50 protein-coding genes and 1 tRNA gene (2 of these 51 running past the window's edge) are annotated in these 56,691 nt (G+C 69.7%); 19 read left to right on the forward strand and 32 right to left on the reverse strand.

All coding sequences use genetic code 11. The features are described from left to right. The 8 genes from ACL58G_RS22570 to ACL58G_RS22605 form a co-directional block, all read right to left on the reverse strand. On the reverse strand, positions 1-105 hold the start of the coding sequence (locus ACL58G_RS22570; RefSeq protein WP_413388350.1) for a hypothetical protein. It extends 294 nt beyond the left edge of the window; 105 of the gene's 399 nt are visible here — the first part of the coding sequence; it begins with the start codon at positions 103-105; its stop codon lies beyond the left edge, outside the window. Further along, positions 90-797, reverse strand: a complete 708-nt coding sequence (locus ACL58G_RS22575) for a hypothetical protein (RefSeq protein ID WP_440963239.1) — start codon at positions 795-797, stop codon at positions 90-92. Before ACL58G_RS22575 ends, ACL58G_RS22570 begins: the two co-directional genes overlap by 16 nt. Further along, positions 794-1,465, reverse strand: a complete 672-nt coding sequence (locus tag ACL58G_RS22580; protein ID WP_440963240.1) for a hypothetical protein — start codon at positions 1,463-1,465, stop codon at positions 794-796. Before ACL58G_RS22580 ends, ACL58G_RS22575 begins: the two co-directional genes overlap by 4 nt. After that, entirely contained in the window at positions 1,462-2,409 is a 948-nt protein-coding gene (gene pilM, locus ACL58G_RS22585; protein WP_440963241.1) for a type IV pilus biogenesis protein PilM, read from the reverse strand. Before pilM ends, ACL58G_RS22580 begins: the two co-directional genes overlap by 4 nt. A gap of 217 nt (positions 2,410-2,626) precedes the next feature. Beyond that, positions 2,627-3,142 (reverse strand): type II secretion system protein, encoded by a 516-nt coding sequence (locus ACL58G_RS22590; protein ID WP_440963242.1) that lies wholly within the window; start codon positions 3,140-3,142, stop codon positions 2,627-2,629. Positions 3,143-3,188: 46 nt separating this feature from the next. Beyond that, a complete protein-coding gene (locus ACL58G_RS22595) occupies positions 3,189-3,674 on the reverse strand; it encodes a hypothetical protein (RefSeq protein ID WP_440963243.1) in 486 nt (161 codons plus the stop codon). Positions 3,675-3,684: 10 nt separating this feature from the next. Next, complete coding sequence (locus ACL58G_RS22600; protein ID WP_440963244.1) at positions 3,685-4,932, reverse strand: type II secretion system F family protein; 1,248 nt, start codon at positions 4,930-4,932, stop codon at positions 3,685-3,687. A gap of 9 nt (positions 4,933-4,941) precedes the next feature. After that, entirely contained in the window at positions 4,942-6,648 is a 1,707-nt protein-coding gene (locus ACL58G_RS22605; RefSeq protein ID WP_160409818.1) for a GspE/PulE family protein, read from the reverse strand. Positions 6,649-7,025: 377 nt separating this feature from the next. On the opposite strand from ACL58G_RS22605, the gene ACL58G_RS22610 reads away from it, so the two are divergent. Continuing rightward, positions 7,026-11,453, forward strand: a complete 4,428-nt coding sequence (locus ACL58G_RS22610) for a PAS domain-containing protein (protein WP_440963245.1) — start codon at positions 7,026-7,028, stop codon at positions 11,451-11,453. After that, entirely contained in the window at positions 11,450-12,382 is a 933-nt protein-coding gene (locus tag ACL58G_RS22615; RefSeq protein ID WP_440963246.1) for a diguanylate cyclase, read from the forward strand. The genes ACL58G_RS22610 and ACL58G_RS22615 overlap by 4 nt, the downstream gene beginning before the upstream one ends. 4 nt (positions 12,383-12,386) lie before the next feature. Here ACL58G_RS22615 and ACL58G_RS22620 read toward each other — a convergent pair whose 3' ends face one another. The 10 genes from ACL58G_RS22620 to ACL58G_RS22665 form a co-directional block, all read right to left on the reverse strand. Beyond that, complete coding sequence (locus tag ACL58G_RS22620; protein ID WP_413344260.1) at positions 12,387-12,854, reverse strand: MaoC family dehydratase; 468 nt, start codon at positions 12,852-12,854, stop codon at positions 12,387-12,389. After that, positions 12,847-13,317, reverse strand: coding sequence for a MaoC family dehydratase (locus tag ACL58G_RS22625; protein WP_440963247.1), 471 nt, complete (start codon positions 13,315-13,317; stop codon positions 12,847-12,849). Before ACL58G_RS22625 ends, ACL58G_RS22620 begins: the two co-directional genes overlap by 8 nt. Then, positions 13,314-14,474 carry an acyl-CoA dehydrogenase family protein gene (locus ACL58G_RS22630; protein ID WP_440963248.1) on the reverse strand — a complete coding sequence of 387 codons (1,161 nt, stop codon included), beginning with the start codon at positions 14,472-14,474 and terminating at the stop codon, positions 13,314-13,316. The genes ACL58G_RS22625 and ACL58G_RS22630 overlap by 4 nt, the downstream gene beginning before the upstream one ends. 8 nt (positions 14,475-14,482) lie before the next feature. Continuing rightward, a complete protein-coding gene (locus ACL58G_RS22635) occupies positions 14,483-15,673 on the reverse strand; it encodes an acyl-CoA dehydrogenase family protein (RefSeq protein ID WP_440963249.1) in 1,191 nt (396 codons plus the stop codon). Between the two features lie 141 nt (positions 15,674-15,814). Next, the gene (locus tag ACL58G_RS22640; RefSeq protein ID WP_440963250.1) at positions 15,815-16,693 is read right to left on the reverse strand and encodes a PEP-CTERM sorting domain-containing protein; all 879 of its coding nucleotides are present in this window, start codon (positions 16,691-16,693) and stop codon (positions 15,815-15,817) included. A 189-nt stretch (positions 16,694-16,882) separates the two neighbouring features. Beyond that, complete coding sequence (locus ACL58G_RS22645; RefSeq protein WP_413388337.1) at positions 16,883-19,147, reverse strand: carboxy terminal-processing peptidase; 2,265 nt, start codon at positions 19,145-19,147, stop codon at positions 16,883-16,885. A gap of 165 nt (positions 19,148-19,312) precedes the next feature. Then, positions 19,313-19,873, reverse strand: a complete 561-nt coding sequence (locus ACL58G_RS22650; RefSeq protein WP_440963251.1) for a hypothetical protein — start codon at positions 19,871-19,873, stop codon at positions 19,313-19,315. A gap of 12 nt (positions 19,874-19,885) precedes the next feature. Further along, positions 19,886-20,437: a thymidine kinase gene (locus ACL58G_RS22655; protein WP_413388335.1), complete on the reverse strand. Its 552-nt coding sequence runs from the start codon at positions 20,435-20,437 to the stop codon at positions 19,886-19,888. A 98-nt stretch (positions 20,438-20,535) separates the two neighbouring features. Continuing rightward, positions 20,536-22,752 carry a penicillin acylase family protein gene (locus ACL58G_RS22660; protein ID WP_440963252.1) on the reverse strand — a complete coding sequence of 739 codons (2,217 nt, stop codon included), beginning with the start codon at positions 22,750-22,752 and terminating at the stop codon, positions 20,536-20,538. Positions 22,753-22,765: 13 nt separating this feature from the next. Continuing rightward, on the reverse strand, positions 22,766-23,560 hold the full coding sequence (locus ACL58G_RS22665; RefSeq protein ID WP_440963253.1) for a hypothetical protein: 795 nt from the start codon (positions 23,558-23,560) through the stop codon (positions 22,766-22,768). Between the two features lie 163 nt (positions 23,561-23,723). On the opposite strand from ACL58G_RS22665, the gene ACL58G_RS22670 reads away from it, so the two are divergent. Then, positions 23,724-23,990 (forward strand): hypothetical protein, encoded by a 267-nt coding sequence (locus ACL58G_RS22670; RefSeq protein ID WP_440963254.1) that lies wholly within the window; start codon positions 23,724-23,726, stop codon positions 23,988-23,990. A 157-nt stretch (positions 23,991-24,147) separates the two neighbouring features. On the opposite strand, the gene ACL58G_RS22675 is transcribed toward ACL58G_RS22670, so the two are convergent. The 3 genes from ACL58G_RS22675 to ACL58G_RS22685 all read right to left on the reverse strand — a co-directional run bounded on the left by ACL58G_RS22675 (position 24,148) and on the right by ACL58G_RS22685 (position 26,549). Then, positions 24,148-24,234: transfer RNA gene (locus tag ACL58G_RS22675), tRNA-Leu, on the reverse strand. Positions 24,235-24,307: 73 nt separating this feature from the next. Continuing rightward, positions 24,308-25,291, reverse strand: a complete 984-nt coding sequence (locus ACL58G_RS22680; RefSeq protein ID WP_440963255.1) for a glycosyltransferase family 2 protein — start codon at positions 25,289-25,291, stop codon at positions 24,308-24,310. 70 nt (positions 25,292-25,361) lie between these two features. Beyond that, positions 25,362-26,549, reverse strand: coding sequence for a diguanylate cyclase (locus ACL58G_RS22685; protein ID WP_440963256.1), 1,188 nt, complete (start codon positions 26,547-26,549; stop codon positions 25,362-25,364). A gap of 185 nt (positions 26,550-26,734) precedes the next feature. On the opposite strand from ACL58G_RS22685, the gene ACL58G_RS22690 reads away from it, so the two are divergent. From ACL58G_RS22690 to ACL58G_RS22700, 3 genes are all read left to right on the forward strand, one after another. Further along, positions 26,735-27,763: an acyltransferase gene (locus tag ACL58G_RS22690; RefSeq protein ID WP_440963257.1), complete on the forward strand. Its 1,029-nt coding sequence runs from the start codon at positions 26,735-26,737 to the stop codon at positions 27,761-27,763. Positions 27,764-27,847: 84 nt separating this feature from the next. Further along, on the forward strand, positions 27,848-28,519 hold the full coding sequence (locus ACL58G_RS22695) for an SOS response-associated peptidase (protein ID WP_413342512.1): 672 nt from the start codon (positions 27,848-27,850) through the stop codon (positions 28,517-28,519). Positions 28,520-28,706: 187 nt separating this feature from the next. Beyond that, complete coding sequence (locus tag ACL58G_RS22700) at positions 28,707-29,051, forward strand: DUF1566 domain-containing protein (RefSeq protein WP_413388326.1); 345 nt, start codon at positions 28,707-28,709, stop codon at positions 29,049-29,051. A 44-nt stretch (positions 29,052-29,095) separates the two neighbouring features. On the opposite strand, the gene ACL58G_RS22705 is transcribed toward ACL58G_RS22700, so the two are convergent. Both ACL58G_RS22705 and ACL58G_RS22710 read right to left on the reverse strand, forming a co-directional pair. Continuing rightward, positions 29,096-30,541, reverse strand: coding sequence for a M20/M25/M40 family metallo-hydrolase (locus ACL58G_RS22705; RefSeq protein WP_440963258.1), 1,446 nt, complete (start codon positions 30,539-30,541; stop codon positions 29,096-29,098). Between the two features lie 81 nt (positions 30,542-30,622). Next, positions 30,623-31,765 carry a metallophosphoesterase gene (locus ACL58G_RS22710; protein WP_413388324.1) on the reverse strand — a complete coding sequence of 381 codons (1,143 nt, stop codon included), beginning with the start codon at positions 31,763-31,765 and terminating at the stop codon, positions 30,623-30,625. Positions 31,766-31,971: 206 nt separating this feature from the next. Here ACL58G_RS22710 and ACL58G_RS22715 point away from each other — a divergent pair, with 206 nt between their 5' ends. Next, entirely contained in the window at positions 31,972-32,448 is a 477-nt protein-coding gene (locus tag ACL58G_RS22715; RefSeq protein WP_413388323.1) for a glycine zipper domain-containing protein, read from the forward strand. A 42-nt stretch (positions 32,449-32,490) separates the two neighbouring features. Here the strand turns inward: ACL58G_RS22715 and ACL58G_RS22720 are convergent, their stop codons facing one another. Beyond that, a complete protein-coding gene (locus ACL58G_RS22720) occupies positions 32,491-32,886 on the reverse strand; it encodes a hypothetical protein (RefSeq protein WP_413388322.1) in 396 nt (131 codons plus the stop codon). 110 nt (positions 32,887-32,996) lie between these two features. Between ACL58G_RS22720 and ACL58G_RS22725 the strand changes: the two genes are divergently transcribed. From ACL58G_RS22725 to ACL58G_RS22740, 4 genes are read left to right on the forward strand one after another with little or no spacing between them, the layout of a single operon-like run. Then, the gene (locus tag ACL58G_RS22725) at positions 32,997-33,932 is read left to right on the forward strand and encodes a protein kinase domain-containing protein (protein ID WP_440963259.1); all 936 of its coding nucleotides are present in this window, start codon (positions 32,997-32,999) and stop codon (positions 33,930-33,932) included. Then, positions 33,929-36,244 carry an FtsW/RodA/SpoVE family cell cycle protein gene (locus ACL58G_RS22730; protein WP_440963260.1) on the forward strand — a complete coding sequence of 772 codons (2,316 nt, stop codon included), beginning with the start codon at positions 33,929-33,931 and terminating at the stop codon, positions 36,242-36,244. Before ACL58G_RS22725 ends, ACL58G_RS22730 begins: the two co-directional genes overlap by 4 nt. Then, entirely contained in the window at positions 36,214-37,746 is a 1,533-nt protein-coding gene (locus ACL58G_RS22735) for a hypothetical protein (protein WP_440963261.1), read from the forward strand. Before ACL58G_RS22730 ends, ACL58G_RS22735 begins: the two co-directional genes overlap by 31 nt. Positions 37,747-37,753: 7 nt before the next feature. Continuing rightward, positions 37,754-38,164 (forward strand): SH3 domain-containing protein, encoded by a 411-nt coding sequence (locus ACL58G_RS22740; RefSeq protein WP_440963262.1) that lies wholly within the window; start codon positions 37,754-37,756, stop codon positions 38,162-38,164. On the opposite strand, the gene ACL58G_RS22745 is transcribed toward ACL58G_RS22740, so the two are convergent. Next, positions 38,138-38,608, reverse strand: a complete 471-nt coding sequence (locus ACL58G_RS22745) for a GNAT family N-acetyltransferase (protein ID WP_440963263.1) — start codon at positions 38,606-38,608, stop codon at positions 38,138-38,140. The genes ACL58G_RS22740 and ACL58G_RS22745 overlap by 27 nt on opposite strands. 109 nt (positions 38,609-38,717) lie before the next feature. On the opposite strand from ACL58G_RS22745, the gene ACL58G_RS22750 reads away from it, so the two are divergent. The 3 genes from ACL58G_RS22750 (at position 38,718) to ACL58G_RS22760 (ending at position 42,579) form a co-directional block, all read left to right on the forward strand. Then, positions 38,718-39,971, forward strand: coding sequence for an MFS transporter (locus tag ACL58G_RS22750; RefSeq protein WP_440963264.1), 1,254 nt, complete (start codon positions 38,718-38,720; stop codon positions 39,969-39,971). Positions 39,972-40,011: 40 nt separating this feature from the next. Then, a complete protein-coding gene (locus ACL58G_RS22755) occupies positions 40,012-40,971 on the forward strand; it encodes a PP2C family protein-serine/threonine phosphatase (protein WP_413388315.1) in 960 nt (319 codons plus the stop codon). Between the two features lie 114 nt (positions 40,972-41,085). Next, complete coding sequence (locus ACL58G_RS22760) at positions 41,086-42,579, forward strand: FHA domain-containing protein (RefSeq protein WP_440963265.1); 1,494 nt, start codon at positions 41,086-41,088, stop codon at positions 42,577-42,579. A 185-nt stretch (positions 42,580-42,764) separates the two neighbouring features. Here the strand turns inward: ACL58G_RS22760 and ACL58G_RS22765 are convergent, their stop codons facing one another. The 7 genes from ACL58G_RS22765 to ACL58G_RS22795 all read right to left on the reverse strand — a co-directional run bounded on the left by ACL58G_RS22765 (position 42,765) and on the right by ACL58G_RS22795 (position 53,901). Next, positions 42,765-44,960, reverse strand: coding sequence for a bifunctional serine/threonine-protein kinase/formylglycine-generating enzyme family protein (locus ACL58G_RS22765; RefSeq protein WP_440963266.1), 2,196 nt, complete (start codon positions 44,958-44,960; stop codon positions 42,765-42,767). Beyond that, entirely contained in the window at positions 44,957-46,924 is a 1,968-nt protein-coding gene (locus tag ACL58G_RS22770) for a hypothetical protein (RefSeq protein ID WP_440963267.1), read from the reverse strand. Before ACL58G_RS22770 ends, ACL58G_RS22765 begins: the two co-directional genes overlap by 4 nt. A 35-nt stretch (positions 46,925-46,959) precedes the next feature. Beyond that, entirely contained in the window at positions 46,960-47,952 is a 993-nt protein-coding gene (locus ACL58G_RS22775; protein WP_440963268.1) for a hypothetical protein, read from the reverse strand. Continuing rightward, on the reverse strand, positions 47,949-48,983 hold the full coding sequence (locus ACL58G_RS22780; RefSeq protein ID WP_440963269.1) for a hypothetical protein: 1,035 nt from the start codon (positions 48,981-48,983) through the stop codon (positions 47,949-47,951). The genes ACL58G_RS22775 and ACL58G_RS22780 overlap by 4 nt, the downstream gene beginning before the upstream one ends. After that, positions 48,980-49,543, reverse strand: a complete 564-nt coding sequence (locus ACL58G_RS22785) for a hypothetical protein (RefSeq protein ID WP_440963270.1) — start codon at positions 49,541-49,543, stop codon at positions 48,980-48,982. The genes ACL58G_RS22780 and ACL58G_RS22785 overlap by 4 nt, the downstream gene beginning before the upstream one ends. Further along, positions 49,536-50,768 carry a hypothetical protein gene (locus tag ACL58G_RS22790; protein ID WP_440963271.1) on the reverse strand — a complete coding sequence of 411 codons (1,233 nt, stop codon included), beginning with the start codon at positions 50,766-50,768 and terminating at the stop codon, positions 49,536-49,538. Before ACL58G_RS22790 ends, ACL58G_RS22785 begins: the two co-directional genes overlap by 8 nt. A 97-nt stretch (positions 50,769-50,865) precedes the next feature. Next, positions 50,866-53,901, reverse strand: a complete 3,036-nt coding sequence (locus ACL58G_RS22795) for a penicillin-binding transpeptidase domain-containing protein (RefSeq protein ID WP_440963272.1) — start codon at positions 53,899-53,901, stop codon at positions 50,866-50,868. Between the two features lie 197 nt (positions 53,902-54,098). On the opposite strand from ACL58G_RS22795, the gene ACL58G_RS22800 reads away from it, so the two are divergent. The 5 genes from ACL58G_RS22800 to ACL58G_RS22820 all read left to right on the forward strand — a co-directional run. After that, on the forward strand, positions 54,099-54,317 hold the full coding sequence (locus tag ACL58G_RS22800; protein WP_413346128.1) for a hypothetical protein: 219 nt from the start codon (positions 54,099-54,101) through the stop codon (positions 54,315-54,317). A 133-nt stretch (positions 54,318-54,450) separates the two neighbouring features. Then, the gene (locus ACL58G_RS22805) at positions 54,451-55,017 is read left to right on the forward strand and encodes a hypothetical protein (RefSeq protein WP_413388274.1); all 567 of its coding nucleotides are present in this window, start codon (positions 54,451-54,453) and stop codon (positions 55,015-55,017) included. Between the two features lie 50 nt (positions 55,018-55,067). Next, positions 55,068-55,736: a ribonuclease HI family protein gene (locus ACL58G_RS22810; protein WP_440963273.1), complete on the forward strand. Its 669-nt coding sequence runs from the start codon at positions 55,068-55,070 to the stop codon at positions 55,734-55,736. Then, positions 55,717-56,397 (forward strand): HD domain-containing protein, encoded by a 681-nt coding sequence (locus tag ACL58G_RS22815; protein ID WP_413388272.1) that lies wholly within the window; start codon positions 55,717-55,719, stop codon positions 56,395-56,397. Before ACL58G_RS22810 ends, ACL58G_RS22815 begins: the two co-directional genes overlap by 20 nt. 73 nt (positions 56,398-56,470) lie before the next feature. Further along, a protein-coding gene (locus ACL58G_RS22820) for a TCR/Tet family MFS transporter (protein ID WP_440963274.1) crosses the window boundary here: on the forward strand, positions 56,471-56,691 show its start. 1,015 nt of this gene lie beyond the right edge of the window; only the first 221 of its 1,236 coding nucleotides appear in the window; the start codon lies at positions 56,471-56,473; its stop codon lies off the right edge, out of view.

Here is a 56,691-nt window from a genome sequence, read left to right on the forward strand (position 1 = left end):
CGGGTCCTGCAGCGGCTGCGCGTGGGCGCCGCCCGCCAGCAGCAGCGCAAGGAATGCGGCGCGCAGGGCCGGCTTCATCGTCGTCGGAATCACAGCTTCATCCATTTCGGGTCCAGGCTCAGGGTGTACAGCGTCAGGGTCAGGCGCACGTTCGGGTACGCTTCCGCATCCAGCTGCGCCTTGCCCCAGAACAGCTGGGTGGGCAGCGTTTCCAGCGCCTGCATGTAGTCGACCATGTCGAGATAGCTGCCGCGCACCGTCAGTTCGACGCCGTGCCGGTACAGTAGGTCGGGCGATTTCACGGCGGGCGGCGGCGCCGGTGCGGCCGGAGCCGCTGCCGGCACGGCCGCCGGTGCCGGCGCCGCGCCGTCGGTCAGCGTCGACACGGGCAGCGTCTTCAGCGACACGAGCTTCAGGCGCCCGTTCGCGCGCAGGATCGCTTCCAGCAGCGGCGCGATGCGTTCCGGCGGCACGAGGCCTTTCTGCATCGTGCGCAGCTCGTCGCTCGTGCGCGCCGTCTCGGCCCGCAATTCGCCCAGGTGCTTGCGCAGCGCTTCGTTCGGATCGTTGCCGTAGGCGCGCGCCTTGCCTTCGATGTCGGCCGCGATGCCGCCGATGGTGATGGTCTGCTGCTGCAGCGTCGAGCGCAGCGCCGCTTCCTTGCGCGACATCGGCGCAAACACGAACGTATTCGCGAGGAACACGAGCACGACGACGGCGGCGCCGAATGCCATGATGCGTTCGCGCGGCTGCAGCGCTTCCACGCGCGCCGCGAACTGGAGCCAGCGGCGCTTCATGGCTGGCCTCCGGTGGCCGGCGTCGAGGCCGCACCGGCGGCCGCCGACTGCAGGCTGAATTCGACGTACGGCGCGGGCGCGTCGGACTCCTTGCCGTCGGCATCGCGCACCTTGACGGTGGCGGCCTGGCCGATCTGCATGCTGCCCACCGGCTTGCCCTGCAGGACGCGTTCATTGCGCAGGCGCGCGAGGTAGCCCGGCACGAGGGCGGGGTCGAGCGCGCGCCCGCGCACGCCGATCTCCGTGCCGGCGCCGGTGATGGTCACGCCCGTCAGCCACAGGCCGTCGACGCTTTGCCGCGCCAGCGCGCGGAAGTATTCGGCATAGCCTTCGGTATTGCCCAGGTCACCGCGCTGGATGACGTCGGCCACGCGCCGCAGCGCATCGTGCTCGGCCTGGGCCGCGGCCACCTCCGCTTCGAGGCGGCCGTCCTTCGTGCGCGGCGCGAATTCGGCGGTGGCGGCTTCCAGGCGCTTCTGCGCGGCCTGCACCTGCTCCTCGCCGCGCGCGACCCTCGCTTCCAACTGCGCGACGCGCACCTTGGCGTACACGCCCGTGCCGACGACGAGCAGCACCAGCACGCCGAGCGCGCCGGCCATCGCATTGACGGAGAAGATCTTCTTCTGCGGCTGGAACGCGGGATTGAACAGGTTGATCTGCTGGCTCATGCCGCGCCCTCCTCCTCGCGCAGCGCGGCGCCGATGGGCACGAAGAAGCGCTGCTGGCGGCCCGGGTCGGCCAGGTCCGGCACGCGTTCGAGGTCGAGCACGTCGGCCAGGTCGAGCGTCTCGACGCGCGTGTACAGGTTGCCCGACAGGTATTCGTCGAGGCCCGCGGCGCCGGTCGGCGCCAGCACGAGCTTGGCCACGCTGATGAACGAGAACTGGCGCTCGAAGTTGTCGAGGGAGCGCTGCAGTTCGAGCGTGATCTTGTCGAAGGCCTGGTGCTTGCGGTCGTGGTCGTCGTCGAGCAGCAGGGCCAGCGTGACGTCGATACGGCGCGACAGATACAGCTCGCCGCGCCACGACACGGTCAGCAGGCCGCCGTCCTCGCCGAACGACAGCAGCGCGATGCCGCGGCCGTCCTGCTCGAGCAGCGCGGACACGTTACGCTGTGCCATCTCGGGAATGTCGATCGCGCGCAGTTTCACCTTGGCCGCGTTGAACATCTTCTGGCGCGCGGCCACGATGCTGTTGCGCGCCGCGATCGCGAACACGCTCTGCTGCGGGCGCACGACGGCGTTCGGATCGAGCGGGACGTCGAGGACGTCGAACGTGGCGTCGTCGATGGGGAAATCGAGGATGTCCTTGAGGCGCCAGCGCATGGCGCTTTTCAGTTCCTCGCGCGCCACGTTCGGCGATTCGACCGACATGAACTGGTAGTCGCCCCCGGCCAGCACCGTCGTGCAGCGGTAGCTCGCGCTGTGCATCTCCTTCGCGGCCTTGTCGAGGCTGTCCGCGGACGGGGCGCCGGGAAAGAAGACGGCATGCGTCACGGCCGGCTTCGCGCCATCGCCCGCGCCACGGCGCACGCTGGCCGCCGCGATCCCGTCGCGCTGCGGCACCATGGCCAGCCAGGCTGCATTGTTCTGTGCTTTACTGAAAAAACCCATGCGTGGCGATGGTTATCCGTGACTTGGTCGAGATAAGTGCGATAGAGGCTTGATTATATTCAAGCGGTAGGAAAATCCGATACCAAATTTTTACTCTGGGAGAATATATTTGGTTTTCCGTGCGGAACTACTAATGGGGTGTGGTCTATACGCTGCATTCGGTCCGTAAACGAGAATCGGGACCGCGTGCGGTCCCGATCGATCCAAGCGAAGTGGATCAGTTGCAGTTTGCTGCCGTTGCCGTGCTCGCCAACTGCACAACCGGTGCGGTCGTCGACGTCACGGTATAGGTGACGAAGCAATTACCCGCATTCGTCGTCCCGACCAGGCTGTTCGGCACGAGAGCAATCGAGTTGCCCGGGACCGTCGGGCCGCCAGTCACGGTGGCCGTGTAGACGGTATAGTCCGTACCGTCCTTCAGGCCAGCGGCTTCCGCAGTGGCCTTGTCCGCCTGCGGATAGCCATTGGCAAGCAGGGTCATTTCCGTGCCTTCGACCGTCAGCTTCAGGGCTTTGGCGACCGACGGATCCACCAGGAACTTGCCACGTGCCATCGCCGCAGTGGCGCTCAGAGCGCCTTTCGCCGCATTCAGGCTGGCCAGGCGCGCATCGCCGCCGAGGCTGGCAAACTTCGGCAGTGCCGTCGCAGCCAGAATGCCCAGAATAACGATCACGACGATCAATTCGATCAAGGTGAAGCCGCCCTGCGCATTGCTCTTGATACTTACTTTCATGCTCTCTCCGATGTAGGTGCGGCGTTCCCGGCCGCATGGGTTTTGATTAACGACCGCCTTGCGTATCGATTTCATTTAATGCAAGGCTCATCATTTGTTTCCCCGCGTCAGCAGGTGTATGAGTGAATTCTACCTTGAACGTGGGCAATTTCGATTTGCCCGAAGCAAATCTTTCTCGTTCCGAGGTGAGATAAACAAGGATTTTGTCGCGTGGGTCAAACACCCACCCGTTTCGTGCCACACTACCCTGCCCGGATAGTGCGAATTCGCCAAGATAATCCGCCGGCGGCCGTGCCAGCAGGCGCATCGGATTCTGTCCGGCCAGCGCCGCGAGCGTATCGGGATGGCGGGCCGCCTCGACCTGCAGCGCCGTGCGCAGCGCGGCCACGGTCTGGCGCGCCGCCGCGTCCTCGGCCGCGCGGCGGTAGCCGTCCAGGCGGTGCAGCAGCACCGTGGAAAGCGCCGCCGTGATGGCGGCGACGATCGCGAATTCGTACAGGGTGAAACCGCGGGTTGTCTTCACACGAATCATGGATGCCTCGTCAATGATGCAGGGCTGCCTTGCCCAGGTCCCAGATCGGCAGGAAGATGCCCAGCGCCAGCACGAGCACCATCGCACCGAGGAAGGTAATCAGGATCGGCTCGATCTGGCTGGACAGCGTCTTGAGTTCGTAGTCGACCTCGCGTTCGTACATCTGCGCGATCTCGTCCATCAGGTCGTCGAGCGAGCCGGATTCCTCGCCCACGGCGATCATCTGCAGCACGATCGGCGTGAACACCTGGGCGTTGGTCGCCGTGCGCAGGATGCTTTCGCCCCGCTCGACGCCGTCGCGCATCTGGTCCAGGCGCATGGTCAGGTAGGCATTGTCGGCGGTCTGCGCGACGACCGACAGGGCTTGCACGATCGGCACGCCGCTGCGGATCGACAGCGCGAAGCTGCGCGCGAAGCGGGCCATCGTGGCCTTGTGGATGATCTTGCCGGCGATGGGGAAGCGCAGCTTCCAGCGGTCCCACGCCAGGCGGCCGGACACGGTCCGCGTCCACGTCCGCACACCGAAGAAGGCCGCCACGGCGGCGCCGAGCATCACGGGCCAGTACTCGACGGTGAAGCGCGACGTCGTGATCAGGATGCGCGTCATCAGCGGCAGCTCGGCATGGAAGCTCTGGAAGACCTTTTCGAACTGCGGGATCACGAACACGTTCACCACGACCATCGCCGCGATCATCGCGATGATGACGAACGTGGGATAGCGCATCGCCGTCTTCACGCGGTCGCGCATGTCGCGGTCGAATTCCAGGTGGTCGAACAGGCGCAGGAAGACTTCTTCCAGGCGGCCCGTCATCTCGCCCACGCGCACCATCGACAGGTAGAACGGCGTGAAGCATTCCGTGTGGCGGCGCATCGCGGTCGACAGTTCGCGGCCCGCGTCCAGCGACTCGCGCAGGTCCTGGATCACGCGCGCGAAGCTTTTATTGGTCGCCGATTCCTGCAGCCCGGCCAGGCCGCGCATGATCGGCACGCCCGACTTCAGCAGCGTGTAGATCTGGCGGCTGAACAGCTGCACGTCGATCGACGTGACCTTCTTGCGCGTCAGGCGTTCCCACAGGCTGTCGTTGGCGCCTGCGGCGTTGCCCGGCGTGGTCGCCTTGCGGGTGGTCGGGGTGATGTCGAGCGGCGTGACGCCGGTGCCGAACAACTGGTCGGCGATGGCGCTGCTGTCGGCGCCTTCCAGCACCCCCTGCATCAATTCGCCGCGCGCGTTGCGGCCCTTGTAGGCGAAGAACGGCATGAATGTCTATCAGTCTTCCATCTGGTTGCTGATCCGCATGGCTTCCGCCACGGTCGTGCGGCCCTGGATCGCGAGGCGCACACCGCTGCGGCGCAGCGTCTCGCCGCGCATCTCGGCATGCGCCACCTTCAGGAAGTGCGACGGGTCCGGATGGTTGGCGGCTTCGTTGACGGCGCGCGTCATCTCCAGCAGTTCATACACGCCCGTGCGGCCGCGGTAGCCCGTGCCGTTGCAGTGCGAGCAGCCGCGCCCGTGGAAGAACGGCACGGTTTCGGCGCGGTCGCCCAGTTCGGCGCGCAGCCAGGCGCGTTCCGGCGCCGGCAGCTGGTACGGCTCGGAGCAGCTTTCGCAGATCACGCGCACGAGACGCTGCGCCAGCACGGCCTGCAGCGAGCCGCTCACCATGTAGCGCGGCACGCCCATGTCCATCAGGCGCAGCGGGGTCGATGCCGCATCGTTCGTGTGCAAGGTCGACAACACGAGGTGGCCCGTCATGGCGGCGCGCAGGCCGATCTGCGCCGTCTCCTGGTCGCGCATCTCGCCGACGAGCACGATGTCCGGGTCCTGGCGCAGCGCGGAACGCAGCACGCGCGCGAAATTCAGCTCGATCTTGTCGTTGACCTGCACCTGGTTGATACCGGACAGCCGGTATTCGATCGGGTCCTCGACCGTGATGAGCTTTTTCTCGACGGAGTTCAGCTCGGCCAGGGCGCTGTACAGCGTGGTCGTCTTGCCGGAACCCGTCGGTCCCGTCACGAGCACGAGGCCGTTCGGCCGCTGGACGATGGCGCGGAAGCGTTCCACCAGCGCGGCCGGCATGCCGATCGCATCCAGGCGCAAGTTCATGCCCACCTGGCTCAGCAGACGCATGACGACGGATTCGCCGTACTGCGTGGGCATCGTCGAGATACGGACGTCGATGCGCTGGCCGCGCACCTTGACGGCGAAGCGGCCGTCCTGCGGCAGGCGTTTTTCCGAGATGTCCAGGTCCGCCATCAGCTTCAGGCGCAGCGCCAGCGGCGTCGCGATCTTGATGTCGGCTTCCGTCTGCAGGTGCAGCACGCCGTCGATGCGGAAGCGGATCTGCAGGCGGCCGTCCTGCGGCTCGATGTGGATGTCGGACGCGCGCACCTGGGCCGCGTCGTCGAACACCGACTGCAGCAGTTTCACCACCGGCGCTTCTTCGAGGCCGGAGTTGGCGGACAGCGCGTTGAAGTCGACGGAGGTCGTGTCGCCCAGGTCCTGTTCGAGCTCGCGCGCCAGGCCCGTGATCTCGCCCGTGCGGCGGTAGATGCGGTCGATCGCCTGCAGCACTTCGGTCTCGTTGACGACCGCCAGCTCGACGCCCTTCTTGAGGAGTCTCGCGATCTCGTCGTAGGCGAAGAGGTCGGTCGGGTCCGAGACGCCGACGAGCATCGTCTCGCCGCGGTCTTCCAGCACGAGCGCGCGGAAGCGGCGCGCCTGCGTTTCCGGCAGCAGGCGCACGACGTCCTGGTTGATGTTGTAGAACTTGAGGTTGAGGTAAGGGATGCCCAGCTGGCGTGCCAGCGCGCCCGAGATCTGCTCTTCCGTGACGAAACCGCTCTCGACGAACACACGGCCGAGCTTGCGGCCCGTGCGCTTCTGGTCGGCAAGCGCCTGGTTCAGCTGGTCTTCCGACAGGAGCTTTTGTTGCACCAGGATTTCGCCAAGTCGGACTTTTTCGGGCCGGGCCATACCACCTCTTCGATCAATGTAGGACTAGTCCTTCATTGTATGCCAGAGGAACGAAAAATTAACATGGAGAATGACTTTACGTAAGGCAAAACGTATCGTCCGCGCGACTTCATGTCACTCCTGCATGCCATGCAAGAAACAAATGTTGCCAAGATTCGGGGTCAGGTCCACTTTTTCCCCGACGCGCGGCGTTAAATGTCCGATAAAACAGGCACTTGCGGCTGCGGCGCCTGCCCAAAATGTGCTCTGACCCCGAATTTACACGAGATGGCTGCTGGGCTACCATGCTGGCAAGGCGCCTGGGCTGCGCATTATCCGCGGAGCTTGCTGTGCAGCTGTTACAACGTCGTTCTCTCCCTTCCATACGCGCCAAGCTCGTGACGCTCGTCCTGGCGTGCGCCCTGCCGATCCTGATCGGCTACATCGTGTTCGCCAGGGACGCCGACCAGCGCGAACGGGTCCACGTCGCCGAGGATGCGGAGATGATCGCGCGCGCGCTGGCCGCGGCCGTCGACCGCGACCTCGCCAACGGCGAAACGGCGGCGCGCACCCTCGCCAACCAGGCGAATCTCGCCAGAGGCGACCTGGCCGCGTTCCACACGGCCGCGCGCCGGCTGCTGCGCCCCGAATTCCCCGCCTATGCGGTCGCAGTCAGCGCGCCCGACGGCAAAGTCCTCCTCGACACGCGCCACGCCATCGGCAGCGTACTCCCGCCCCGCGGCAACGAGGCCGACATCCGCGCCGTCTTCGCCAAAGGCGACGCCGTCACGTCCGGCCTGCACCGGGGCGACGCCACGCAGCCCTGGGTGATCTCGATCACCGTGCCGGTCTGGAGCGAGGGCAAGGTCGCGTATGCGGTGACGGTCGAACTGCGCCCGCGCCGCCTGCAGGAACTGCTCGCGAACCAGAACCTGCCGGCGCGCTGGAGCGCGCTCGTGTTCGACAACAACCGCAGGCTGGTCGCCTACCGCGGCCACACACCGCACGGGATCGGCGACAGGATGCATCCGGATCTGATCAAGGCGGTGGCCAAGAGGCCGGTCGGCATCGTCGAGCTGACGGCGCATGGTCCGCAGGCGATGTACTCGGCCTATGCGCGCACGCTGGGCCACGACTGGGCCGTGGCGATCGGTTTCCCGCGCCACGCCGCGCGCGAGATCCTCGGCCCCGATCCCGCCACGACGCTCGCGTGGATCGCCGTCATGCTGGCCGTCAGCCTGGGCCTGGCCTGGCGCATCGGCGATTCGATCGCGCGCTCGGTGCGCGCCCTGACCGAGCCGGCAGCGGCCCTCGGCCGCGGCGAGGCGCTCGTGATCCCGCCGCTGGCGATCCGCGAGGCGGCGACCGTCGCGCGCGCGCTCGGCAAGGTCGAAGGCGAGCTGCAACAATACCGCGCCGGCCTGGAATCGCTCGTGGCCGAGCGCACCGACGCACTGCAGCGTTCCTCCGCCATGCTGGCGACCGTGTACGCGACGGCACCGGTCGGCCTCGCGTTCCTCGACCGCAGCCTGAAGGTCGTGATGATCAACGACTACCTGGCGGCCGTGAACGCGCTCCCGGCCAGCGCCCACATCGGGCACACCCTGCCCGACCTGCTGGGCGAACGGGGCGTCCACATCGAACGGCCCTACCGCCACGTGCTGACGACGGGGAGGCCGCTGATCGATGTCGAGGACAGCGGGGAATCGCCCGCGGAGCCGGGCACCATGCGCCACTGGATCTGCAGCTACTACCCGGTGTACGGACGGGATCGGGACCTGGTCGGCATCAACGCCGTCGTCCTCGACATCACGGAGCGCAAGCGCCAGGAACAGCGCAACCGCGACAACGAGGTGATGTTCCGCGCGCTGTTCGAAGGCTCGGGCGACGCCCACGTGCTGATCGCCCACGGGGCCGGCTTCATCAGCGCCAACCAGGCGGCGATCGACCTGTTCGGCTGCGCGGGCGCGGACGAATTCCTCGCGATGGCGCCGGCCAGCAGCTCGCCCGAATGCCAGCCGAACGGCCGCCGCTCGGACGAGCTGTGGCACGAGGCGATGCGGCGCACGCTCGACACGGGCGGCAACCGCTTCGAGTGGATCTACCGCCGCCGCGACGGCTCGCTGTTCCACGCCGACGTGCTGCTGAACAGCGTCGACATCGGCGGCCGCGGCATCGTGCAGGGCACCATCCGCGACATCACCGCGCGCGTGGAGACGTCCGCCGCCCTCCGGGCCGCCAGCCGCCGCCTGGAAGAGAGCGAGCGCATGATCCGCACCGTGACGGACCACCTGCCCGCGCTCGTCGGCTACTGGGACGCGGACCTGCGCTGCCGCTTCGCCAACAAGCCTTATCTCGACTGGCTGGAGCGCGACGCCGCCGACGTCATCGGCCACACGATGCTCGAACTCGTGGACGAAGACCAGGTCCGCGAAGTGATGCCGCACATGGAAGCCGTGCTGCGCGGCGAGCGCCAGTTCTTCGAGCGCAGGCTGCACCGCAAGGGCTCCGGCAAGGTGATCCAGGCGTGGAGCAGCTACATCCCCGACTTCGACGCCGACGGCCGCGTGCAGGGCTTCTACATGCTGCACGCGGACATCACGGAACTCAAACGCACCCAGTCGCGCCTGGAGGAAGCGCTGCGCGCGGCCGAAGCGGCCAGCAGCGCCAAGGGCGAGTTCCTCGCCAACATGAGCCACGAGATCCGCACGCCGATGAACGCCGTCATCGGCCTCGCGCGCCTGCTCGAGGAGGCCGACCTGGGCCGGCGCGAGCGGGGCTACGTCGCGCGCATGCAGATGGCCGCGAAATCGCTGCTGTCGATGCTGAACGACGTCCTCGATTATTCGAAGGTCGAAGCGGGCCAGCTCGTGCTCGAACAGACGCCGTTCGCGCTGGACGACGTCCTCGCCAGCGTCGCCGCGATGTCCGCCACGAGCGCGTGGAACAAGGGCATCGAACCCGTGTTCGCGGTCCACCCCGACGTGCCGGCGCGCCTCGTGGGCGACCCGATGCGCCTCGGCCAGGTGCTGCTCAACCTCGTCAGCAACGCGATCAAGTTCACGGAACATGGAGAAGTCGTGCTCACCATCGAACCGGCCGGTCCGGATGCGCTGGCGTTCACCGTGCGCGACACCGGCATCGGCATCCCGCCCGAGCAGCAGCAGCGCATGTTCGAGGCCTTCTCGCAGGCCGACACGTCCACGAGCCGCAAGTACGGCGGCACGGGGCTGGGCCTCGCCATCAGCCGCCGCCTCGTGCGCCTGATGGGCGGCGACCTGCGCGTGGACAGCGTGCCCGGGCGGGGCGCCACGTTCCGCTTCAGCGCGCCGTTCCGCGTCGCCGGCGACGCCGCGCCCGCACAGCCCGGGATGCCGCCGCTGCGCGTCCTCGTCGCCGACGACAACGCGAGCAGCCGCGCCGCGCTGGCCGCCCTGCTCGCGGGCCGCGGCTGGCACGTCGAGACGGCCGCGAGCGGCGCGGACACGCTCGCGCTGCTGCGCACCGCCGGCCCGTTCGACGTCGCGTTCATCGACAGCGTCCTGGCGGACCTGGACGGCGCGTCCGTCATCGCCTTCGCGCGCGCCGACCAGGCGATTGCCCTGCCCCGCTGCGCGCTGCTCGCGGCCGACCCGGAACGGGAACGCCTCGACGCCGTGGCGGCCGACCTGCGCATCGACGCCGTGCTCGCGAAGCCGTTCACGCCGGGCGCGGTGGCCGACGCGCTGGCGGAACTGCACAGCGGCGCGCCCGCGCCGGCGAGCGGACGACCGACGCCGCTGGCCGGGCGCCTGGTCGGCATGCGCGTGCTCGTCGTCGAGGACAACCTGCTCAACCAGGAAGTGGCGAACTACGTGCTCGTGCACGCGGGCGCCAGCGTCGATTTCGCCGCCAACGGCCGCGTTGCCGTCAGCATGCTCGACGAACATTCAACCAACTGCGCGGCGCACTACGACGCGGTGTTGATGGACCTGCAGATGCCCGTGATGGACGGCTTCGAGGCGACCCACGCGATCCGCGCGATGGGGCTCGACCGGCTGCCGATCATCGCGATGACGGCCAACGCACTGGACGAGGACCGCCGCCGCGCGCTGGCCGCGGGCGTGAACGATTACCTCGCCAAGCCGATCGACGTGGACGAACTGGTGAACATGCTGGTCCGCGTCACCGGCCGGCCGGCGGCGTCACGGTCCGAAGCGGCGCAGTCGGCGCTCGCCGCCGGGCTGGCCGTGCCGGCTTACCTGCCCGGCATCGACCTCAAGGCAACGCTGCCCCGTTTCGGCGGCAATTTCGCCAACTTCGCCGCGTTGTTCAGGCGCTTCGAAAGCTCGCAGGGCGGCGCCGTGGCCGACATCCGCGCCCTGCTCGACGCCGGCGACCGCGCCAGGGCGGGCCAGGCCGCGCACCGCCTGCGCGGCGTGGCCGCCAACCTCGGCGCGACGGACGTGGCGAGCGAGGCGCTGGAGCTGGAACAGGCGCTGCGCAGCGAGGACGAGGCGGCGCTCGCGCTGCGCCTCGCCCGTCTCGGCGCCGCGCTGTCCATCGTGCTGGAGGCGGCACGCGACCTTCCCGCGCCGGAGGCCAGGCCCGCGCCGGCCGCGGTGCCGGAAGATAGCGCTATCCTGCAGCGCGAGTTGGCGCAACTCCTCGATTTGCTCCACAATAACAACATGAAAGCGATCGCGCAGTTCGAGACGCTGCGCCCCGCCCTCGCCCGCCTCGAACCATGCCAGGTGGCCCCGCTGGCGGATGCCGTGGCGACCCTGCGCTTCGAAGAGGCGGGGCAGCTGGTGCGGACGCTACTGGATACGAAGGAAGATGCATGAGCTGGACCGACATGGCCGTCAACGGCCGCATCCTGGTGGTCGACGATGCAATGGAAAACATCCAGATCCTGCACGGCGCCCTGCAGGACGAGCACGAGGTGTTGTTCGCGATGGACGGTCCACGCGCGCTCGAGATCGCCCGTACCCAGCAGCCCGACCTGATCCTGCTGGACGCCGTCATGCCCGGCATGGACGGGTATGCCGTCTGCAAGGAATTGCTGGCGGCGCCCGAGACGAGCGACATCCCCGTGATCTTCGTGACGGCGCTGAAGTCGCCCGAGGACGAGACGCGCGCACTGGGCGCCGGCGCGGCCGACTTCATCAGCAAGCCGGTGAACGCCGCCGTCGTGCGCGCCCGCGTGCGCACGCAACTGACCGTCAAGCGCCAGCGCGACGCCCTGCGCGCGCTGATCCTCACGGACGCCCTGACCGGCGTCGCGAACCGCCGCGCCTTCGACGAGCGCCTCGATGCCGAATGGCGCCGCTGCGGCCGCGCGGGCCTGCCGGTGGCGCTGATCCTGGTCGACATCGACCACTTCAAACTGTACAACGACCACTACGGCCACCAGGCCGGCGACGCGACGCTCGTGCAGTTCGCGACCGCGATGCGGCGCGCCGCCGCGCGCACGCAGGACCTCGTGGCGCGCTACGGCGGCGAGGAGTTCGCGATCCTGCTGCCGCAGCTGGACGGCCGTGGCGCCACCGGCGTGGCGCACCGCCTGATGACGGAGCTGGAGCAGATGGCGCTCCCGCACGCCGCGTCGCCCACGGCCTCCCGCCTCACCGCCAGCATGGGCATCGCCTGCATGGTGCCGGGCGAGCACAGTATCCCGGCCGACCTGATCCAGGTGGCCGACGCCCTGCTGTACCAGGCCAAGGCCGAGGGCCGCAACCGCTACCGGCTGGGCGGGGCCGACTGCGTCGCCTAGCCTGTCACGCGTAGCGCCGCACGAGGAATTCGGCCACGCACACGGGCTTCGTGCCGCCCTCGCGTTCGACCGTGACGTCGAGCGTCAGCTGGCTCGATCCATGTTCATCGTCCAACGCCGCCAGCACGATCGCCGCGCGCACGCGGCTGCCGGCCGGCACCGGCGCGGGAAACCGCACCTTGTTCAAGCCGTAGTTCACGACCAGCTTCGCGTCGGCCATGACGAGCACGTCGGACAGCATCGACGGCAGCAGCGACAGGGTGAGAAAGCCGTGCGCCACGGTCCCGCCGAACGGCGATTCGCGTGCCGCGCGTGCGGGATCGATGTGGATCCACTGGTGGTCGTCGGTGGCGTCGGCGAACGTGGCGATGCGGTCCTGGCCGATCTCGAACCAGCGCGACCGGCCCAGCTCCGTGCCGACGAGGCCGCGCAGCGCGTCCAGTCCCGTCACTTCGTGCAGGGCGCTAGCCATGGCGAGCCTCCGCGCCGGGCCGGCGCCCGAACATGCCCATGCCTTCGACCGTGCACACGGTCTCGCCATGCTGGTTGAGCGCGACCCATGTGGACCAGACGACGCCGCGGTCGGGCTTCGACGCGGACGCCTTCACCCGCGTGGTCCGGTAATGCACGTTCAGCGTGTCCCCCGCGCGCACCGGCGCGAGCCAGCGCACGCCGTCCAGGCCGGGCGAGCCCATGCTGGCCGAGCGGTTCATCAGCCCGTCGACGACCATGCGCATCATCATGCTGCACGTGTGCCAGCCGCTGGCGATCACGCCGCCGAAGATCGACTCCGCCGCCGCCCCGCGATCGAGGTGGAACGGCTGCGGATCGAACTCCCGCGCGAACGCGACGATCTCGTCTTCCGTGACGGTGCGCGTGCCCAGGTCGATGTCCTGGCCGGGTTCGAAATCCTCGAAGTACCAGTACGCCTTCATGCCGCCTCCTCGTCATCGTAAAAGCCCGGCTGCGCGATGAAGCGGGCCAGGTGATGGTCGCAATCGCCCAGCGTCAGCTCGATCGTCGACAGGCGCCTGAAATAATGCGACGCCGGCAACTCGTCCGTCACGCCCATCCCGCCGTGCAGCTGGATCGCCTGCTGGCCCACGAAGCGGGCGGCCTGGCCCACGCGGTACTTGGCGGCCGCGACCGCGCGGCGGCGCTCGGCGACATTGCCCGTGCGCGCATCATCGGCAAGGCGCACGGCGGCCAGCAGCGCCATCGAACGGGCCTGCTCCAGATGCACGTACATGTCGGCCATGCGGTGCTGCAGGGCCTGGAACTTACCGATCGGCACGCCGAACTGCTGTCGCGTCTTGAGGTAGTCGAGCGTCGCGCCGAACAGCGCATCCATCGCACCCAACGCTTCCGCGCACAGCAGGCCGGCGCCATGGTCGGCCGCCGCTTCCAGGATGGTCCAGCCTGCGCCCACGGTGCCGATCACGGCATCCGCGCCGACCGTCACGTCGCGCAGCAGCACGTCGGCCGCACGCTGGCCGTCCAGCATGCGCACGTCGCGCATGACCACGCCCACCGCGTCCGCCGGCACCGCGAACAGCGTGATGCCATCCTCGTCGCGCTGCGCGCCGGCCGTCCTGGCCGACACGATCAGCACGCCCGCCTGCGCGCCGTGCAACACGACCTTCTTTTCGCCGTTCAGGCGCCAGCCGGCGCCATCCGGGGCGGCGCGCGTTGCGATATCGCGCAGGTCGTGGCGCGACTGGCGCTCGCCCAGCGCACAAGCCAGCTTCAGGTCGCCCGCGGCCACGCGTTCGAGCAGCGCTTCATGCGCACGCCCGCGACGCAGGAACTCGGCGCCGAACATCGTCGCGAAATACGGTTCGACCACGAGGCCGCGGCCGAGTTCCTGCATCACGACGAACATGTCGACGGCATCGCCATCGAAGCCGCCCTGCGCTTCCGGCAGCGGCAGTGCCGTCAGGCCGAGCTCGGCGAGCGTGGCCCAAGCGGCATCCGATACGCCGGCCGCCGACCCGACGATGGCGCGGCGCGCCTCGAACGTGTAGTCGCGCGCGATCCAGCGCTTGAGCGCGTCCGCCAGTTGCAGCTGCTCTTCCTTGAAGTTGAAGTCCATGTCTTTCCTCACAGGCCCAGGATCATCTGGGAGATGATGTTGCGTTGGATCTCGTTCGAGCCGCCGTAGATCGACGTCTTGCGGAAATTGAAGTAATGCGGCAGCAGCGGCGCGGCGAAGTCGTCGTCGATGGCGCTGTGCGCCTGCTCGCCTTCCAGGTAGGCCGGGTCGAACGGCAGCGCCATCGGACCGGCCGCCTCGACCATCAGTTCCGACAGCCGCTGCTGGATCTCGGTGCCGCGCACCTTCAGCACGGACGCTTCCGGCCCCGGCGCCTTGTCGGCTTGCGCCAGCACGCGCAGCACCGTCATCTCGAGGGCCATCAGCTCGATCTCGAGGTCCGCGACTTTCGCCGCGAACAGCGGATCGCGCAGCAGCGGCGCGCCGTCCTTCCGCTCGCGCCGGGCGAGCGCCTTGAGCCGGGCCAGCTCGCGCTTGGACCGGCCCACGGCCGCGATCCCCGTGCGCTCGTGGCCCAGCAGATATTTCGCATACGTCCAGCCGCGGTTTTCCTGGCCGACGAGGTTCGCCACGGGCACGCGCACGTTGTCGAAGAAGACCTCGTTCACCTCGTGGTCCTCGTCGAGCATGACGATGGGGCGCACGGTGACGCCGGGCGCATGCATGTCGACCAGCAGGAACGAGATGCCCTCCTGCTTGCGCACGGCCGGGTCGGTACGCACGAGGCAGAAGATCATGTCGGCGTGCTGGGCCAGCGTCGTCCACGTCTTCTGGCCGTTGACGATGTAGTGATCCCCGTCGCGCACCGCCGTCGTCTTCAGCGACGCGAGGTCGGACCCGGCGCCCGGCTCGGAATAGCCCTGGCACCACCAGTCCTCGCACGCCAGGATGCGCGGCAGGTAATACGCTTTCTGTTCCTCGCTGCCGAACGCCATGATGACGGGCGCGACCATGTTCACCCCGAACGGCAGCACGGGCGGCGTACCGGCGCGGGCGCATTCTTCCTCGAAGATGTGGCGCTGCACGGGCGTCCATCCCGGGCCGCCGTACTCGCGCGGCCAGCCGGGCGCGGCCCAGCCCCGGCGCGCGAGGATGCGGTGCCAGCGCACGTAGTCGTCCTTGTGCAGGCGCAGGTGGTTGGCCACCTTGTGGCGCAGGTCGGCCGGCAGCTCGGCCTCGAGGAAGGCACGCACCTGGTCGCGGAAGGCCAGGTCGTCGCCGGTATAGGTCAGGTCCATGTTGTCTCCTTTGTTATGCCGGCCAAAAAAGCACGACCGTTCCAAAGATTGTACCCGAAATCATCCGGCAAGAAGCGCGCGGCCCAAATGCAAACGCCCCCGCGCGGGCGGGGGCGTTCGTGATGCTGCGTAGCCTGTCGATCAGCGCTTGCGGCGACGGACGATGCCCATCGCGCCCAGCATGCCCGCCATCATCAGGGCGATCGACGACGGTTCCGGCACGGCCGCCGCGGGCGCGGCCGGCAGGCCCACGCCGACATCGTCACTGATGCCGCCGATGCCGCCGCCGTTGCCGGCGTTGCCGCCGGCATGGCTGTTCTGCGCCGGGATCGGCAGTTGGACGATGGCGCCGCCCTCCTGGCCGCCGGCCGCCGGCGTGATCACCGTCGCGCCGTTCCCGTTGTTGTAATTGCCGGACGGGGCGCCGTCGACGCCGTTGCCCGCATTCGTCGAGCCGCCGCCCTTGGTGGAACCACCGCCGGCCACCGCCGTGCCGCCCCCGGACGCGCCGCCGCCATTGGATGCGCTGCCGCCGCCGGACGCATTGCCGCCGCCCGGCGCGCCGCCCCCGATCGCGCCGTTGCCGAAGCCGCCGCCGAAGCCGCCACCGTTGCCCACCGTCACGCTGCCCGATTGGCCGACCGTGACGACCTTGCCGTCGCTCGTGGACACCACCGCCATGCCGTTACCCAGCATCGCCGCCAGCCTCGCATTGCTCGTGCTCAGCAGATACGTGCCTTCGATGCCCTGCGAATACGTCAATTTGACCGGCGCACCGCTCTGGCCGACGTTGGCGCTGGCCTTCTGGTACAGGGTTTCGGCCAGGTTGCCGCTGCCGTAGGCGGCGCCGCCGACCAGGCTTGTGCCGTTCGCCAGCACGCCCGAACTGACCACGTCCGCGCCGTTCCCGCCGGTCCATCCGGACAGGAAGCCCGATTGGTTCCCCGAGACCACTTCTGCCTGGGCTCCGCATGCGCTCCCGACCAGCAGAGCCGCCGCGATGAGGTAACGAGTTGTCATATTGCACTCCTTGCTCAGTTCATAAAGTTATTTTTAAATTAACTGCTGAGTGACTGTAGCACACCTGTAAAAAATCCAATTTTCAATTGAACGGCATAAAAAAAGGCGAGACTCCCAGGGGAGCCTCGCCTTCGGCCATCCGGTAAGGATGAGCGCTTAACCGGCGGCTATTTCACATTTAACAACTAATCAGTTCCCAGGTTGTTTCAACATCGACATGTATGGCATCGCACGCGACGCCATGCGGGTGTCGGCCTTCAACATGCCGGCCTCGTCGGCCAGGATGTGGGCAGCCTCCTGCAGATACACGTCCTTGGCGTTCTTGGCGGCCTTCTCGGCGGCCAGTTCCGCCGTCAGGCTGCGCTCGTCGCCCTGCAGCCCGTCGTCCGCGCTCGCCGCGCCTTTCAGCACGACATTCGTCTTCTTCGGGCTGGTCGGCGTCGGCACCTTGCCGCGCTGCTCCTTGCTGCCCGGACCGGACACCGGCTCGTCCGGATTGTCCTTGCCGGCCAGGCGCGATTCGCGCAGGCGGGCCTTCGCTTCCTGGTTCTCGCGCTCCTTGCGGCGCACGGTCTCGTTCAGCGAGATGACGTTGTCCTTGCGGACCTTCAGCGCTTCCGCGATGTCCTGCTCGATGTCCAGGAAGTCGCGGTCCTTCGCGACGCGGGAATCATGCTTCTTCTGCAGCGGGTTGAACAGCTCCTTCAGGTCGCCGGACGGCATGTACGTCGCCGGCTTGATCTGGACCCACGGCAGCGCGTTGTCGTAGGACGCTTCGCCGAAGTTGTCGTCATCCGACGTGACCGGGAACTTGATGTCCGGAGTGACGCCGCGCAGCTGCGTGGTGCCGCCGTTGATGCGGAAGAACTGGGCGATCGTCATCTTGAGCTCGCCGTACTTCATCTTGTCGTTCTGCGAGAAACGGTCGAGGTTGATCAGCGTCTGCACGGTGCCCTTGCCGAAGCTCGGCTCGCCGATGATGATGCCGCGGCCGTAATCCTGGATCGCGGCGGCGAAGATTTCCGACGCCGATGCCGAACCACGGTTGATCAGCACGCCCATCGGGCCGTCCCAGGCCAGGCCGGCATCCGTGTCGCTTTCGACCTCGACGCGGCCTTCGGCGCTGCGCTGCTGCACGACCGGGCCCTTGTCGATGAACAGGCCCGTCAGCTCGACGGCCTCGATCAGCGAACCGCCGCCGTTGTTGCGCAGGTCGATCAGCACGTTGTCGACCTTCTCTTTCTTCAGTTCGCCCAGGATGCGCTTGACGTCGCGCGTGGCGCTCTTGAAGTCCTTGTCGCCCTTGCGGCGCGCCTCGAAGTCCTGGTAGAAGGTCGGCAGCTGGATCACGCCGATGCGGCGCTTCACGCCGTTATCCGTGACCTCGATGATCTTCTTCTTGGCCGACTGCTCTTCCATGCTGATCTTCTGGCGCACGAGGGAGATGGTCGTGTGCTTGCCGTCCTGGCCGGCGTCGGCCGGCAGCACGTCCAGGCGGACCGTCGAGTTGCGTTCGCCGCGCACGAGCTGCACGACGTCGTCGATGCGCCAGCCCATCACGTCCGTGAACGGGCCATTGCCCTGCGCGACGCCGACGATGCGGTCGCCCACCTTCAGCTTGCCGGATTTGTCGGCGGGGCCGCCCGGGACGATCTCGCGGATCACGGTGTAGTCCTCGCGCGACTGCAGCACGGCGCCGATGCCGTCCAGCGACAGGCGCATGGCGATGTCGAAGTTCTCGGCCGAGCGCGGGCCCAGGTAGTTCGTGTGCGGCTCGATGGCCATCGCGTACGCGTTCATGAACATCTGGAACACGTCTTCGTTGTTCAGCTTCTTGAGGCGGTTCTGGTAGCCCTCGTAGCGCTTGTCCAGCGTCTCGCGGATCGCCTTCTCGTCCTTGCCGGCGAGCTTCAGGCGCAGCCAGTCGTTCTTGACGCGCTTGCGCCACAGGTCCTTCGCCTCGTCCTCGTTCTTGGCCCACGGCGCCTTCTCGCGGTCGATCTGCAGCGATTCGTCCGTGCTGAAATCGAACTTGCCCTTCAACAGCTCGCGCGCATACGTCATGCGGTCGAAGAAGCGCTGCTGGTAGACGTTGTAGATCTGGAAAGGGACCGTCAGGTCTTCATTGTTGATCGCGTCGTCCAGCTTGGTACGCACGGGCGCGAAGCTGTCGATGTCGGCCTGGGTGAAGTAGAGTTTCTCGCTGTCGAGCGCCTTGAAGTAAGCGTCGAAGATCTTCGCGGACATCGCGTCGTCCAGCGGCGTCGCCTTGTAGTGGTAGCGCGCGAGCACGCGCGATGCCCACAGGGCGGCCTGGGTCTGGGCGGGGGCTGGCTTGATCTGGACGATGGGGGCCGTGTCGGTCTTGACCGCGGCAACCTTCTCGGGCTGCGCCGTGACCACGTGGGCCGACATGGCAAACGCCAGCGCGACCGTCAACAACTGCTTCTTCATTCTTGGTTCTCCGGACGGGAATATTCATGCGACTGTCTGGCGGGCGGGCCGGCAGTCGCGCCGACGCAGCGGCGGATGCAACCCATTCTACAGGATAGCGCGGCGGCGCAGAGCCGGCTTGTACGCGTCTTCAGCCGAGCTTAAGTCTTCACGGCGCCCGCCGGCCTACGTTTTTACAAATCGAAACAAACTGGTTTGAAACCAACAGTAAGCCAGGCCGCCCGCCGCGATGATCAACAGATAAGGCCAGCTGCGCGCGCTCAGTTTCCAGTCGACGGGCGATGGCCAGAACGACAGGAACTGCGGTGCCAGCAGCAGGGTCAGCGCCAGGTCGGCCGGACCGAAGTGCCACGGGGCGCGGGTGCGCCACCAGGCCACGGTGACGGGTACGAGCAGCACGAGGAAAGGCGCCAGCGCCGCGGGCGCGGCGTTGTACCAGCGCAGGTTGGCGAACGAGACGGACCCGAGCTCCCACACGCGCCCGTTGCGGCGCGGGATGATGGTAAAACCGACAGGCTCGGCGCCCAGCAGCAGCCCGACCGAGAAATGCGCCAGCTCGTGGCAGAACGTGCCGACCGCGCTGAACAGGAAGAAGGCGGGGTGCGCCCGCGTCACCATCCAGATCAGGAACGCGAGCGCGAGCGACGGCACGAGATAGAGCAGCATCTCGCCCAGGCCGCAGGCCCAGGCGGGCAGATGGGGGGTGCAGCCCGCAAGCCAGGACATGGCCGCGGCGCGTCAGCCCAGGTAGAAACAGCGGGCGCAGGCCTGGCGGTAGCTCTCGTTGCCGCCGATGCTGACCTGCTCGCCTTCGCGGATGCGGCGTCCTTCCGGATCGACCCGGATGTTCATCGTCGCCTTCTTGCCGCACGTGCAGATGTTCTTGATTTCCTCGATATCGTCGGCCAGCGCCAGCAGGTGCGCGGAGCCGGGGAACGGCTCGCCGCGGAAATCGCTGCGCAGGCCGTAGCAGATGACGGGCACGCCGCGCACCTGCGCCAGCTGGTGCAGCTGCACGACCTGCTCCTTCGTCAGGAACTGGGCTTCGTCGACGAGCACGCAGGACACGGCCGGGGCCTTGTCCAGGAAATTCGTGGTCTTGTCGAACACGTCGGTCTGGCGCTGCGGCCCCAGGCGCGAGGTGATCTGGCCGACGCCGTAGCGGTCGTCGATGGCGGCCGTGTACAGCTGGACCTTCTGGCCCTGCTCCTCATAGTTGTGCGCCACCTGCAGCAACGACGTCGACTTGCCCGCGTTCATTGCCGAATACCTGAAATAGAGTTTTGCCACTGCCCTGTCCCGCCCTGGAAAGCCGTTGTACGATCCGAGGATTATAACAATCCCGCCGGCAATCCGGCATCGCCCGGCGCCAGCGCAGCGGGCCGCCGTCACTCGCCCGGATGGTATTTGCGCTCGAGCTGTTTTTCGATGTCTTCCCGGTAGTACAGCACGTCCTTGAATTCGCCGCGGCTGTACATCGCGGCCTGGTCGGCGAAATGGGGAGACGCCGGATCCCCGCTCTCGCCGCCGGCCAGGATGCTCTTCGCGCGCAGGCGCGGGCCGAACTCGACCGCGGCAACGAAACTGTTGCCCCGGTCGCCGTAGATGCGCTTCGTCGTCTGCTGCGCCGTCATGCCGAACGACGCGAGCGAGCCCCAGTTGGCGGACGTGAAGCCGACGGGCAGGCTCGGCCTGTTGTCGTCGTACTGCTGGTCGACGGCGCCGGACAGGCGCTGGAAGCGGTTGATCTCGCCCCACGGCGTCTTCCAGCTGCCGAAGTCGGCCCGCAGCCTGTCGCTCGCGCGCCCCAATGCATCCAGGCGTTCCTGCGGCGTCAGCCGCGTCTGCACGAAATCGATGACGGGGACATGCTGCGCCTTCGCGCGGCTCGATGCCTGCGCGACCATGGCCTGGCCCCAGTACACGGCGAGCGACGTCGGCACGGACGCCGTCGAGGAGCGCAGATCCCAGCCGCGCAGCAGCGCCACCTGGTCGGCCAGGCGTGCCTTCAGCGGATCCCCGTCCGGCAGCGCATCCCAATCCTTGACGACGGCCGGGACGAGCGGTTCGAACGCCGCCAGATAGCTGTCGTAGGCCTTCGCGATGAGCCCGTCGAGCGTGAGGTCGCGCGCATCGTGCAGCACGCGCTCGGCGTGCACGCCGCGCGGATTCTGCGGCAGCGACCACATGTAGGCCGGATATTTCGAGCAATCCGGGCTGCTCGCGCCGAAGCCCGTGCACGGCCAGTTGTTCGTGTTGGAGATATAGCCGCTCGCCGGATTGAACACCGTGATCGTCTCGCCGACGTCGTGCAGGCCCTTCCACTCCGTGGCCGGGTCGCCGCCGTCGACGGGCTTCGTCCAGTCGAAGCGCGGATCGCGGCGCGGGATGAAATTGCCGTGGAAGTAGGCGATATTGCCGTCGGCATCCGCGTAGACGGTGTTGTTCGACGAATTCGTGCGCAGGTCCATCACCTTGCGGAACGCAGTGTAGTCGCGCGCCTTCGTGCGGCCGTACGACTGCATCAGCGCGTGCATCGGGTCGTCCATCATGCGCACCGCGACCCACTTGCCGTCCTGCGCGCGGATGACGGGACCGTGGTGCGTGAAGTACGCCGTGACGGTGCGCGTCGCCATGCCGTTCGCGGTTTTATAGGGCAGCTCGATGGTCTTCGCGCGCACGGGCCGTTCGCCGGCGCCGTACTTGTAGACGAAACCGCCGTCGCGCCGCTCCACCGTTTCCAGGTACTCGTCGATGACATCGCCGCCGCCCGACGTGTGCATCCAGCCCACGCGGTCGTTGAAGCCCTGGTAGATGAAGAACTGGCCCCATGTGACGGCACCGTACGCGTTCAGTCCCTCCCCGCTCGCCATGTGGATCTCGGGCCGGAAATAGAAGGACGTGTGCGGATTGATCAGCAGCAGCGCGTGGCCGCCGGCCGTCAGGCGCGGCGCGATGGCGAAGCCGTTGGAGCCGCGCGGCTCCGGATCGAAGCCCTTGTCGGCGAGCGCCACGGCGGGCGCCGGTGCCGCCCCGTAGAACGCCTGCAATGCCTTCAGGTCGATGGTCTCGATGTCGCCGCCGATGCTGCCCTCGCTGAACGCGAGCGCCATCCACGGCTCGAAACGCGTGATCAGCGTGGGCTTGACCTGCGGATGCGTCGCGAGATACCAGTTCAGGCCATCCGCGTACGCATCCATCAGCTTCCTGAGCCATGCCGGGCTCTCCGCATACTTCGCCTTCAGCTCGGCCGGGTCGATGTACAGCTTCATGCGCAGGTCGCGCCAGATCGCCTTCTCGCCCTCGACCTCGGCCAGCCGCCCCAGCGCGTTGATGTAATTGAGCTCGACGCGGTTGAAATCGTCCTCGGCCTGCGCGTACAGCATGCCGAACACGGCGTCCGCATCGGTCTTGCCGAAGACGTGCGGGATGCCCCATTTGTCGCGCAGGATCGTCACACGCCGTGCCTGGGCCCGCATGCGCGCGCGCTCGGAGGATGCGGCGGCGGCATGCGACTGCGTGGCGGCATGCGCGGCCACGGGCTGGACGAGCGCGAACAGCGCGGCGCAGGCGATGGCGACCGGGGTCGCGCGGGACGGCGTCATGGGAACGCCTCGATCAGGCGCCGCCGAGCGCGGCGAGCTTCTGGCGCAGCACTTCGTTTTCCGTCATCAAGGTGGCGACGCGGTCCTTCAATTCGCCGACCTGGGCCCGCAAGGCCTTCACCTGGTCTTCCGGCGAATCCGGCAGGGTCTCCTTCTTCGGCTTGGCGCCCGCCTTCTGTTCGCGCACCTGGCGCGCGGCCTGCTGCAGCTCCTTGCGCCCGCCGGCGACGGCGGCGACCTGCGCTTCCGGTGGCAGCGACGCGACGCTGGCGGCGGCGCTGACGGAAATCGTCCCGCTGCGCACGGCGTCGACCAGTTCCGGCGCCGCCGTCTTGCGGATGCGCTCGATCTGGCTCAGCGTGTTGGCCGACACGCGCGCGGCCTTGGCCACGTCCTCGCGCGTGCTCCAGGGCGGGTCGACCGGATCGTCGGCAGGTTCCGGCGCCGGCTGGTCCGGCGGCGCCTCGGCGGCACGCTGGGCGGCGCGCGCGGCGACGATTTCCTTCTTGCGCAGCGCGAGCATGCCGCGCTGGAAGTCGGACACGCTGCGGCGCGCGAGGTTATTGTCGATCACCCACAGCATGACGTCTTCCAGGGAGTCGAACTTGTCGTTGTTGACCGTCCGGAACGGAATGCCGTGCTTCGTGCAGATGTCGTAGCGGTTATGCCCGTCGATCAGCACGTCGCGCCACAGCACGAGCGCGTCGCGGCAGCCGTCGGCCAGCAGGCTGCGTTCGAGTGCGGCGTATTCGACGGGAGTGAGGGGATCGATGAAAGAGCGGAGTTCCTCGTTGATCGTGATATTCAAAATGTATCCTTGCATGTTTCCTGCCGCGGCGATGGCGGCCGCGGGCGTATCGCCCCGCATGCTACACCATGCGCCGCCGGCCGGCACGCGTCATGCATGTTGAATGGCAGCAGCGGCCGGATCGGCGCACAATGATACGGACTCGGCCTTCAGGGAGCGAACGATGAATCGACGCCATGACCGCATCTCCGCCATGTTCATCGAGGCCGTGCTGGACGCCAGCCGGCACCATGGCACCGCCCGCGCCGCCCGCCTCCTGCACGAGGACGGCGTGTCGTTCGACGTCGCGTTGCGCGTGCTGACGCGGCCAGGGGGGCGACGGCTGGCGCCGCGTCCGCCGCATGTGCTGGTAGCGGCGGCGGCGGCCATCGTGCGTCCGTTCGGGGCGGCGCATCCTCACCGTCGAGACAGTTTACAAACCAACGGTTGAGGTTTGCACCATGCTCGATAACTATCTGTTGATATTGACCGCGCTCTGGTCAGGCAGATTCAAGGCAAGACGATCATTGCGGAATGACTCGCATTTTGCGGAACGATCGCAGTCGGAAAAAGGAGTGATGGCTAGCTGCCAAATGCGCAGAGGCACCTGGTGCCCGGAGCCGGGATCGAACCGGCACGCCATCGCTGGCACGGGATTTTAAGTCCCGGGTGTCTACCAGTTTCACCATCCGGGCAGCGCGCCGAATTCTAGCACAGCCAGACCCGATCAGGGTCGAAATTACAATATTGACGGCGCTGGCGCGGGTGTCATTCCGGCTTGAAGTCAGGTCGCGCGCTCCGGGTCATCCCGGTGACGGCCCGGCGCAACCGCATGAGCCGCGCGTGCGACACCCCGAGCCGGGACGCCAATGCCAGCACCGCCGCGCGCGGCCGGCCAGAGTGGCGGAACGCCAGCCACAGGCAGGACGCGGCGCGCCGGTCGTCGAGGACGAACAATCCGTACGCCGCCCACCACATCTTGTCGGCCCACAGCGTGCGCTGTTGCCGCGTCAGGCGGCCCGAGCGCAACCATTTTTGGCGGATCAGGAAATTCGAGTGGTGATACCAGGCGCTCGGCTGGGCAAACACGGTACGCACCACGGACGTGGCCACGATACGGTAGTGCGCCACGACCTCGGGCTGGAAAACGAAGGCATAACGGTCCGCCAGCCGCAACCACATGTCGTAGTCTTCGTAGTTCAGGCGTTCGTCGTAACCGCCAACGGCCTCCAGTGCGTCGCGCCGGATCAGCGTCGCCATGGCGGGGATGAAATTGCCGTTGGCCAGCATGCTGAAGATCCGTCCCTGCGGCGGTTCGGTGACGCCATGCGCCTCGATGAACGGTTTGGGGAGCAATTCGCCCGCCTCATCCATCTGCCCGGCATCGGCATAGATGACGGCCGTGTCGGCGTCGAGCGATTGCGCCAGCGCCACCTGCGATTCCAGCTTGTGCGGCAGCCAGGTGTCGTCGGTGGCGGTCATGCTGACGTACGTACCTTGCGCCAGCGCCAGCGCTTCGTTCAGCGAGGCGCAGATACCGCGGTTGACCTCGTGGCGGATGAAACGGGCCGCCGGATAATGCTGGGCCAGCCAATTCGCGATGACCTGCGGCGAATGATCGCGCGAGCAATCGTCGATCACGATCAATTCGAAATCCTGGAACGTCTGGGCGCGAATGTTCTCCAGGCAGTCCAGCACGAAACGCTCGTGGTTATAGCAGAGGGCGATGACGGTGACGGTAGGGGTGTGCATGGATTGCCAATGCTCTAAATATAAGAACGATTTCCAGATAGTAGCTCAGCTGTAGGAAAATTCCTACTCGCTAACTGCCCGGCGTTGCGTACTTACATCGCTCGCCGTCCACGAGCCGTGCATCCGCCACCCGGTTCCGCCCGCCCCGCTTGGCCGCATACAGCGCCGCATCCGCCCGCTGCAACAGGCTCGCCAGCGACTCCCCATCATCGAGACTGCCCACCCCCACGCTGACCGTGTAGCGCACGGCCACGCCCCCTGGTCCGGCCACGGCGGCCTGTTCGAGCGTGCGCCGCAATTCGTCGGCGAGCGACATGGCCGCGTCCGCATCGGAATCCGGCAGCAGGACGCCGAATTCCTCCCCGCCCAGCCGGGCGCAGGTGTCGCCGCGCAGCACGGCGCCCGTCCGCGCGACGAGGTCGGCCAGCACAAGGTCGCCGACGGCATGGCCGTGGGTATCGTTGATGGACTTGAAATGGTCGACGTCGAAGATCAGCACCGACAGTGTCCTGCCCGCGCGCACGGCATCCGCGTGGGCGCGCCCGGCGCGGCCAAAGAAGGCGCGGCGCGACCAGGCGCCGGTCAGGTGGTCGTGTTCCGCCGCATACCGGGCCTGGCCGATCAGGCCGGCGTTCGCCATCATCACGGCGCCCAGGGTCAGGCCCGGCAGCGCCAGCGTGCCGAGGGCAAAGCAGACCAGGTTGACCGGCGAAGCGTCGAACAGCGCGACCTGGGCGTCATGGTGGGTCGCGTACATCAGCGCGCGCACCGCGTGGGCCGCCGCCAGGGTCAGCGCGGCGCCGAACGCGAACCGGATCGGATAACCGGCCCGGCCGGGCTGCGCCCAGGGCCGCAGCCCCCAGGCCATGGCGACGCACACGATGCCGTGAAACAGGGACGACAGCGCGACGCGCACCGCCATCGCATCCACGACATAGTGGAATGTGCCCAGCGCCGCGGTCGACGCGGCCACCAGCACGGCCAGCGCACCGTACGGCGCCGGACGCCCGAGGTGGCGCTGGAAGCCGGCATGCATCAGCGCCGGCGCGCACAGGAACAGCAGGTTCGCGATGTCGATCGACAGCACATCCGCGATCCGCCCGCGGCCGGCGAACAGCAGCAGCGCCGCGATGGCCAGGACGTTCGCGACCGTCCACTCGCGCATGCCGGGCACCCCGCTACTTGCCAGCGAGCGCAGGACCATCAGCATGATCGCCGACAGTGCGATGGTGACGAATAATAGGAGTAAGGCGCTCAAATCGAAACGGGCTGGATGGGCTGGACGTGCAACACTGTTGAGACTGGCACGAGTCCCGGGACAAGCGCGCGAACTTGCGCGATAGCAATAATCCATGAGTTTAGCAAATTCGAGTCGAATGATCTTGCCGAGAAGGAACTATTCATGCGGTTTTCGGCAAAATCGTTGAACAAATGCCCACCACGATGATGCAGAAACAACAGGAGGGCCGGTCCGCCGCGGCGCGCATCCAGGCCGTCGACGTCTTCCGGGTCCTGGCGATCGCCGCCGTCATCGCGCTGCACACCGCGCCGCGCGCAGGCCTCGACGCGGTCGGACTGCGCTTCGACGCGCGCACGGTGTGCGACCAGCTGGAACGCTTCGCCGTGCCGCTGTTCTTCATGTTGTCCGGCTATTTCTGGGCCGGCCGCTGCCAGGACCGTGCCGCATGCCGGACGGCCGGCGTGGCGCTCGCCCGGCGCGTCCTCGTGCTGTTCGTCGCCTGGTCCGCGATCTATTTCCTCATCACGGTCGCGGCGGTGGGCTGGGAAGCCGCCACGCGCCCCCTCCCCGGCCTGCCCACCCTGCTGCTGCAAGGCACCAAGGCCCACCTGTGGTTCCTGCCGGCACTTGCACTGGCGGCCCTCGTGACCGGCGCCCTGCTCGCGCGCGGCATGGAGCGCACGCTCGTCGTCCTGGCGCTGGCGCTGTACGCGCTCGGCCTCGCAGGCAAGGCGTATGCCGACACGCCCATCGGTTTCCACACGCCCATCAACATGCGCAACGGGCTGTGCTTCAGCCTGATCATGTTCGTCACCGGCGTCCGTCTGCAGCGCCTGGGTCCGCGGCCCGCATGGCGCCGGCTCGGTCCCGCGCTGGCGCTGGGCGGACTGGCCCTCCAGCTGGCGGAGGTCGCCTGGCTGCACGCACGTTGGGGGACGAACATGGCACAGGATTTCGTGCTCGGCACCTATTTCTATGGTCTGGGCATGACGATGCTGGCCCTGTCCGATCCGGCGCCGCTGCGCTGTCCCCGCCTCGCCGGACTCGGGCCGCTGGTGCTGGGCATCTATGCGTCGCACTTCCTGTTCGTCGACCTGCTTGCCGGCCCGGATGCGCCGCTGCGCGCCGTCCCCGGCCGGGATATCATCGTCGTCGCCCTCGTCTTCGCGCTGTCGCTGGCGCTGACGGGATTGTTGTGGCGGTTCGCGCCCACCGGCCGCCTCGTCGCATGAATCCGGCGCCACCATGTACGGACCGACCGGCACGGCGCGCCCTAACGGACGACTGCCGTTTCCCATCTGCGCTACCATCGTCCCATGTGTGGACGATTTGACCAAAGCCAGACCGCGCGCCATTACGCCAACCTGATCGGCTGGACCGACGCCGTGTTCGACAGCGAGTCGAGACCGACGACGAACGCGGCGCCCGGCACCTACCGCCCCGTCATGCACGTGCAGGACGGCGAGCAGCGCGTGGACGACGTGTTCTGGAGTTACCGCGCGAAATGGGCTGAAGGCAAGGTGCCCATCGTCATCAACGCCCGGCTGGAAAAGCTGGCCAACCGCTACTGGTCGCGGCTCGTCAAGAACGGGCGCGGCATCGTGCCCGCCGAGGGCTGGTACGAGTGGACGGGAGAAAAAGGCCACAAGCAGCCGTGGCACATCCACCGCAAGGACCACGCCCCGCTGTTCATGCTGGCCGTCGCCAACTTCGGCCCGTTCGAGGAGAACCGCGCCGAGGCCGGTTTCGTCATCGTCACGGACGACGCGTCCGGCGGCATGCTGGACATCCACGACCGCCGCCCCGTCGTGCTGGAGGCGGAAGACGCGAAACTCTGGCTCGATCCGGGCCTGTCGCCCCAGCAGGCCATCGAACTGGCGCGCCATGCGGCGGTGCCGGCGGATGCCTTCGAATGGTACAAGGTCAGCACGGCCGTCAACCGGGCCGGCGCCGACGGGCCGGATATCACCCGTCCGCTCGACGACTGACGTATCCCGAAGTCAACAATTGCAGCAAGTCACCTTCACAACGATAGTTGAGAACCATTATTGCAAACGCCGTTATGAGCTAGGTCGTATCGAATGTCGCAACCAAGCGCGGCGATCGATGGTCATACGAGACCGCAAGACATGACGAAAGGGTTGCGCAATGGGTGACTACCTGAGGATCCAAGAAATGTTGAAGGAAGGCGAAGCCTATGCCGGCCTGATACTCGGCAAGAACGGCGAGTCCGACTACCACCTGGTGCTGTTGCCGGACGAAGCGTCCGACGTCAGCTGGCCTGCCGCGCGCGAATGGGCTGGCGCGCAGCACGGCGAGCTGCCGACACGGCGCGAACTCGCCCTGCTGTTCGCCAACCTGCGGGAAGGTTTCGACCGCGTCTGGTACTGGTCGAACGAGTCCCACGACACACGGCCGCAACTGGTCTGGGGGCAGAATTTTGCCAGCGGCATCCAGACCGTGTATGGCCGTCCGTTCCGCGGGCATGCCCGCGCGATCCGGCGCATCGACGCCGGATGACGGCCACGGCAGGCGGCGCGCCGCCTGCCGCAGCGCTGCTGCTCTTACTTCGTCGTGTTCGCCTCGGTGAAGACGTTGGAGCGGCCAATGGGCTGATCCATGTTGGCCAGGAACCAGGCCGTCGTCGCCATGACGGCGGCGTGGCGGCGCAGGTTTTCCGGATCCACCTTATCGAAGGTATCGGCGGGGGTATGGTGATAATTGAAGTAATCGGACGAATCGATCCACGGTTCGAAGGTCGGCACGCCCGAATCTTCCAGGTCGTGCAGGTCGCCGGCACCGACGACGTCGTCGCGCCGGAATGCGCCCGCGCCCATCGGATACAGGGCCGCCTGCAGCGGCGCGAGCAGCTTCGCGCCGGCCACGCCGATGCCCGCGTGCAGGCCGAACGGACGGCCCGAGCCGCCGTCGTCCTCGTACGCGGCGAAATGCTTCTCGGCGAGCTTCTTGTTGACGGCGTCGTACGTGTGCCCGCCGCGGCCGCCGTTCTCCTCGTTCATCCAGGCGACGACGCGGATCGTGCGGCGCGGGCGGTAATCCAGCTTGCGCAGCGTGTTGATCACTTCCATCGCGCTGACGACGCCGGACGCGTCGTCGTTGGCGCCGGTGGCGAGGTCCCACGAATCCAGGTGGCCCGACACGATCACGATCTCGTCGGCCTTGTCCGTGCCCGGCCAGTCGGCGATCACGTTGTAGCTGTCGGCGTCCGGCAGGATCTGCGGCGTCAGGGTCAGGTGCATCGTGACGGGGCCGCGCTTCGACAGGCGCGAAATCAGCAGCGAGTCTTCGATCGTGACGGCGGCCGCCGGGATGCGCGCATCGTCCTTGAGGAGCGTGGCGCCCGTGTGCGGGATGCGGTACGCCGCACCGCCGACGGCGCGTACGAGGGCCGCCGCGGCACCCATCTCGGCCGCCATGCGCGGGCCGGCCCCGCGGAACGCGACGGCCTGGCCATACGCGGTGCCTGCCAGGCCGCGGTCCGCCATGTTCTGGTCGAACGGCACGTCGAACAGGACGATGCGGCCCTTCACTTCGGCCGCGCGCGCCTTCAGTTCTTCGAACGTGCGCACGACGATCACCTGGGCCGTGATGCCGGCGGCCGGGGTCGCGCCCGATCCGCCCAGCGCGGTCAGCACGATCTTTTGCGTGACGCCGGCCGGACGGCCCTGGTAGTCCACGAGCGCCCCCTTCTCTTCGCCGCGCACCCAGTGCGGCACCTTGACCGGTTGCAGCGTGACCTTGGCGCCCAGCTTGCGCAACTCGTCGGCGACCTGCGTCACGGCGGCGGCGGCGCCGGGCGAACCCGACAGGCGCGGGCCGACGAGGTCCGTCAGGTCTTCCAGCCGCTGGTAGGCGTAATCGCTTTGCAAGGCCGTATCGCGCACCTTGGCGAGCGCGGCCGGGTCATTACCGGGAGTGGCGGCGTTCGCGGTAGTGCCCATCAGGCAGGCGGCGAGCAGGCTCAAGGCGGGGAGACGGAGGCGATTCATGCTTGCAATCCTTTGGTCGGGGGAAAAACCAAAACGATAACGCATCCGCTTGTTTTTGGGGAAATATATTGGCGTACTCAGTCACACGCGGCCGGGCACCAGGCGCACGAGGGTGATCTCGGACGGCGCGCCAAAGCGTTTCGGCGGCCCCCAGTACCCGGTGCCGCGGCTCGTGTACACCCACAGGGAGCGCACGCGGTTCAGGCCGGCGACGAATGGTTGCTGCAGCGGCACGAACAAATTCCACGGGAAGAACTGGCCGCCGTGGGTATGGCCGGACAATTGCAGGTCGAAGCCGGCGTCGGCCGCGGCCGGCGCCGTACGCGGCTGGTGGGCCAGCAGGATGCGCACGGCGACGTCGTCCGGCGCGCCCGCGGCGGCGAGGTGCGGGTCGCTCTTGTGGGCGGGGTTGAAATGCTGCGCCGTGTAATCCGTGACGCCGGCAATCATGAGCTTGGCTCCGCCGCGGCACCGGATCACGTGCTCGTTCAGCAGCACGCGCAGGCCCAGGCGGCGCACTTCCGCGATCCATTGCTCGGCGCCGGAATAATATTCATGGTTGCCGGTGACGAAGAACGTACCGTCCGGCGCAGACAGGCGCGCCAGCGGTTCCGTGTGCAGGGCCAGGCGCTGCACGCTGCCGTCGACGAGGTCGCCCGTGATGGCGATGGCATCCGGCCTGAGCGCGTTGACCTTCGTGACGATGGCGTTCAGGTAAGGCCGGCGGATGGTCGGGCCCACGTGGATGTCGGAAATCTGCGCGATCGAATACCCGTGCAGGTCTTCCGGCAGGCCGTCGATCGGCACCTCGACCTTGACGACGCGCGCCACGCGGCGGGCGTTGACGAACCCGATGCAGGTGATGGCCAGTGCAAGCAGCGGGACCGCGACGGCGCTGTCGTGGGTGAAGCCGCGCCCGCCCGCGCCGCCGAGCGCGAGCGCCAGCAGCAAGACGTCGCGCAGCAGGGTCAGCACGAACAGCGAGGAAAACAGACCCATCGCGAGCAGTCCGGCCCAGGTGAGCGGTTCGGTCCAGCGCGTGCGGCGCAGGCTCGGCGCGACGAGGCCGATGCGCACGAGCGCGGCCGACACGGCGAGCAGCACGGCCCCCGCCAGCATGCCGAAGACACCGGCGTCCAGCGCAGGCAACAGCCGCAGGCCGATATAGGCGTGCAACAGCAGGAGGATGGCAAGAATGGAAACGAAAGAACGCCGGCGCGCCATGGTAGGTTCGTACAGTCGATGACGCTTCCAAGATGGGGCGGCGAACGCCGACTGCAAGGCCTGCCTGTAACCGATGTTACCGCGGCGGAAGCAGATGTAATAATCTGTATTAACGCGTGGCAGCATACACGGATGTATCTATGATGATTGCATGCCTGGCGTAGTTGCGATCATCCCGATCCCCGTTGAGGCGCAAGGAACTAACCATGTTGAAGAAAAAATGCATTGGTGCCATGCTCCTGGCCGCGGCTGCCGTGTCCACCTCGGCAATGGCTGGCGATCGGGGGGTGAACACGGTCGTGGGCGCACTGGCTGGCGCCGCCATCGGCGGCAGCGTGGGTGGTCGCGACGGCGCGCTCGTCGGGGGTGCCATCGGCGCCGCGGTCGGCAATTCGGTCCGCACCAACGACGACTATTACTATCGCAACCGCGGCTACGCCTACTCGGGCGGCTATTCCGGTGGCTATTACCAGTCGGCACCGGCCTACGTCGAGTCGCGTCCGGTGTATGTGGAATCGCCCCGCTATTACTACAACTCGCGCCCGGACGTCGTCGTCGTCGAACGGGGCCGCGGCTACGACCACGACCGCGGCGGTCATCGCGGCTGGGACCGCGACCGCGGCGGCTACGACCGCGACCGCGGCGGCTGGGACCGCGGCCATGACCGTGGCTGGCACCGCTGATCGCAGCACCGGATCCGGGAACCGCGCCTCGTGCGCGGTTTTTTATTGCGCGTTCGCGCGCAGCCCGGGCGGCGCGGACGCCACGGCACGCGCGTCGGCTTTCAGCGCGGCCCACGTCCAGATGCCGCCCGCGAGGTCGACAAGGCCGAACAGCACGATCATCGGGCTGACCAAGCCGAGCAGTGCAAAGACGACGAACGCGGCGCACACGAGCGCACGCGTGTAGACCGACGCTTCCAGGAACGGCCGGTGCCTGGCGCCGATCCACGCGTAAATGCCGATATTGAATGCGAGTACACCCGCAACGCGGATCCACACCTCGGACGTGGAAGTGATGCCGAAGATCCCAAGCAGCACGTTCGGCGCGACGACGAGCACGGTACTGACGACGAAGACGTAGCCGGCGAATACCCGGGCACTGAACGTGGCTTTGGACATGGCTTCCTCGACTAGTTGCGATCACGGCAATCTTGTCGACTTTAACACGTTTTCTCCCTCCCCCCGCTATTCCCCGCCGAGGCGGCACCGGCCGCCGTTCGGGAGGCTACATGGTCGAGGCAGGCGACATCATCACGTTGACGGCGGGCGCCTGGCGCCTGCAGGCGCCGCTGGGTGGTTCCAGCTACGGCCAGGTGTGGCGCGCGGCGTCGGTGCTGGACGGCACGCCGGCCGCGGTGAAACTCGTCAACCGCGCGCAGATGGAGCTCGCACTGCCGCCCCAGCGGACCGTCTGGCGCGCGTGCTTCGAGGCGGAGATCGCCTTCCTGCGCGGCCTGCAGCCATGGGACCAGCGACACATCGTGCGCCTGCTCGACAGCGGCGAACACGACGGCCAGCCCGCGCTCGCGCTCGAATTGCTGGACGGCGACCTCGCCGCCCACGTGGCGGCGTTGCGCAGCCGCGGCGACGGCCCTCGCATACACCAGGCACTCGCGTGGACGGCGCAAGTGAATACCGCGCTGGCGAAAGTCCACCAATACGGCTGGCGCTACCTGGACCTGAAGCCGGCCAACCTGCTCGTCGATGCGCGCACCGGCACGCTCAAGCTGGCGGACTTCGGCACCAATCGCCCCCTGCGGGACAGCGCCGCGCATTCGTATGCGGGCACCGCGGCGTGGCAGGCGCCGGAACAATTCTTTCCCGATGACGCCGGCCGCTACCGGACCGACGCGCGCAGCGACTATTTTGCACTGGGCGCCCTGCTCTACTGGCTCGTCGCCGGCATCCCGCTGCGCTTTTGCGCAGCCTGCGCGGACGCCTACCGGGCCCAGGGCACGGCGGGCGCCGCGGCACTGCGCGCACCCGCGATCCTCGCGCCGGACGAGGCCGCGCTGTTCGCCGGCCACGGTGGCGACGCGCCCGTGGCGCTGCTGCGCGCGCTGCTGGCACCGCGTCCGGAAGCGCGGCCCCGCCATGCGCTGGACATCAGCCGCCTGATCGCCCGCGCCGCGGCCGGCGCGAACCCGCTGCGGAGCGCCGCATGAGCCGCACCCGCCTCGCCGCCGGCACGCTGGTCGCCGCCCTGTGCGCGCTGCAGATGCTCGCGCTGCTGCGCGCGCCAGCCGCGTGGCTGCCCGCGCAGGTCGCACTGACGGTGGCGCCGGGCGCGACGCTCGACGTCGACCACGCCGCCCTCGGCGCCCCCGCGACGGATACGGGCCGCCTGCGGCTGGGGCGCGACCAGGATGGCACGTGGTGGGCGGCGGACGACGGCACGGGCGCCCCGCTGCGCGTCCAGGACGGCAGTCGCCAGCGCCGCAGCGGCAGCGTGGTCCTGGGGGCCGGCCAGCAATTCCAGTTGGGCGTGCTGCGCATGCGCGTCGACGCGGCCGGCGCGGACGCCGTCGACCTGGCGGCAGGCGGCACCCGCTGGCGCTACGACGGTGCCCTGCTCCGCCGCGACGGCAAGCCGCAACCGGCCTGCCCCGACACGCGCTTCGCGGATGCGTGGAACCGGATCGCCCCGCACGCGCTGGCGTTCGGCCGCCCGCTCGTCTTCGGCGGCAACCTCGACTGCGGCAACCGCATCGCGATCGCGGGCCTGCCCCTGCACGCCGGCGGCATCGCGCGCAACGACGACGGTTTCCTGCTGGGCGCCGCACCCGCCGTGCCACTGCTGCTGGAAGACGAGCGCGGCGCGGCATTACTGGCCGGCCGTCCGCTGCGGCTGGCGGCCGGGCAGACGCTCGTCGCGGGCCGCACCCGCCTGCTGCTCGCCCCGGGCGGCGACGTGCTGCGGCTGCATCCCGGCGGCCACGTCGCGCTGTATGCCGACACACGGAAGCGCCTGCCGGCCGGCGTCGCGTGGACGTGGACGCGGCGCGGCCCATGGGACCTGCCGCCACCCGCCGCGCTGCCGCTGCTGGCCGTCCTCGGGCTGGCCCTGACCGGCGCGCTGACGGCGCTCGTCCTGAACCCGGCCAGCCGTTTGCGCGCGGGCGCGGCGATCGGCCTCGCGCTGCTGCTGGCCGGCAGCGGCGCCGTCCTGTTCTGGCTGCAGCGCACCGGCACGCCGGCGGGCGCGGGCATCGGCCTGCTCGCGGCATGGGCCGCGCTCGCGTTCGCGCTGCTGGCCCCGCGAAGGCTCGAACCCGTCCTCGCCGCCGCGCTGCCGCTGCTGGCCGTGGGCTTGCTCGCCCAGCTGGACCTGGGACTCGGCGCACCGGACACCGCCTGGCTGCGCCATTTCCACAAGACGGCGGCGCTGTTCGCGCTGGGCGCCGGCGCCGCGACATTGGCAAGCGTCGTGCGTCCGGCGCGGCCGCTGCCGCAGGCGCGCATCGAGCTGGCGCTGTTGCTGCTGACCGGCGCCGCGCTGCTCGCGCTGCTGCTGCAGGTGGCGTACGGCGACGAGACGGGCGTGTTCGACCTGCAGCCGGTGGAATTCGCCAAGCTGGCGCTGGCCGCGCTGTCCGCCCACTGCCTGGCGCTCGCCTGCGCGGACGGTCCCGCACCGGGCGGCGCGTGGCGTCGTGCCGTTCGGGTCGGCGCGCCCGCGCTGCTGTTCATGCTGCTGCTGGGCGTCGCGCTCGTGCAGGTCGACGATTACTCTCCGCTCGTGCTGCTCGCGCTGTGGGGCGGCACGATGATGCTGGCACAGGCGCTGGCCACGCGCCGCCGCGGCACCGCGCTGGCGCTGGCGTGCGTCGCGCTGGCCGCCGTCGCGACGGTGGCCCTGCTGCGCGGCGCGGGCGCGGACGGCATCGCCCGCTGGGATTTTTATGCGGACCGCTTCCTCGTCTGGCTCGACCCGGGCACGCATCCGCACACGGGACAGCAGTTGCTGCTGGGCGCCCGCGCCATCGCGCACGGCGGCTGGGTGGGCGCCGACGGCGCGTTCGGCGTCACGGCGCTGGGCCGCGATCCGGGCTTTGCACTGCGCATCCCGGCCGTGCAGGACGATTTCGCCGCGTCGTTCTACCTCGCGCGCCACGGGCTCGCGGCCGCCGTCGGCCTGTGGCTGCTGCAGGCGCTGTTCCTCGCCGCGCTGCTGCGCCTTGCCATGCGCTGCTGGCTGGCCGGGGCGAACGCGCGCGACTTCCGCGTGGCGTGGCTCGCGCGCCTGCGCTGCTTCTTCCTGGCCGGCGGCGCCGCGTTCGCGTTCGGCCACTTCCTGCTCTCGTGGGGCACGAACCTCGCGATCTTCCCGGTGATGGGCCAGCCGATGAGCTTCCTGTCGGCGGGCGGCTCGCACCTGCTGTTTTTCATCTGCCCCCTGCTAGGTGCCGCTGCCGCCAGCAGCCAAACTTTAGAGGAGAACGAATCATGCCGGTCTACGTCCAACATGAAGCCCTAGGCAAGATCAACGACGTCTTCGACGCCCACGCCATCTGGCAGGCGCCCGGGCTCGCGCTGTTCGCGCGCCGTCCGCTGCTGCGCGACCTGCTGGAACGCTCGCCGCGCGAACAGCGCGGACGCGCGGCGACGCGCTGCTTTTCCCACATCACGCTGATGCTGCCGCAGGAAGAGGTCGACGACGACCGCCACCTCACGCGCGGCGCCCGCGTGCGCGACCTCGCCGAGTCGCTGTCCGCGCTGCACCGCAAGGATTTCGGCGACCTGCTGCAGGGCGACGACGTCCGTTACCACGTCGTCGGCGCCGACCGCCTGGAGCCGGGCGAGGTCGAAGTGAAATTCGGCCATGCGGTGTACCTGCCCGCGCCGAGCGAGGCCGTGCAGTACACCGTCAGCGTGTCGCGCGACAGCGCCGTGTGGAAGACCGTCTGCCCCATCTACCCGAACCAGAGACTGACCCTGATCGGCCACGACGCGCACGAGGCCACGTACGCCGCGCCGGGCTGGCCGTTCGGCGCGGAAGGCGCCGTCCTCCTCATCAACGACGGACCGGACTCGCCGCTCGAAGTGCAGGTGCGCCCGAAGGACGCCTTCGAGTGCGGCTACGACGCGGCCGCAGGCTACTGGACGATCAAGTCGCGCCGCGGCGCCGTCGACGCCACCGGCGCGGCGCTGCGCCTGCTGCTGCGCGTGACGCCAACCGCGGCGAGCCGCGCGCCGGCGCCGGTCAAACCCGCCTCCGCCCGCCCCGCCGTCTGGAAACCGCGCGCCGCACCCGATCCCGAGCTGACCGCGCTGCCGGTGGCACGCACCCCGGCACCGCCAACGGTCGACGCAACGTACGCGCCCGTGTCGCGCCAGCGCGTCACGCTGGCCGCGCTGGCGCTGCCGCGGCTGTCGCGCTATCGCGAAACGGGCGCGCAGGCGCTCGAGATCAACCTGAACCGCGCGTTCATTCCGGCGGCGCAACCGTCGGATACGGTCATCGGCTTCGCCGTCGACGACCAGGACCAGCTGCAGGCGATCACCCAGGCCGGCCGCGAACGGATCGCCGCGCCGGCCGCGTTCAGCCCCGTCGACGGCACGCGCGTGGAACTGGCCGCCTGCGCGCCGGCGCTGGCCGACCGCTACTGCGCCCTGCTCGTGCTGCCGCAGCCGCCGGCGCTGCCGGTGGCGCCGGGCGCGCGCTTCACGTTCGGCCGGAGCGCGCCCATGCTCGCGGCGCTGCGCGTGCTGGATTCGCCGGCCTTCCTCAAGAATGCCGCCGGCACGCCGCCGTCGAGCGCCGACCGCCTGGGCCTGTCGCGCGACGCGTTCAGCTTCGAAGCGGGGCCGGACGGCTGGCGGATCGCGCGCCTGTCGCCTACGCAGGCCTTGTACCACCTCGATGACAAGCTGGCATTCGTCGCCGCGATCGACGCCGCGACACCGGAACAGCCGTACCGCCTGCCGGCCGGGCACCACCTCGTCGCGGGCCATTACGTGCTGCGTTTCGATGCGTGAGGCGGCCATGGCTTCGTGGCTCGTGTGGGCCGGCGCGCTGGCGGCGACGCTCGTGCTGGCCGCGTGGTGCACGCCGCGCGCATGGTGGCGCCGGCCCAACCTGCGGGCGCTGGCCGTCGTTGCCGGCGGCACGCTCGGCGTCGGCCTGCTGTTCTCCGCGCTGCTGCCGGCCGCGCCGGTACCCGTGGCCGTGGCAGCCGGCCCGGCCGCCGGCGCGCGCTACCTTGTCGTCGACGACCTGAACCTGCGCGAGGACCGCGGCGTGCGCGCCCCCCGCATGCGCGTGCTCCGGCCCGGTACGGTCGTCAGCGCGACGGGGGCGACCGACGGCGACTGGTGGCGCGTGCGCGTGGAAGGCAGCGGCGTGGAAGGCTGGGCGAGCAGCCTGTGGCTACGCCGCACCGACGAGCGGCATTGACAGGCGCATCGGGTTGTAGCGCACCTTGTCGACCTGCATGGGCGCCGTGCGTACGAAGCCGAGCGAGGCGTAGAACGGCACGGCGAAATTCGACGAGTTCACGGTGAAGAAACCGGGATGCCCGGGCACGAGCGCCGCCGCGCGTCCCGCGTCCCACAGTGCCCGCGCGATGCCGCGCCGCTGGTACGCGGCGTCGACGAACAGGTGGAAGACGTGCGTGCCGCCGCGCACGCCGATGAAGCCGGCCAGTACGCCGTCGACGACGGCCACGTGGTAGACGAAGCCGGCATCGAGATTGCGGCGCAGGCCCGCGGCGTCGTGCTGGGCGAGGAAGCCGGCGGCGTCTTCCGGCGCGGATTCGTGCAGGAAGAACGTCTCGGCGGCGCGGCGCAGGACGGCGGCGGCCGCCGGGATGTCGGCGGGTTCCAGTAAGCGTATTTGCATGGGTCACAAGATAACACAGCCGTCTTGTCGAAACGTCACGTTGGGAAAACCACGCAGGCCGCCCCACCGCCGCGTTGACCCGGCCGGGCCGCACACTTAGACTGGCCCGATGACGACATCCAGCTTCACCCCGGCGCAGGCGGGTACGCAGTCCCGGCGCAAGGTCCCGCTCACGCAACCGCTGCGCCACGCGCGCTACCGGCACCTGTGGTGCGCCAACCTGGTCTCCAATCTCGGCACGTGGATCCAGACGTTCGCGTCGGCCTGGCTGATCGCGTCCAGCTCGCACTCCGCGTCCACGACGACGCTCGTGCAGACATGCACGTACATCCCGATCTTCCTGTTCGCGCTGTTCGCGGGCGTCGTCGCGGATGCCGTGCACCGCCCGCAATTCCTGTTCTTCTGCAACCTGTTCATGGCGGGCTGCGCGTGCACGCTGGCCGCGCTCGTCGCCTCCGGCCATGCGCCGCACGCGGTCGTGCTGATGGTGCTGTTCTGCCTCGGCTGCGGCTCCGCGTTCATGTGGCCCGCGTGGCAGGCGGCGATGTCCGGACTCGTCGAGCCCGACGAAGTGGAAGCCGCCGCGACTCTCAACAACCTGTCGTACAACACGGCCGCGATCATCGGGCCGGCGCTGGGCGGGGTCCTGTTCAAATGGATCGGCCCCGGCCCGCTGTTCCTCCTCAACGCGATCTCGTTCGTCGGGCTGCTCGCCATCTACCGCGCCTGGTGGCGCGCCGACCGCTCGCACGTGAAACCCTGCGCGGGCTATCGCGCACGCCTGCGCGAAGGCGTGCAGACGGCGTTCGGCTGCCCGCGCTACCGCCGCATCCTGCGCAACGTGGCCACCGTGTTCTTCGCCACCATCGCCTTCGCGGGCCTGCTGCCCGTGTTCGTGCGCGACGTCCTCCGCATGGACGCCAGCGTGTTCGGCACCCTGATGGGCAGCCTGGGCGCCGGCGCCGTGCTGGCCGCATTCTGCCTGCCGGCGATCCGCGCGCGGGTCGACAAGACCAGGATCCTGGCCGCCGCGCTGGCCGTGTACGGCGCGATGCTCGCGGTCATGCCCTTCCTGCATACGCTGGCGCTGCTCATCCCGCTGATCGTGGTCGGCGGCATGGCCTGGTCGGCCGTCGTGTCCACGTTGAACGCAGCGGCCCAGCTGTCGTTCCCGGCGGAGGTGCGGGCGCGCACCCTGGCGATCTATCTCGTCGTGATGGCGGGCGGCTACACGCTGGGCAGCCTGTTCTGGGGCCGCGTGGCGGACGCCTGCGGCGTGCGGTACGCGATGGCGGCGGCCGGCGCGTGCGTGCTCGTCAACGCGGCCGTGTTGCTGACAGGTAGACGGCAAAACCCCATCTAATCGAAGCTTGGTCGTTTGGCATTTGCGGTTAGAGTAAAGGATGCCAATTTCTCCCTTCACTGCCGGGCTGCGCTTCGGCCCCCTGGACGTTGCGGCGTGCTCGCGCCTGGGCGCCGGGCCGCGCCTGCGCGCGGAAAACCAGGACAACCTGCTGCTGATCGACGTGGAAGGCCACGCCGCCTGGCTGCAGGACCAGGCCGTGCAGCGCCGGAGACTCCCCGGCTGGCGTCCCGGCCACGCGCGCCTCGCCGTGCTGGACGGCATGGGCGGCCATGGCCACGGCCGCGAAGCCGCGGAAGCCGTCGTGGCCGGCCTTCTCGCCCTGCCTCCGTGTGCAACCGGCGCCGGGCTGGCGCGCCGCCTGGACGCGCTGCACGCCGACCTGCAGCGCCATTTCGCCGACGCGCCCGGCCCCCGCCCCGGCACCACGCTCACCCTGCTGGAACTGCGCGCGGACGACACGCCGCTGCTGTACCACGTGGGCGATTCGCGCCTGTACGAAATCACGCCTTCGCGCGCGGCGCCGCTGACGGTCGACCACGTCCCCGCCACCGCCTATGCGATGGCGGGCCTGCTGGGCGAAGCCGACTGGTGGCGCCAGGTGCATGGCGAACACAGGCCGCAGATCGCCCAGGCCTTCCTGCTCGGGAACGCGTTCGCCGACCCGACGCGGCTGAACGACCCGCTGTACGAATTGTCGCCGCTGAACCTGCCGTCGTGGCTGTCCGGGCTGGCCGACCGCCGTCCGCTCGAGCTGCGTCCCGGTGCCTCCTACCTGCTGGCGACGGACGGCCTGTGGTCGTGCTCGGACCCGGTCGGCTGGGCCGGACAATGGCCGCAGCTGCTGGCCGGGACCGCGGACGCGGCGACGATGCTGCACGCGCTGATGGAAGCCTACGATGCCCATCCGGCCGCATTCTTTTATCCGGACAACGTCAGCGCCATCCTCGTGCGCGTCCCTGGCGCGGCGCGCGACGAGACCGCATTGCCCGGGGCATGACTGTGGTAAATAGTGCATCTTGGAAAAAAGTCTTGCTCAACCATGAAATCCGCGCGCCGCGCTACGCTACAATCGCGTAAGCTGGGTCCCCATGCTCCGAACCGATAATCGCCCATGAAGCGTTGCAGCAGTCCCGATCACCCGCATTGCACCGTCTGGGTCGCCCCGGGCGAGGCGCAGTGCGCGCACGGCCACCGCCAGCCTTCCGGCGCGGTCGATGTGCTCGGCTCCAGCTTCGAGATGCTGAAACGCGTACGCGCCGAAGGACCGGCGCGGATGCCGGCGGCGATCCATGCGCCGCCACCCCGGCCGCACCTGCACGTGAGCGGCTTCGACCCGCGCGCGGCCGGCGGCCGCCAGGCCATCAAGCTGGAGCTGCGGGGCATGCCGGACGACGCGCCGGCGCAACTGACCCTGCTGCTCGAATCGAAGCTGCTGCCGATGGGCGCCGGCCAGCTGCAGTTTGCGCGCACCCTGCGCGGCGACTGGCGGCCCGTGTTCGTGGAATTCTCGTCGCGCGGACGGGAACACGGCCAGTACCGCGTCGACCTGGAAATCCATGCGCGCCACCCGGCGCGCACGTGGGTCGCGACGCTCGTGCTGCTCGTGCCGCGGCCGGACGCATCGCTGGGCGAGATCCACCAGACCTATCTGTCCACGCATAAGAACGTGCGCATCAGCGCCGACGATGCCGCCATCGCCCGCGTACAGGGCCTGGCCGGCGGCGGCGCGATGGACATCGACATCCATGCCCGCAACGCCTCCATCGCCCAGCTGAACCTCGACGGGAGTGGCGGCGGCAAGGTGGCCGTCGGCCTGCCGACCATCGCGTGGGACGAAGACCTGATCGAGATCGACTTGCCCGCCGAGCGCGCGGCGCATCCATGTCCGGCAAGCACCGGCTGCCTCGTGTACGCGGAACCGGACGCCGGCGCCCAGCGCCACGTGCGGCTGTTCGCGCTGGACGAATGCGTGCTGGGCCGCTGCGACACCGTCGGCGCCGAGGCCGACCTGCTGCTGGAACACCATGGCGCGCAAGGGCCCGAACGGGATGGCCTCACGCGCCGGCTGTCCGCGCGCCACGCCGTCATCCGCCCCGCGCGCGGCGGGTTCGAGATCGAGGACGTGTCGCGCTACGGCCTGTTACTGGACGGCACCTGGCCGGGCAAGCACGCGCCCGTCCCCCTGCGCCTCGGGATGCGCATCGAATTGACGGCCAGCATACGCGGCGTGGTGACGTTCGTCGTGACGGCGCTGCACGCGCATGCGCTGACCCTGCACCGCGTGGATGCCGGCGGTGCGTCCGAGTGCTTCGTGCTGCTGGCGCCCGGCGTCGTGCCCGAGCCGGCGGCGCTGGGGTCCGGCGCCCTGCCGCGCGCGGCGGGCATGCCGGTCCTGTTCCACCGCGACGGCGGCTTCTGGCACCTCGACCCGGCCAGCGGCCAGGAAACGCCGATCGGCCCGGCCACGGTGCTGGACCGCCTCGCCCGGTTCACGGGCCGCGTGCGGTTCGCGGCCAGCCCACGTCCGGAAGACCACGCCGAACACACAGGCGACCGCCGGCGCACTTACGCACGCCTGGTCGACGCCTACGCCGGCCGCGCGTAGATCAGCCCGGCCGCAGGATCAGGAAAATCAACGCCGCGCCGGTCAGCAGCACGGCTTCCAGCGACAGCACGATGAACGGGATCTGGATATCCTTGGGAATTCGCATGATCGCCTCCTTTGCAGAGTGCGATTCATTATGCGCTCAAGGGTGAGACACCGCGAATTTCCGCTGCGTATCGTGTTGACTACATCAGGTCGCGCACGATACGAAAACCCACGATGTCGTTCGACAGGGCGGCCGAAAAGCCGTTGCGCAGCGCCGCGCGCAGGTAGCGCGGGTTGTACAGCCAGGAGCCGCCGCGCAGGATGCGGCGGGCCTGGTCGCCGCCCTCTTCCCACGCGCTGCCGTCGAGCGGGGCGCCGTCGTAATTGTCGTGGACCACGTCCTGCACCCATTCCCACACGTTGCCATGCATGTCGAACAGGCCCCAGGGATTGGCGGGGAACATGCCGACCGGCGTCGTGCCGCGCCGGTACTCGCCGCGCGGACCGCCGTTGTACGTGAAATTGCCGTCGTAATTCGCCTGGTCCGTCGTGATCCTGTCGCCGAACGAGAACGCCGTCTTCGTCCCGGCGCGGCACGCGTATTCCCATTCCGCCTCGCTCGGCAGCCGGTATGATTTACCGGTCGCTTCGGACAGCCAGCGCACGTAGCGGATCGCGTCGAACCAGTTCACGCCGACTACAGGATGGCGGTCCGTCTGCGCGAAGCCCGGCGCGTCCCAATCGGTTTCCCCGCTCGGCCGCCAGCCGGTGCTGGCCACGAACACGCGCCACTCGCCGACCGTCACCGGATAGCGGCCCATGGCGATCGGCTTCTCGATGCCGACCCAGTGCTGCGGCAGTTCGCGCGCCAGCCAGCCCGGTTGCGAGCCGGCTTCCATCGCGACCTTCCGTTCGTGCTCGGGAGAGCCCATCTGGAAGCGGCCCGTCGGCAGCAGCACGAGTTCCGGCCCCCTGGCGTCGCCGCCGAGGAAGCGGTCGCGCAGCACGCCTTCGGTGTCGGCGACGGGGCTGGCCGGCGTGGGCATCAGCTGCGTCAGCACGGCCTGGGCACGCGCCGCCTCCTCGAGCCGGGCGCGCTTCTGGTCCGCGATGTATGCCGCGGCCGCCTTGGCCTGCACGAGCTTGCGCTGCGCCTCCTCGCGCTCCAGTCGCGCCTTTTCCGCTTCCGCCGCGCGCCGTTCCAGCAGCTGCTGGCGCAGCGCTTCCTTGCGCGCCGCACGCGCCGCTTCCGCCGCCTGTTTCGCGGCCCGTTCCTGTGCGCGGCGCTGGCGGTCGAGCTGCGCTTTTGCCGCGGCTTCCGCCTGGGCCTGCGCCAGCTTGCGCGCCGCCAGTTCGCGCGCGGCGCGCTCCCTGTCGATGGCGTCCGCCGCGGCCCGCGCCGCCCCGTCGACGACCGGCGCCGCCTGCAACCGGGCGAGCAGATCCGTCACGCTGGGCGGACGCCGGGCCGGGTCCCGCGCGAAGCCGGCGCGCAGCACGGCCCACTGCGCATCGCTCAATGCCGCCGGCCGGGCCGGATCGGCGCCGGTGGGCAACGCGCCGGCCAGCATCCGGTACAGCATGACGGCGACGGCATACACGTCCAGCCCACGGTCCGGCTCACCGCCGGTGCCGGTGGCCTCGGGCGCGCGATAGCCGGCCGTGCCGGAGCTGGCCGGGGCTTCCAGCGCGAGGCCGTCCGCGCGGGCGCGCGCCGCGATGCCGAAGTCGAGCAGCTTGACGTCGCCGCCGCGGGCGATAAACACGTTGGCGGGCTTGATGTCGCGGTGGACGAGGTGGTGCCGCTCCCACGCGTAATCCAGCGCGGCGGCGACGGGCGCCAGCACCTCCAGCGCGCGCGCCGGGTCGAGCCGGCCCACGCGCGCCAGCAGCGTGTCGAGGTCCTCGCCGTCCAGGCACTCCATGATGATGAAATAGCTGCCCGTGGCCGGATCCTGGGCCCAGTCGTACACGCGCACGATGTGCTGGTGCGCGAGCTGGCGCGCGCGTGCCGCTTCCTCGATCAGCAGCTTCGCGTGCAGCGAGTTTTCCGTGAGCCGGGGCGGCAGGATCTTCAGCGCGACCTGGGCGCTGTGGCCCAGTTCCGCGTGCGTGGCGAGGTCCGTCGCCTGCCATACCTCGCCCATGCCGCCCTGCGCGATCAGGCGCTCCAGCCGGTAGCGGCGGTTCACCGGCCCCACTTCCTGCGTGGCCATCAGGCCGATCTCGGTGCCGGCGCGCACGGGTGCGGCCGGCGGCGGATCGGCGGAAGAATCGGCCGGATAGGCAGCGTCGAGGATCGCGTTCTTGCGGCTGTCGAATTCCTGGCGGCTCAACAGGCCGTCCTCGTGCAGCGCGCGCAGTTCGCGCAGCTTGTCGATCGCCGTCTGCATCATCCCCGCGCCGGCAGCGGCGCGCCGCACGTACCGCAGAACCGGTCGCCGGCCTGGGCGCCCGCGTGGCGGCAGGCCGTACCCGCGATCAGCGCGCCGCCCAGTTGCGCCTGCGTGGCGAGCGCCGTCTTGTTGACGTCGTTCTGCAGCGCGAGCAGTTCCAGCTGGTGGCGCCGTTCGCGTTCCAGTTCGTCGTTGCGCCGCGCGCGCTCGCGTTCGACCTGTTCATCGGCGAGGCGCGACGACGTCAGCGCCGCCAGCTGCTCCGCGCTCATGCCGGCCTGCGTGCGCGCCTTCAGCACGTCGGCGAGCAACGCGGCATTGGTTTCGCCGGCCAGCACCAATTTCGTCGTGTCGTCCACGGCGCCGAGCTTCTCCATGCGGCGCAGCTCGTGCGTGCGCTCGGCCGCGAGCAGCTCGGCCTGCAGCACCGCGCGGGCTTCCTCGCCATCGATCGCCACCCGCTGCAGAGCGGCATCCGCTTCGATCGTGCGCAGCAGCTTTTCGTGCTGGGCCAACGCGTCGGCCTGCGTCCCGTCGCGGCGCAACGCTTCCACGCGCTGGCGCACGGCTTCCACCTCGATGGACTCCGCGCGCTCCGCCGCCCGCAGCCGCGCCGCATGGTCTTGCGCGTCGATCTCGCGCGCGCGCCGTGCCGCATCTTCCTCGGCCGCGTGCAGGCGCGCCAGTTCCGCGCGCTGGCGCGCCGCGTCCTCGATGCCGCGCGCCTGCTCGATCTTGTTGCGGATCTGCTGTTGCAGCAACTGGTGCGAGAAGCGCTGCGCGGCGACCGTGCGGGCCTGCGCCGCGTCCTGGCGCGCGAGCGCGACCTCTTCGCGCATGCGCACGGCGGCCAGCTCGCGCAAATGCGCCCATTCCGTTTCCTGGTCCGCGCGCGCGCCGCGTTTCTGCGCCAGCTCGTGTTCCAGCTCCGCGACGAGATCCTGCGCGCCCCGTTCGATCGCGTGCTTGCGCGAGCGGGACTCGACGATCCGGCCATACAGCTCGATCTCGCGGGCGCGGATCGCCTGCGCGCGCTCGGCGTTCCGCAGGCTCATCTCCGCGCGTTCGATGCCGGCGCCCTGGCGCAGTTCCGCGCGCCGGTGCGCCAGGCGCGCCTGGCTTTCCTCGCGCGCGATGCGGCGCCACTCGTCGTCGGTATACAGCTCGTCGAGCTGGCGCGCATGCTCGACCTTCACCCGCTGCTCGTCGACGGCCAGCCACAGGCTGCCGATGCGGGCGCGGTTGGCGTCGAAGCGGTCGTGGCGCAGCGCCAGCGTCTCCACGCGGACGATGGCCAGCCCGTAATCGGCGAGCAGGGTGGCGAGGCCGCCCTGCAGGTGCTGGTCGAGTTCCGGGCGCAGTTCGCGCTGCCCCGCCATCTCGCGCAGCGAACGGGCGGCGACGAATTCGCCCGCCAGCTGGCGCACCGGCTGCTGCAGCAGTTCGCGCAGGTGGTCGGCCTTCACGGTGCCGGGCATCGTCATGAAGTGGCGCGCGAACGCGGACACGCTCTCGATCCGGACTGACAGCGCCAGCCGCGCGGACACCTCCAGATGTTCGGCGCTGACCAGGCCATCCAGTTCGAACTCGACCGGCAGCGCGCCGCTCCTCGTGACGAGGATCTCCGCATGCTGGTCGCGCAGCAGGTGGTTCAGGCGCGTAAAGAAGCCTTCGATCTCGTATTCGCCCTGCGGCACTTCGGTGGCCTGATCGCCCTGCAGGATGTAGGCACGGGCCGTGGCGGGCACGCGCAGGGTCTTGACGAAGACGCCGGACAGCGCGCGCACGCCGAAGAACACGGCCAGTTCGTCCGGGCCGGGCACCCAGCGGTTCTCCACCAGCACGGGTTCGTTGCGCGGCGTGCCGAGCATCAGGCCGCAGGCGGTGCAATAGCCGTCCGCCGCGCCCGTCCCTTGCGAACAGCGCGGGCACTTTGCCCCACCCAATCCAAACATCCGCAACATCGTCGACTCCTTCCGGCTCACCCTGCAAGCCTACATCAAATGATTCCGATCCGCTCCACGCACGCCACGCTCGCGCCGCGCGCGCGGACGTCGTCCGCGAAGCCCGCCGGCAGCGCATCGCGCCACGCATGCGGCAGCACGATGCGGTCGCCCGGCCCCGCTTCGCGCAGCAGCAGCGCGCATTTCGGCGCGATCCCGTCGACCGTGTCCACGCGGCCCGCATGCCACGCGTCCGAGCAGCCCGTCGCCAGCAGCCGCGCACGCGGGACGAATTCGCGGCCGCGCGCGATGCGGTCGGCCAGCACGAGGGCCAGCTCGTAGGAACGGCCGGCGAATGCGGCGTCGCTGAAGCGCACCGTCGTGCGCCAGCGTCCGAGACCGCGGCCATCGAAGTGGCGCGCACCGGCCAGCACCTGGCGCACCGCCAGCTGCCGTGCCGCGTCCGCGCCCGCCACGGCGATCGTCTGTTCCTCGTCGAGGCGTTCGCCCTCCAGCGGGTGCACGCTCACCTCGACCCAGCCGAGGCCGTCGCCGTCTCCTCCGCTGTGCAGCGGGAACCACGCGCGGGCGCCGGACACGCGCGCGCCGGGATCCGGATGGCCGTCCAGCTGGCCCAGGTGCGACAGGCCGTCCGGCCCGCCCAGCAGCGCGTCCGGCGACGCGTCCGCGACGTCGTGGCCGTCCACGCGGCCCAGCTGCCACGCATCGGACCAGCCGTTGGCGACCACCTCCCGTCCATGCCACACGCCGCGCACGATACGGTCGGCCAGCACGAAGGCCAGTTCGCAGTCGCGCCCCACGGGCGCGCGGTCGACGCCGAGCACGACCTGGTCGCGGCTGTCGATCTTCGCTTCCGTGTGGCGCGCGAGGCGGACCACCTGCTGCAGGCGTTCGGCCAATGCCGCGTCGCCCGGCACGGTGCACTTGACGTCCGCGCGGCCCGCGCGCTCGCGCCGCGTGGCGGTCACGGTGAGCAGCGTTCCGTCGGGCTGGCGGGTGCGGCACACGGCCTGTTGGGGTACGTTCATGCCGCCTCCGCGACGTGTTTCGCCGCGCGCCGGCCGGCGCAATCGGCTTCGAGGTTGGCGACGATGCGCTCGGCTTCGTCGTACAGCGCGGCCAGGCGCCCCCCTTGCGCGCCTTCGAGGCGCGCCAGCAGCGCCCACGCCTCGTCCAGCGCGACGGTCGCGCGGCGGCTGTGGCGCATGCGGCGCAGCTGCTCGTCCAGCGCGAGCGGCTGTCCCGGCGCGGCCAGCACGAGTGCGGGCATCGTCGTGATCTCGACGGACAGCCGGTCCAGCCGCTGCAGCAAGGCCTGCTGCTGGCGGAACTGTTCCTGCCCATTCGGCAGCGCGCCGAAGCGCAGGCCGCACATCAGGCAAGGCAGCTCCAGGAACAGCCGGCGCATGGCCTTCGCGTCGGCCAGGTCCGGCACGACCTTCTCCGCCACGGCCGCGGGCGCCGCGGCCGCTGTGCTGCCGACTGCGCGCGCGGCGAGTTGCGCCGCGTAGTCGACGCCTTCCAGTTCGACGGGCACGCAATCGTCCACGGTCAAGCCGAAGCGCAGGTACAGCAAGCGGTTCAGGCCCTGGCGGAACGCGTTCCACTCGTCGATGTCCGCGCACGGCGGCAGGTCGAGCGCGCCCTGCTCCAGCGCGCTGCGCACCGCACTTTCCACTTTCATGCGCAGCGCGGCCAGGTCGACGCGGCCATCCGCTTCGGCGGCCAGGTACAGGTCGAAGCGCTTGCCCGCGGCGGCCGGGTCCTGCGGGTCGATGGCGAAGGTCGTGCGCAGGCCGATCTCGGGCGCCTGCGCGTACGGGACCACGGTTATCGTGTACGGCCCCGGGTGGAACGCCCACGCGAGTTCGCCGGGACGCAGCTCGACCTTTTTCCCGGCCGGCGTCGTGGCGCGGCGCGGGCGGCCGTCCGCGTCGACGATGACGACGGGGCAGCCCGGCGGCGCTGCGCAGCCGGGCGACAGCGGCAGCGCGACGGCCGTGCGTCCGAGGGTGCAGGCATCGTGGACGGGCGCCGCGCGCTTGAAGAATGGGATCATGGTGTGTCCGCCTCCAGCGGTTCGACGGTGAAACGGGCGCCGTGCGCCTGCAAATGGTCCGAGGGTGCGGCGGCAAACGGCCAGGCGGCCTCGCATTCGCCGTCCGCATCGAGCTGGCCGGCGAGCACCACGGCGCCGGCGCCGTCCACGACGCGCAGCGGCGCGCGCGCCACGAGCAGCGCTTCAGCGAACGGCGCCTGCGGCGCCAGTTGCAGGACGGTGCGCCACCCGGCGCCGGCGGACATGAAATGCAGGGTCCACCAGCCGTCGTCCGTCACGACCGCTTCCGGTGTGCCGGTGCTCGCGGCCCGCAGCGCGCCGCGGCTGCCCCGCCACGCGGTCGATGCGGCCGCGCGCCGCGCCAGCGCGAGATGGCGCAGCCGGCGCGCGGTCAGCGGCGATGCCTGCAGCGCGGCCCGCTCGCCCGACGTCAGCGGCCGGCTGCCGTCCAGCGCCGCGGCCAGCGTGGCGTCGTCCAGCATCAGGCGGTCGCCGTCCTTGCGGCGGGCCAGCAGCAGGGCTTCCTGCAGCCGGCGTGAGCTCGTGTCGTTGCTATGCATCGCGTCCTCGCTTCGTGTCAAAGGCGGCATTCATCCGGGCGATCGCCGCGTCGCGCCGCTTGCGCAACGTCGGCAGCGACACCTCGGCCAGCGCCGCCAGCTGCTGCATCGTCGGCAGCGCGCCGGTGGCCGGGTCGCGCCACGCGTCCGGGTAGGACGCGTCGTCGGGGCCCAGCAGCTTCGCGTACACGGCCAGTCCCACCGGCAGGCCCTCCGCCGCCAGCAGACCGTCCGGCACCGCTTGCGCCACATAGCCGGGGGGCAGTGAAACGCTCAGCGCGAGCGTCTCGAGGCGCGGGTCGGCTTCCTCCGGCACCGGATCGGGTTCCGGTGCCGCGGCGTCGAGCGCATCCTGCTGCGCTTCCAGGATCCGGTCGGGGCCGGGCGTCGCCGCGCTTTCCGATTCCTGCAGCACGCGCCAGTAATCCTCCACCCAGACCGCCGCATCGTCCAGGTCCTGCAGCCAGTCCTCGTCGCGGTTGGCCGACAGCTGTTCGTAATCGCCGATCTCGCGCAGCATGGCGGCGATGCGGTCCGGGCTCGTCTTCAGGCTCGCGCAGCGCTTGGAGCGCGTGTGCAGCGGGCCGGGACCGCCGCCGAAGTGCTCCATCGATGCGCTCCAGCGCAGGATCCACTCCGCGCGGCAGTCGTGGATCGTGCGCAGCTGGCGCACTTCGATGGGGTCGGCGCCGTCCGCGATCTCGCGGCCGAGGATCGCGCCGACCTGCGCCCGGTGCGCGCGCCAGTTGGCGAACAGGCGGGCCACGTCGTGGTAGGCGGTGTCCAGCATCCGGTAGGCGTACATACGATTCGGGCTGCACGGACGGCCGCAGGCGGCCTGGTAGTTGTCGGCATCGACGCGGTCGCGCAGCACGGCGTACATGTCGTTCACCTTCTTGCGCAGGAGTGCGTCGCCGGAGGGACCGTCCGCCAGCGCGGCGCACAGGGCGTCCCAGTCGGCCGGACGGGCGCGCAGCTCGACGACGAGCGTCACCGCCAGCTCGTGGACTGTGTCGCCGTAGCCGTTGCCGGCCGCCCGGGCGCGGGCGCTGTGGCGCTGGGCCGTCAGCTGGTCCATCATGCGCTCCACATAATGTTCCAACCGGGCCTCCAGGTCCGGATGTGCGGCATCGAGACCGCGCAGCGCGGCGAGCGAGCACTGTCCCAGCAACTTGCGCACTTCTTCCCAGCCCGGTTCCTGGTACCGGGTTCCCGGCAAACGCATAAATCCTCTTCGATGTTCGGCCACGAATAGCAGGACCGTAATAGATCATGCCACAGAACCACATCTCGTAGGCGCGCAGATGAGTGGGAAATACCCCCTATTTCGCTCCCTTGGGTTGCATACGATCGGCCAGCGCCCCCAGGACGGCGGCAGCGACGGGCGCCGCATGCTCGCCGCCCGTCGCTTCCGAGCGGCTGGCGAAGACGGCGACGGCGAGCCGGTGCTCCTGCCCCGCCACGCTGTGCGGCTCCAGCCAGCCCGTGAACCAGACCGTCGCCAGCGATCCGTCGCCCACCGGCGCCGTCCCCGTCTTGCCGGACAGGCCGCGCCGGATGCCGGCCAGCGCGGGCGCCCGGAAGGCGCCGGCCGCCGTGCCCACGTCGACGACGCCCTTCATGCCCGCGCGCACACGGTCGAGGCGCACGCCCAGGGCCGGCCCGTTCGACGGCGCGGCCGGTTTGCCGTCGAGTTCCGCCAGCAGGTGCGGCACGATAGGCCGCCCCTGCCCGACGGCACCGGCGACGAGCGCCATCTGCAGCGGCGTCGCCTGCATGCGCAGGCCGATCGCCATCTGGCGCAGTTCGTGACGCGTGTGGACGGGGTCGATGGCGGCCGGCGTCGCCTGCAGCGCGTCCCACGCCGACCAGGCGAAATCCGCCGGCAGCAGGCCGCCGTCGAGCCGCAGCGCCTGGCCGAAGCCGAGCCGGCGCGCCATGGCGACGATCGGCCGGACCGGGTCCAGCGCGCCCGGTTCCAGCGGCTGCAGGTCGGGCACGCCGCCGTCGGGCCGGCCGAGCAGGCTCCGGTCGGACAGTTCTCCCGTCCACGCGAACCACGTGTTCAGGCTGTAGGTCAGCGCCTGCGCGAGGCCCAGCCGGCCATCCCTGGCGCGCCGGTCCAGGCCCTGGTCGCGGAAGTTCGTGATGCGCGCGCGGCCGTCGACCGGATACGTCGGCGCCTCCGTGCGGAAGGCGAAGCCCCGTTCGTGCGCGGCGGCGTTGATGGCGGCGAGCGGCAGGCCGTCCAGCAGGGCATCCAGCTGGAGATCGGACTGCGCGGCCAGTTCCAGCCCGAGGGCGCTGACGATCTTGAACGTCGATCCCGGCGCCCGCTCGGCGCCGCCGTCGTGCTGCAGCGCGGGCAGGCGCAGCGGGCTCGCGGCCGGGTCGACGCGGTCGAAGTCGCGCGCCTCGCGCCAGTTGTCCGGCGTCACGGCCGGCATGCCCGCCCCGGCCGCGGCGAGGATCGCGCCCGTCTCCGTGTCGAGCAGGACGACGCCCGCCTGCCGGCCCGCCGGGACGGCCCCCGCCCCCGTGCAGCCGCGGCCATCCCAGTGCCCGCGCCGCATCGCGATGCAGTCGAGCGCCGCCTGCGCGGCCGCCTGCAGGCGCAGGTCCAGGGTCATCCGCGCCGTGTGACGGCCGCCCGGCACGCGGCCGAGCAAGGTGGCGACGCTGCCCGCCTGGCCCGCGCGCACGCCCAGCATCGTCGCGAGGCCAGCCGCGCGGGCCGCCTCCGTCGGCGCACCGTCGCGCCACAGCGTGACGCCGTTGCGGTCGGCCAGCACCACATCCGCCAGCGGCGCCGACGGACGCGACGTGGCCGGGCCCAGCGCCTGCCAGGCGAGGCGGCCGTCGCGCACGGCGAGGTGGCGGTAGCGCGCATCGCCCGGCGTGGCCAGGGCGCCCTGCGCCAGCGGTTCCGCGTCGATCACGATCTCGCCGGCGTCGGGCAGCAGGTCGATTATCTGCACCGCGTCCGGCGCCGTGCACGCGCGGCCGTCGCAGCCGGGCAGCGGATCGGTGCGCAACCGGGCGCCGGTGACGTGGCGCAGGCGGCCTGCCAGCATCAGCCGGAGACTCGCCGTCCCGTCGGGTACGGTCAGGCGCAGACGGGCCACGCCGCCGTCCGCCGGCCACGCGCCGATCCGCTGCCACGGCGCCCAGCCCTGCGGCAGCCGGGCGAACAGGCGGGCGCTGGCCGGGGGCATGTCGTCGGCCAGCGGCACGGGGACCGTGGCCGTTCCCTGCACGACTTCCGCGCGCCACCCGGCGGTCGCGCCGGCCGGCAGGCGCCACGCGAGCAGCCGCCGCTCGGCATTGAACACGCGGACCTGTTCGCGCACGAAATCGCCGTCGGCGCGGCGATACAACCGCTCCAGCAGCCGCAGCGCGTCGCCGTCGAGGTTCACGCCATCCCACGGCGTCTTGCCGGCCGCGCGCCAAGCGGCAAGGTCCGGCGGGGCCAGTTCGGCGAGGCCGTTCGCCCCCAGGCGCACGAGGCCGCGGGCCTGCAGCTGGGCGAACAGCTGCTCGTCTTCCAGCGTGGCCGCGGGCGACGCCGGCACGCGGTAGTCGCCCGGCGCCAGCAGCGCCTCGACCGGTTCGCCGTGCGCCGGCACGGCGACGACCAGCGCGCGTGGCGTCGGTGCGGGACGGTACAGCTGCACGAGGAGTTCGCCGGCCGCCGGGCAGGCGCTGCTCGGCCGGTGGCGCAGCCGCAACGCGCCGTCGCGCCACGTCAGCCAGCCCTCGCCGCCTGGTGCGACCCGTGCCGCTGCGCCGACCCACTGCGCCTGCCCGTCCCAGCGCACGTCCAGCGGCGCCCCGGCGCGGCCGTCGACGCGCACGCTCGGCATCGGGCCATCCGCCAGCAGCACGTTGCGCGGGGAAGCCAGGCCTGCCGCGTCGGCGAACGTCCAGCCGATCCGCAGCGGCAGCAGCCGGCCGGGACGCGTGCGGTCGGCGAGCTGGTCGCACAGGTCGACACGCTGCACCGGCGCGGGGCGCATGCCGGACAGGATCAGCAGCGCCGCGCCGCCGTGCGTGCGCACCGTCACGCCGGGACCGTCGGGCACCGTGAACGCGACGCCGGGCAGCACCGCCGTCAGGCGGGAAGCGCCGTCGCCGGGCGGCGTCGCGCCGGCAGCGGCCAGCCAGCGCGCGTGCACGACGATGAGCGCGGCGCCCGCGACGGCCAGCAGCACGCAGCCTGCCGTCAGCCAGCGCAGCGGCGCGGGCCCGCGTGCGCGCGGCTCGGCGGCCACGTGCGTGCGCGTGCCGGCGCGCAGGTTGCGCGCGCGCCGCAAGCGCGTCCGGTTGGCCGCGACGGCCTCGACGAGCGTTCCGATCATCGCTGGGTTCTCCCTCGTTGTGTTCGCGTGCGCCTAGCCGGGGGACGATGAAAGCCGGTCCCGCTTATCTGCGCTTCGTCCTGCGTTTCGTGCGGTTCGTCGCACGCGGGTGGAGACCGGGAGCCCTTGTGGCTACAGTACACACATCGAGAAACGCTTCATCACCCAACCCCGCATCCAACCCCGAGGAGAGCATCATGAACGTCATCAAGCACATGGAAGCCGCCTTCATCGTCGCCCTGAGCCTGGCCGCCGCCGGCAGCATGGCACTCGACAGCGCCAAGCCCGCACAGGCGACCGCACCCGTCCTCGCGACGACCGCCGGCATCCCCGTCGTGCACGTCACCGCCAAGCGCCTGACGCCGGTCGAGAAGCAACAGATGCTGGCGCTGGAACGCGTCCGGAGCCGCGCATGATGTTCGCCGCGGGGACGGTCACCGCCGCCCCCGCACACAATCTGTTTCAAGTGTAAGAGTCTGCTTCAACCGCTGAATCGTTCCGCCCGCCGCGCTATATTGGTCACATCCGAAGTCCGGATTGGAGACCAACATGAAACGCCTCGCACTTGCCACCCTGATCGCCATCGGCGCCGCCGCCGCACCGCTTCCTTCCATGGCTTACAGCAATGTCAGCCTGACCATCAGCACCGCCCCGCCGGCCCCGTTGTACGAACGCGTCCCCGCGCCGCGCCACGGTTATGTGTGGGCACCCGGCCACTGGGAGTGGTCCGGCCACCGCCATACGTGGGCACCGGGCTACTGGGTCGCCGAGCGTCCCGGCTATGTCTACCGCGCACCGGCCTGGTACCAGGGCAATGGCGGCTGGTACATGCAGCCTGCCGCGTGGACGCCATACGGTCCCGACCGCGACCGCGACGGCGTGCCCGACCGCTTCGAACGCCGCTACGACCGCGGCTACGACCGGGGTTCGTACTACAACGACCGGCCGGGCTATCGGGATCGCGACCGCGACGGCATCCCCGACCGCTACGAGCGCCACGGCCGCCGCTGGGACGAAGACCGCGATGGCGTGCCGAACCGCTACGACCGCGACCGCGACGGCGACGGTGTGCCGAACCGCTGGGATCGCCGGCCGGACAATCCCTACCGCCGCTAATCCTGGAAACAGCGCCCCGGCGCTGTTTTTCTTTGTAGTATCCTCTCGGCATGAATGACTTTCCCGACCTGGACCGGATCGCCTACAAGGCCGAGCGCGCGGCCAGCCGCCGCCTGGCGCTGGCCGAAGGGCTGCCCGCCGACCAGGCGCTGCGCCGCACGCTGGAACTGGCGGCCGGCGCCGCCGGCCTCGCCGCCCTCGTCGAGGGGCGCACCGGCATGCTGGCCGCGCAGGCGGCGCGCGATGCGGCCCGCGCCTCCACAAAAGCCGCTGCGGCCTCACGGCGCGATGTGCAGCCAAGCGCATGGCGCGCCTGGTTCGACGGCTCCGCGAAACCGAACCCGGGCCGCTGCGGCATCGGCGTGCGGATCGAAGGCCCGGACGGCCAGCTCATCGAACTCGCCCGGCCGGCCGGCCACGGCAACAGCAGCGAGGCGGAATACCGCGCGCTGATCGCCCTGCTGGAAACGGCCGCCGCCCACGGCGCGCACGAGCTGACCGTCCACGGCGACAGCCGGGTCGTGATCGACGATGTCACCGGCCCCGGCCTGTACGCCGCGCCCGCCCTGGCCGGCTATCGCGCCCGGACGCTGGCGCTGCTGGCCCTCCTGCCCGACGTGCGCCTGCGCTGGGTGCCGCGCCACAAGAACACCGGGGCCGACGCGCTGTCGCAGCGCGCCCTCATTTCCTTAGACTCGAATGCAAGCACTCCATCCTGAACTCGACAGCTGGCGTCCCCGCCTCGTCCAACTGGCCGCACAGGCGGTCGCCGACCAGGGCCCCGACGGCGCCCATGACCTGAACCATGTCGAACGCGTCTGGCGCAATGCGCAGGCGCTGCTGGCGCACCACGACCAGGCCGATCCGCTCGTCGTGCTCGCGGCGTGCTACCTGCACGACCTCGTCAACGTGCCGAAGGACGACCCGCGCCGCAGCATTGCATCCCGCCTGTCGGCCGAACTGGCCACCGAGCGGCTGGCGGCGCTCGGCTTTCCGGCGGACAAGCTTGCGGCCGTCGCCCACGCGATCGAAGCGCACAGCTTTTCCGCCGCCGTCCCCGCGACCACGCTGGAAGCCCGCATCGTGCAGGACGCCGACCGCCTGGACGGCCTCGGCGCCGTCGGCCTCGCGCGCATGTTTTATATCGCGGGCCGCATGGGCAGCGCCCTCGCCCACGGCAGCGATCCGCTTGCGCTGGACCGTCCGCTCGACGACAAATCGTATTCGCTCGACCATATCGACGCGAAGCTGGCGCGCCTGCCGGGCATGATGCAGACCGATGCCGGCCGCCGCCTCGCCGAACAGCGGCTGGCGATCCTGACGGACTTCCGCAGCGCCTTCGCGGCCGAATGGGCAGGCATCCCGCACGTGGCAGCTTGATCGAAAAGCAAGCAGTTGTCTGCCGGGCAATCGGTGCTACCATAGGCGTTTTCCGCATCGTCCCGGAACGCCCATGGCCAAAAGCGCGAACCTGAATTTCGTCCTCATCTGCGTGTTCGTCGACATGCTCGGCATCGGCCTCATCGTGCCGGTGCTGCCGAGCCTCGTGGGCGAATTCGTCGACAATCGCACGCAGCAGGCGCTGTGGTACGGCGTGCTGGGCGCCACGTTCGGGCTGATGCAATTCCTGTTCATGCCGATGGTGGGCGCGCTGTCCGACCGCATCGGCCGCCG

Source organism: Massilia sp. GER05 (assembly GCF_052056005.1).
GTDB classification, from domain to species: domain Bacteria; phylum Pseudomonadota; class Gammaproteobacteria; order Burkholderiales; family Burkholderiaceae_D; genus Telluria; species Telluria orientalis.

Coding starts and splice junctions, on each gene's coding strand:
- ACL58G_RS22575 (WP_440963239.1), bottom strand. CDS start 797: ATGAAGCGCCGCTGGCTCCAGTTCGCGGCGCGCGTGGAAGCGCTGCAG.
- ACL58G_RS22580 (WP_440963240.1), bottom strand. CDS start 1,465: ATGAGCCAGCAGATCAACCTGTTCAATCCCGCGTTCCAGCCGCAGAAG.
- pilM (WP_440963241.1), bottom strand. CDS start 2,409: ATGGGTTTTTTCAGTAAAGCACAGAACAATGCAGCCTGGCTGGCCATG.
- ACL58G_RS22590 (WP_440963242.1), bottom strand. CDS start 3,142: ATGAAAGTAAGTATCAAGAGCAATGCGCAGGGCGGCTTCACCTTGATC.
- ACL58G_RS22595 (WP_440963243.1), bottom strand. CDS start 3,674: ATGATTCGTGTGAAGACAACCCGCGGTTTCACCCTGTACGAATTCGCG.
- ACL58G_RS22600 (WP_440963244.1), bottom strand. CDS start 4,932: ATGCCGTTCTTCGCCTACAAGGGCCGCAACGCGCGCGGCGAATTGATG.
- ACL58G_RS22605 (WP_160409818.1), bottom strand. CDS start 6,648: ATGGCCCGGCCCGAAAAAGTCCGACTTGGCGAAATCCTGGTGCAACAA.
- ACL58G_RS22615 (WP_440963246.1), top strand. CDS start 11,450: ATGAGCTGGACCGACATGGCCGTCAACGGCCGCATCCTGGTGGTCGAC.
- ACL58G_RS22620 (WP_413344260.1), bottom strand. CDS start 12,854: ATGGCTAGCGCCCTGCACGAAGTGACGGGACTGGACGCGCTGCGCGGC.
- ACL58G_RS22625 (WP_440963247.1), bottom strand. CDS start 13,317: ATGAAGGCGTACTGGTACTTCGAGGATTTCGAACCCGGCCAGGACATC.
- ACL58G_RS22630 (WP_440963248.1), bottom strand. CDS start 14,474: ATGGACTTCAACTTCAAGGAAGAGCAGCTGCAACTGGCGGACGCGCTC.
- ACL58G_RS22635 (WP_440963249.1), bottom strand. CDS start 15,673: ATGGACCTGACCTATACCGGCGACGACCTGGCCTTCCGCGACCAGGTG.
- ACL58G_RS22640 (WP_440963250.1), bottom strand. CDS start 16,693: ATGACAACTCGTTACCTCATCGCGGCGGCTCTGCTGGTCGGGAGCGCA.
- ACL58G_RS22645 (WP_413388337.1), bottom strand. CDS start 19,147: ATGAAGAAGCAGTTGTTGACGGTCGCGCTGGCGTTTGCCATGTCGGCC.
- ACL58G_RS22650 (WP_440963251.1), bottom strand. CDS start 19,873: ATGTCCTGGCTTGCGGGCTGCACCCCCCATCTGCCCGCCTGGGCCTGC.
- ACL58G_RS22660 (WP_440963252.1), bottom strand. CDS start 22,752: ATGACGCCGTCCCGCGCGACCCCGGTCGCCATCGCCTGCGCCGCGCTG.
- ACL58G_RS22670 (WP_440963254.1), top strand. CDS start 23,724: ATGAATCGACGCCATGACCGCATCTCCGCCATGTTCATCGAGGCCGTG.
- ACL58G_RS22680 (WP_440963255.1), bottom strand. CDS start 25,291: ATGCACACCCCTACCGTCACCGTCATCGCCCTCTGCTATAACCACGAG.
- ACL58G_RS22690 (WP_440963257.1), top strand. CDS start 26,735: ATGATGCAGAAACAACAGGAGGGCCGGTCCGCCGCGGCGCGCATCCAG.
- ACL58G_RS22695 (WP_413342512.1), top strand. CDS start 27,848: ATGTGTGGACGATTTGACCAAAGCCAGACCGCGCGCCATTACGCCAAC.
- ACL58G_RS22700 (WP_413388326.1), top strand. CDS start 28,707: ATGTTGAAGGAAGGCGAAGCCTATGCCGGCCTGATACTCGGCAAGAAC.
- ACL58G_RS22705 (WP_440963258.1), bottom strand. CDS start 30,541: ATGAATCGCCTCCGTCTCCCCGCCTTGAGCCTGCTCGCCGCCTGCCTG.
- ACL58G_RS22710 (WP_413388324.1), bottom strand. CDS start 31,765: ATGGCGCGCCGGCGTTCTTTCGTTTCCATTCTTGCCATCCTCCTGCTG.
- ACL58G_RS22715 (WP_413388323.1), top strand. CDS start 31,972: ATGTTGAAGAAAAAATGCATTGGTGCCATGCTCCTGGCCGCGGCTGCC.
- ACL58G_RS22720 (WP_413388322.1), bottom strand. CDS start 32,886: ATGTCCAAAGCCACGTTCAGTGCCCGGGTATTCGCCGGCTACGTCTTC.
- ACL58G_RS22725 (WP_440963259.1), top strand. CDS start 32,997: ATGGTCGAGGCAGGCGACATCATCACGTTGACGGCGGGCGCCTGGCGC.
- ACL58G_RS22730 (WP_440963260.1), top strand. CDS start 33,929: ATGAGCCGCACCCGCCTCGCCGCCGGCACGCTGGTCGCCGCCCTGTGC.
- ACL58G_RS22735 (WP_440963261.1), top strand. CDS start 36,214: ATGCCGGTCTACGTCCAACATGAAGCCCTAGGCAAGATCAACGACGTC.
- ACL58G_RS22740 (WP_440963262.1), top strand. CDS start 37,754: ATGGCTTCGTGGCTCGTGTGGGCCGGCGCGCTGGCGGCGACGCTCGTG.
- ACL58G_RS22745 (WP_440963263.1), bottom strand. CDS start 38,608: ATGCAAATACGCTTACTGGAACCCGCCGACATCCCGGCGGCCGCCGCC.
- ACL58G_RS22750 (WP_440963264.1), top strand. CDS start 38,718: ATGACGACATCCAGCTTCACCCCGGCGCAGGCGGGTACGCAGTCCCGG.
- ACL58G_RS22755 (WP_413388315.1), top strand. CDS start 40,012: ATGCCAATTTCTCCCTTCACTGCCGGGCTGCGCTTCGGCCCCCTGGAC.
- ACL58G_RS22760 (WP_440963265.1), top strand. CDS start 41,086: ATGAAGCGTTGCAGCAGTCCCGATCACCCGCATTGCACCGTCTGGGTC.
- ACL58G_RS22765 (WP_440963266.1), bottom strand. CDS start 44,960: ATGATGCAGACGGCGATCGACAAGCTGCGCGAACTGCGCGCGCTGCAC.
- ACL58G_RS22770 (WP_440963267.1), bottom strand. CDS start 46,924: ATGTTGCGGATGTTTGGATTGGGTGGGGCAAAGTGCCCGCGCTGTTCG.
- ACL58G_RS22775 (WP_440963268.1), bottom strand. CDS start 47,952: ATGAACGTACCCCAACAGGCCGTGTGCCGCACCCGCCAGCCCGACGGA.
- ACL58G_RS22780 (WP_440963269.1), bottom strand. CDS start 48,983: ATGATCCCATTCTTCAAGCGCGCGGCGCCCGTCCACGATGCCTGCACC.
- ACL58G_RS22785 (WP_440963270.1), bottom strand. CDS start 49,543: ATGCATAGCAACGACACGAGCTCACGCCGGCTGCAGGAAGCCCTGCTG.
- ACL58G_RS22790 (WP_440963271.1), bottom strand. CDS start 50,768: ATGCGTTTGCCGGGAACCCGGTACCAGGAACCGGGCTGGGAAGAAGTG.
- ACL58G_RS22795 (WP_440963272.1), bottom strand. CDS start 53,901: ATGATCGGAACGCTCGTCGAGGCCGTCGCGGCCAACCGGACGCGCTTG.
- ACL58G_RS22800 (WP_413346128.1), top strand. CDS start 54,099: ATGAACGTCATCAAGCACATGGAAGCCGCCTTCATCGTCGCCCTGAGC.
- ACL58G_RS22805 (WP_413388274.1), top strand. CDS start 54,451: ATGAAACGCCTCGCACTTGCCACCCTGATCGCCATCGGCGCCGCCGCC.
- ACL58G_RS22810 (WP_440963273.1), top strand. CDS start 55,068: ATGAATGACTTTCCCGACCTGGACCGGATCGCCTACAAGGCCGAGCGC.
- ACL58G_RS22815 (WP_413388272.1), top strand. CDS start 55,717: ATGCAAGCACTCCATCCTGAACTCGACAGCTGGCGTCCCCGCCTCGTC.